The 56,551-nt window shown below is 56.9% G+C and carries 54 protein-coding genes and 1 pseudogene (2 of these 55 running past the window's edge); 22 read left to right on the top strand and 33 right to left on the bottom strand.

What is annotated here, in order from left to right:
• Positions 1–41, bottom strand: the start of a protein-coding gene (locus ACWIKB_RS22390) for a DUF2986 domain-containing protein (RefSeq protein ID WP_475269448.1). It extends 121 nt beyond the left edge of the window; only the first 41 of its 162 coding nucleotides appear in the window; its start codon is at positions 39–41; its stop codon lies beyond the left edge, outside the window.
• A 266-nt stretch (positions 42–307) separates the two neighbouring features.
• Here ACWIKB_RS22390 and ACWIKB_RS22395 point away from each other — a divergent pair, with 266 nt between their 5' ends.
• Both ACWIKB_RS22395 and ACWIKB_RS22400 read left to right on the top strand, forming a co-directional pair.
• The gene (locus ACWIKB_RS22395; protein WP_475269450.1) at positions 308–538 is read left to right on the top strand and encodes a hypothetical protein; all 231 of its coding nucleotides are present in this window, start codon (positions 308–310) and stop codon (positions 536–538) included.
• Positions 539–604: 66 nt separating this feature from the next.
• On the top strand, positions 605–1,027 hold the full coding sequence (locus ACWIKB_RS22400; RefSeq protein ID WP_475269451.1) for an SgcJ/EcaC family oxidoreductase: 423 nt from the start codon (positions 605–607) through the stop codon (positions 1,025–1,027).
• A gap of 252 nt (positions 1,028–1,279) precedes the next feature.
• On the opposite strand, the gene ACWIKB_RS22405 is transcribed toward ACWIKB_RS22400, so the two are convergent.
• The gene (locus ACWIKB_RS22405) at positions 1,280–2,044 is read right to left on the bottom strand and encodes an SDR family oxidoreductase (protein ID WP_475269453.1); all 765 of its coding nucleotides are present in this window, start codon (positions 2,042–2,044) and stop codon (positions 1,280–1,282) included.
• A 97-nt stretch (positions 2,045–2,141) separates the two neighbouring features.
• On the opposite strand from ACWIKB_RS22405, the gene ACWIKB_RS22410 reads away from it, so the two are divergent.
• Entirely contained in the window at positions 2,142–3,083 is a 942-nt protein-coding gene (locus ACWIKB_RS22410; protein ID WP_475269603.1) for a LysR family transcriptional regulator, read from the top strand.
• 318 nt (positions 3,084–3,401) lie between these two features.
• Here ACWIKB_RS22410 and ACWIKB_RS22415 read toward each other — a convergent pair whose 3' ends face one another.
• Both ACWIKB_RS22415 and ACWIKB_RS22420 read right to left on the bottom strand, forming a co-directional pair.
• The gene (locus ACWIKB_RS22415; protein ID WP_475269454.1) at positions 3,402–3,818 is read right to left on the bottom strand and encodes a hypothetical protein; all 417 of its coding nucleotides are present in this window, start codon (positions 3,816–3,818) and stop codon (positions 3,402–3,404) included.
• Positions 3,818–6,472 (bottom strand): hypothetical protein, encoded by a 2,655-nt coding sequence (locus tag ACWIKB_RS22420; RefSeq protein WP_475269455.1) that lies wholly within the window; start codon positions 6,470–6,472, stop codon positions 3,818–3,820. The genes ACWIKB_RS22415 and ACWIKB_RS22420 overlap by 1 nt, the downstream gene beginning before the upstream one ends.
• Before the next feature lie 324 nt (positions 6,473–6,796).
• Here ACWIKB_RS22420 and ACWIKB_RS22425 point away from each other — a divergent pair.
• Positions 6,797–7,101: pseudogene (locus ACWIKB_RS22425) on the top strand (GFA family protein); the annotation flags it as partial.
• Between the two features lie 19 nt (positions 7,102–7,120).
• Here the strand turns inward: ACWIKB_RS22425 and ACWIKB_RS22430 are convergent.
• Positions 7,121–7,879, bottom strand: coding sequence for a sulfite exporter TauE/SafE family protein (locus ACWIKB_RS22430; protein WP_475269456.1), 759 nt, complete (start codon positions 7,877–7,879; stop codon positions 7,121–7,123).
• Between the two features lie 111 nt (positions 7,880–7,990).
• Between ACWIKB_RS22430 and pdxR the strand changes: the two genes are divergently transcribed.
• Positions 7,991–9,445, top strand: a complete 1,455-nt coding sequence (pdxR, locus tag ACWIKB_RS22435; RefSeq protein ID WP_475269457.1) for a MocR-like pyridoxine biosynthesis transcription factor PdxR — start codon at positions 7,991–7,993, stop codon at positions 9,443–9,445.
• Between the two features lie 157 nt (positions 9,446–9,602).
• Here the strand turns inward: pdxR and ACWIKB_RS22440 are convergent, their stop codons facing one another.
• Positions 9,603–10,055: a winged helix-turn-helix transcriptional regulator gene (locus ACWIKB_RS22440; protein ID WP_475269458.1), complete on the bottom strand. Its 453-nt coding sequence runs from the start codon at positions 10,053–10,055 to the stop codon at positions 9,603–9,605.
• 160 nt (positions 10,056–10,215) lie between these two features.
• On the opposite strand from ACWIKB_RS22440, the gene ACWIKB_RS22445 reads away from it, so the two are divergent.
• From ACWIKB_RS22445 to ACWIKB_RS22460, 4 genes are all read left to right on the top strand, one after another.
• On the top strand, positions 10,216–10,851 hold the full coding sequence (locus ACWIKB_RS22445; RefSeq protein WP_475269459.1) for an NADPH-dependent F420 reductase: 636 nt from the start codon (positions 10,216–10,218) through the stop codon (positions 10,849–10,851).
• A 52-nt stretch (positions 10,852–10,903) separates the two neighbouring features.
• Positions 10,904–11,845, top strand: coding sequence for an SDR family oxidoreductase (locus tag ACWIKB_RS22450; RefSeq protein WP_475269461.1), 942 nt, complete (start codon positions 10,904–10,906; stop codon positions 11,843–11,845).
• A gap of 67 nt (positions 11,846–11,912) precedes the next feature.
• Complete coding sequence (locus ACWIKB_RS22455; RefSeq protein WP_475269462.1) at positions 11,913–12,533, top strand: NADPH-dependent F420 reductase; 621 nt, start codon at positions 11,913–11,915, stop codon at positions 12,531–12,533.
• A gap of 63 nt (positions 12,534–12,596) precedes the next feature.
• Entirely contained in the window at positions 12,597–13,013 is a 417-nt protein-coding gene (locus tag ACWIKB_RS22460; RefSeq protein ID WP_475269463.1) for a nuclear transport factor 2 family protein, read from the top strand.
• Between the two features lie 189 nt (positions 13,014–13,202).
• Here the strand turns inward: ACWIKB_RS22460 and ACWIKB_RS22465 are convergent, their stop codons facing one another.
• From ACWIKB_RS22465 to ACWIKB_RS22490, 6 genes are all read right to left on the bottom strand, one after another.
• The gene (locus ACWIKB_RS22465; RefSeq protein ID WP_475269464.1) at positions 13,203–13,739 is read right to left on the bottom strand and encodes a P-loop NTPase family protein; all 537 of its coding nucleotides are present in this window, start codon (positions 13,737–13,739) and stop codon (positions 13,203–13,205) included.
• Positions 13,740–13,876: 137 nt separating this feature from the next.
• Positions 13,877–14,176 (bottom strand): hypothetical protein, encoded by a 300-nt coding sequence (locus tag ACWIKB_RS22470; RefSeq protein ID WP_475269465.1) that lies wholly within the window; start codon positions 14,174–14,176, stop codon positions 13,877–13,879.
• A 58-nt stretch (positions 14,177–14,234) separates the two neighbouring features.
• Positions 14,235–14,843: a hypothetical protein gene (locus ACWIKB_RS22475; protein ID WP_475269466.1), complete on the bottom strand. Its 609-nt coding sequence runs from the start codon at positions 14,841–14,843 to the stop codon at positions 14,235–14,237.
• Positions 14,840–15,640, bottom strand: coding sequence for an enhanced serine sensitivity protein SseB (gene sseB, locus ACWIKB_RS22480; RefSeq protein WP_475269467.1), 801 nt, complete (start codon positions 15,638–15,640; stop codon positions 14,840–14,842). Before sseB ends, ACWIKB_RS22475 begins: the two co-directional genes overlap by 4 nt.
• Positions 15,641–15,895: 255 nt before the next feature.
• Positions 15,896–16,354: a hypothetical protein gene (locus tag ACWIKB_RS22485; protein WP_475269469.1), complete on the bottom strand. Its 459-nt coding sequence runs from the start codon at positions 16,352–16,354 to the stop codon at positions 15,896–15,898.
• Positions 16,355–16,535: 181 nt separating this feature from the next.
• The gene (locus tag ACWIKB_RS22490) at positions 16,536–16,805 is read right to left on the bottom strand and encodes a hypothetical protein (protein ID WP_475269470.1); all 270 of its coding nucleotides are present in this window, start codon (positions 16,803–16,805) and stop codon (positions 16,536–16,538) included.
• Positions 16,806–17,230: 425 nt separating this feature from the next.
• Here ACWIKB_RS22490 and ACWIKB_RS22495 point away from each other — a divergent pair, with 425 nt between their 5' ends.
• Positions 17,231–17,776: a DUF2867 domain-containing protein gene (locus ACWIKB_RS22495; RefSeq protein ID WP_475269471.1), complete on the top strand. Its 546-nt coding sequence runs from the start codon at positions 17,231–17,233 to the stop codon at positions 17,774–17,776.
• A 298-nt stretch (positions 17,777–18,074) separates the two neighbouring features.
• On the opposite strand, the gene ACWIKB_RS22500 is transcribed toward ACWIKB_RS22495, so the two are convergent.
• The 12 genes from ACWIKB_RS22500 to ACWIKB_RS22555 form a co-directional block, all read right to left on the bottom strand.
• Positions 18,075–18,692, bottom strand: a complete 618-nt coding sequence (locus ACWIKB_RS22500; RefSeq protein WP_475269472.1) for a hypothetical protein — start codon at positions 18,690–18,692, stop codon at positions 18,075–18,077.
• A gap of 137 nt (positions 18,693–18,829) precedes the next feature.
• The gene (locus ACWIKB_RS22505) at positions 18,830–19,864 is read right to left on the bottom strand and encodes a DNA helicase UvrD (protein ID WP_475269473.1); all 1,035 of its coding nucleotides are present in this window, start codon (positions 19,862–19,864) and stop codon (positions 18,830–18,832) included.
• Positions 19,849–21,411: an ATP-dependent nuclease gene (locus ACWIKB_RS22510; RefSeq protein WP_475269474.1), complete on the bottom strand. Its 1,563-nt coding sequence runs from the start codon at positions 21,409–21,411 to the stop codon at positions 19,849–19,851. The genes ACWIKB_RS22505 and ACWIKB_RS22510 overlap by 16 nt, the downstream gene beginning before the upstream one ends.
• A gap of 256 nt (positions 21,412–21,667) precedes the next feature.
• Entirely contained in the window at positions 21,668–22,339 is a 672-nt protein-coding gene (locus ACWIKB_RS22515) for a hypothetical protein (protein WP_475269475.1), read from the bottom strand.
• Positions 22,336–23,289 (bottom strand): MvdC/MvdD family ATP grasp protein, encoded by a 954-nt coding sequence (locus ACWIKB_RS22520; protein ID WP_475269477.1) that lies wholly within the window; start codon positions 23,287–23,289, stop codon positions 22,336–22,338. Before ACWIKB_RS22520 ends, ACWIKB_RS22515 begins: the two co-directional genes overlap by 4 nt.
• A 14-nt stretch (positions 23,290–23,303) precedes the next feature.
• Positions 23,304–23,768 (bottom strand): hypothetical protein, encoded by a 465-nt coding sequence (locus ACWIKB_RS22525; RefSeq protein ID WP_475269478.1) that lies wholly within the window; start codon positions 23,766–23,768, stop codon positions 23,304–23,306.
• 223 nt (positions 23,769–23,991) lie between these two features.
• Complete coding sequence (locus ACWIKB_RS22530) at positions 23,992–24,414, bottom strand: DUF7832 domain-containing protein (protein ID WP_475269480.1); 423 nt, start codon at positions 24,412–24,414, stop codon at positions 23,992–23,994.
• 331 nt (positions 24,415–24,745) lie between these two features.
• The gene (locus tag ACWIKB_RS22535) at positions 24,746–27,841 is read right to left on the bottom strand and encodes an efflux RND transporter permease subunit (RefSeq protein WP_475269481.1); all 3,096 of its coding nucleotides are present in this window, start codon (positions 27,839–27,841) and stop codon (positions 24,746–24,748) included.
• A complete protein-coding gene (locus ACWIKB_RS22540) occupies positions 27,838–28,950 on the bottom strand; it encodes an efflux RND transporter periplasmic adaptor subunit (RefSeq protein ID WP_475269482.1) in 1,113 nt (370 codons plus the stop codon). Before ACWIKB_RS22540 ends, ACWIKB_RS22535 begins: the two co-directional genes overlap by 4 nt.
• Positions 28,951–28,980: 30 nt before the next feature.
• On the bottom strand, positions 28,981–30,504 hold the full coding sequence (locus ACWIKB_RS22545) for a TolC family protein (protein WP_475269483.1): 1,524 nt from the start codon (positions 30,502–30,504) through the stop codon (positions 28,981–28,983).
• A gap of 118 nt (positions 30,505–30,622) precedes the next feature.
• Positions 30,623–30,838 carry a hypothetical protein gene (locus ACWIKB_RS22550; RefSeq protein ID WP_475269484.1) on the bottom strand — a complete coding sequence of 72 codons (216 nt, stop codon included), beginning with the start codon at positions 30,836–30,838 and terminating at the stop codon, positions 30,623–30,625.
• Positions 30,839–30,959: 121 nt separating this feature from the next.
• The gene (locus tag ACWIKB_RS22555; RefSeq protein ID WP_475269485.1) at positions 30,960–33,857 is read right to left on the bottom strand and encodes an ATP-binding protein; all 2,898 of its coding nucleotides are present in this window, start codon (positions 33,855–33,857) and stop codon (positions 30,960–30,962) included.
• 362 nt (positions 33,858–34,219) lie between these two features.
• On the opposite strand from ACWIKB_RS22555, the gene mhpA reads away from it, so the two are divergent.
• The gene (gene mhpA / locus ACWIKB_RS22560) at positions 34,220–35,878 is read left to right on the top strand and encodes a bifunctional 3-(3-hydroxy-phenyl)propionate/3-hydroxycinnamic acid hydroxylase MhpA (RefSeq protein ID WP_475269486.1); all 1,659 of its coding nucleotides are present in this window, start codon (positions 34,220–34,222) and stop codon (positions 35,876–35,878) included.
• Between the two features lie 2 nt (positions 35,879–35,880).
• On the top strand, positions 35,881–36,528 hold the full coding sequence (locus tag ACWIKB_RS22565) for a TetR/AcrR family transcriptional regulator (RefSeq protein WP_475269487.1): 648 nt from the start codon (positions 35,881–35,883) through the stop codon (positions 36,526–36,528).
• 18 nt (positions 36,529–36,546) lie between these two features.
• On the opposite strand, the gene ACWIKB_RS22570 is transcribed toward ACWIKB_RS22565, so the two are convergent.
• Positions 36,547–37,785: an NADH:flavin oxidoreductase/NADH oxidase family protein gene (locus ACWIKB_RS22570; RefSeq protein ID WP_475269604.1), complete on the bottom strand. Its 1,239-nt coding sequence runs from the start codon at positions 37,783–37,785 to the stop codon at positions 36,547–36,549.
• Between the two features lie 226 nt (positions 37,786–38,011).
• On the opposite strand from ACWIKB_RS22570, the gene ACWIKB_RS22575 reads away from it, so the two are divergent.
• The 6 genes from ACWIKB_RS22575 to ACWIKB_RS22600 all read left to right on the top strand — a co-directional run bounded on the left by ACWIKB_RS22575 (position 38,012) and on the right by ACWIKB_RS22600 (position 45,059).
• A complete protein-coding gene (locus ACWIKB_RS22575) occupies positions 38,012–38,626 on the top strand; it encodes a TetR/AcrR family transcriptional regulator (RefSeq protein WP_475269488.1) in 615 nt (204 codons plus the stop codon).
• An 87-nt stretch (positions 38,627–38,713) separates the two neighbouring features.
• Positions 38,714–39,805, top strand: a complete 1,092-nt coding sequence (locus ACWIKB_RS22580) for a VOC family protein (RefSeq protein WP_475269489.1) — start codon at positions 38,714–38,716, stop codon at positions 39,803–39,805.
• Between the two features lie 98 nt (positions 39,806–39,903).
• Positions 39,904–40,860 (top strand): fumarylacetoacetate hydrolase family protein, encoded by a 957-nt coding sequence (locus tag ACWIKB_RS22585; RefSeq protein WP_475269490.1) that lies wholly within the window; start codon positions 39,904–39,906, stop codon positions 40,858–40,860.
• A gap of 2 nt (positions 40,861–40,862) precedes the next feature.
• The gene (locus tag ACWIKB_RS22590) at positions 40,863–42,764 is read left to right on the top strand and encodes an acyl-CoA synthetase (RefSeq protein ID WP_475269491.1); all 1,902 of its coding nucleotides are present in this window, start codon (positions 40,863–40,865) and stop codon (positions 42,762–42,764) included.
• A gap of 152 nt (positions 42,765–42,916) precedes the next feature.
• Positions 42,917–44,236: an outer membrane protein transport protein gene (locus ACWIKB_RS22595; RefSeq protein ID WP_475269492.1), complete on the top strand. Its 1,320-nt coding sequence runs from the start codon at positions 42,917–42,919 to the stop codon at positions 44,234–44,236.
• 430 nt (positions 44,237–44,666) lie between these two features.
• Entirely contained in the window at positions 44,667–45,059 is a 393-nt protein-coding gene (locus tag ACWIKB_RS22600; RefSeq protein WP_475269493.1) for a GFA family protein, read from the top strand.
• 85 nt (positions 45,060–45,144) lie between these two features.
• On the opposite strand, the gene ACWIKB_RS22605 is transcribed toward ACWIKB_RS22600, so the two are convergent.
• On the bottom strand, positions 45,145–46,560 hold the full coding sequence (locus tag ACWIKB_RS22605; protein ID WP_475269494.1) for a purine-cytosine permease family protein: 1,416 nt from the start codon (positions 46,558–46,560) through the stop codon (positions 45,145–45,147).
• Between the two features lie 357 nt (positions 46,561–46,917).
• Here ACWIKB_RS22605 and ACWIKB_RS22610 point away from each other — a divergent pair, with 357 nt between their 5' ends.
• The gene (locus ACWIKB_RS22610; RefSeq protein WP_213939365.1) at positions 46,918–47,829 is read left to right on the top strand and encodes a LysR family transcriptional regulator; all 912 of its coding nucleotides are present in this window, start codon (positions 46,918–46,920) and stop codon (positions 47,827–47,829) included.
• 16 nt (positions 47,830–47,845) lie between these two features.
• On the opposite strand, the gene argE is transcribed toward ACWIKB_RS22610, so the two are convergent.
• From argE to ACWIKB_RS22630, 4 genes are all read right to left on the bottom strand, one after another.
• Positions 47,846–48,994 (bottom strand): acetylornithine deacetylase, encoded by a 1,149-nt coding sequence (argE, locus tag ACWIKB_RS22615; RefSeq protein WP_475269495.1) that lies wholly within the window; start codon positions 48,992–48,994, stop codon positions 47,846–47,848.
• Entirely contained in the window at positions 48,991–49,668 is a 678-nt protein-coding gene (locus ACWIKB_RS22620) for a DUF1028 domain-containing protein (protein ID WP_475269496.1), read from the bottom strand. Before ACWIKB_RS22620 ends, argE begins: the two co-directional genes overlap by 4 nt.
• Before the next feature lie 141 nt (positions 49,669–49,809).
• Positions 49,810–50,226 (bottom strand): RidA family protein, encoded by a 417-nt coding sequence (locus ACWIKB_RS22625; RefSeq protein ID WP_046027689.1) that lies wholly within the window; start codon positions 50,224–50,226, stop codon positions 49,810–49,812.
• A gap of 20 nt (positions 50,227–50,246) precedes the next feature.
• The gene (locus ACWIKB_RS22630; protein WP_475269605.1) at positions 50,247–51,593 is read right to left on the bottom strand and encodes a flavin-containing monooxygenase; all 1,347 of its coding nucleotides are present in this window, start codon (positions 51,591–51,593) and stop codon (positions 50,247–50,249) included.
• 138 nt (positions 51,594–51,731) lie between these two features.
• Here ACWIKB_RS22630 and ACWIKB_RS22635 point away from each other — a divergent pair, with 138 nt between their 5' ends.
• A complete protein-coding gene (locus ACWIKB_RS22635; protein ID WP_475269497.1) occupies positions 51,732–52,121 on the top strand; it encodes an ester cyclase in 390 nt (129 codons plus the stop codon).
• 128 nt (positions 52,122–52,249) lie between these two features.
• Here ACWIKB_RS22635 and ACWIKB_RS22640 read toward each other — a convergent pair whose 3' ends face one another.
• From ACWIKB_RS22640 to ACWIKB_RS22650, 3 genes are read right to left on the bottom strand one after another with little or no spacing between them, the layout of a single operon-like run.
• On the bottom strand, positions 52,250–52,678 hold the full coding sequence (locus tag ACWIKB_RS22640) for a nuclear transport factor 2 family protein (protein WP_475269498.1): 429 nt from the start codon (positions 52,676–52,678) through the stop codon (positions 52,250–52,252).
• Entirely contained in the window at positions 52,671–53,168 is a 498-nt protein-coding gene (locus ACWIKB_RS22645) for a hypothetical protein (RefSeq protein WP_475269499.1), read from the bottom strand. The genes ACWIKB_RS22640 and ACWIKB_RS22645 overlap by 8 nt, the downstream gene beginning before the upstream one ends.
• Positions 53,165–54,142 (bottom strand): DMT family transporter, encoded by a 978-nt coding sequence (locus tag ACWIKB_RS22650; RefSeq protein WP_475269500.1) that lies wholly within the window; start codon positions 54,140–54,142, stop codon positions 53,165–53,167. Before ACWIKB_RS22650 ends, ACWIKB_RS22645 begins: the two co-directional genes overlap by 4 nt.
• 93 nt (positions 54,143–54,235) lie before the next feature.
• On the opposite strand from ACWIKB_RS22650, the gene ACWIKB_RS22655 reads away from it, so the two are divergent.
• Both ACWIKB_RS22655 and ACWIKB_RS22660 read left to right on the top strand, forming a co-directional pair.
• Positions 54,236–55,144: a LysR substrate-binding domain-containing protein gene (locus tag ACWIKB_RS22655; protein WP_475269501.1), complete on the top strand. Its 909-nt coding sequence runs from the start codon at positions 54,236–54,238 to the stop codon at positions 55,142–55,144.
• Between the two features lie 48 nt (positions 55,145–55,192).
• Positions 55,193–56,551, top strand: the 5' portion of a protein-coding gene (locus ACWIKB_RS22660; RefSeq protein WP_475269502.1) for a diguanylate cyclase domain-containing protein. The gene runs 264 nt beyond the window's last position; the window shows 1,359 of its 1,623 coding nt (coding positions 1–1,359); the start codon lies at positions 55,193–55,195; the stop codon falls past the right edge of the window.

Genomic DNA, 56,551 nt, shown 5'->3' on the forward strand with positions numbered 1-56,551 from the left:
TTAGCCTTAAACAGCTGCTGTAATTTCTTTTGACGATTCATCTCTTTCTACCAGGCTTGAAAACGCTCGAATGATATCCGAAATAGGGGGCGGACTTATTGACTGTTCAGGCTGAAAATTTGCAAACAACGTCAATCAAATGTGGAGCGACCTTGCTCGCGAAAGCTATTTTCATATCTCCCACTTATCCAATCACAGGGGAGACACGACATGAGCCCATTCACCGGCGGCTGCCTGATAGTTGAACCAAGCGCTGTCCAATAAGTCGGGATTGTTAACGGCACTTCTTCCCTGACGAGAATCCACCATGCGCAACTACACCCTGAAATACCTGTTCGACGGCGAGCCCCGCACCCACGTGTTCGAACTCAAGCAACCTCAACTGCCCATTCACGAGGCGGCTATGCACCTGCTACAACTGCATTTCGGGGATGGAGAGAATAGCCTGATCATGCCCAGCGCGGACGCAACGCCGGTGGAGGTTTTAGAGCAGGCTGAGCGGGTAGGGCTGACGCGGATCAAGGTTGTTGATCAATAAAACTGATGACGGGTGCAGAGACCAGGCATGCACCTTAGTCATCCAAGAGGCATACGGCACACCCCTATGACCAAGATGAAAAAACCTGAAGATGTACCCGGTGCATTCCAAGCGGCTTGGAATGATCACGACATGGTTGCTCTAGGAGGTCTGTTCGATCAAGACGCGACGTTCGTAAATCGTTTCGGACACTATGTCCGGGGCGTTGAAGAGATTGTGTCGCTCCACGTTCCCATTCACGAAACGATCTATCGCGACTCTACGCTCCAGAACGAACTGATCGATATCGTTCATATCGCTGACGGGGTGGCAGTCATACATTTCTGGAGTCGCCTGGCGGCCGGCGCCGCCCATCCGGCCGGCCCACAAGTAGTGGATACGCTGATTCTCGCCGTGTTGACGATGCACAACGAGAGCTGGCGCATCAGAGCGCTTGAGAACGTGACCCTCACAGACCCACGAACTGGTGAGGCGATCTTGCGCGGATAGCGTAACGGGGTAGCGACCGGTCGGGCTCGTGTGCTAGTAGGACCTGATATGGGGGCGTTATGCATAAAACTCCTGTTCTGGTAGTTTTATTTGGAACTACGATCCCATGTAGGTGGGCTTTAGCCGCGAGCTTTTGATCTTAAGCAATGGACAAAAGAAGGCCGCTTCTGGCCGGAAGTAATCCTAAACCGCAACGCATCCGGCGCAGTCATGGCGTTGTTCCTGAAATGGACTCAGTGCGAGGCAGGTCACTCAGACCAGCCGAGCGCCGCCGTCGATGTTTAGCGTGGCGCCGTTCATAAAAGTGTTGGTCATCAGGAAAACGGTAGCGGCGCCTGCTTCAGCGGAGGTACCGATGCGATGCAACGGTAGCACCTGTTCCCATGCGCTCACGTACGCATCGCGCCCCTCGCCCAGGGCTTTGCTAAAAATGGGGGTGTCGATCGGGCCTGGGGACAGGGTGTTCACACGGATGGGCGCCAGCTCCAGGGAGAGGCCACGTGCCAGCGCTTCCATTGCCGCCGATGCAGCAGCGATCACAGCAGTGCCATGGGCGTTGGGCCGGTCGGCCAAACAGCCAGAAATAAAGACGATGGAGCCGTCCTTGGACAACCGATTTCCCAACGCGCGGATGGCGTGCAACGAAGCCCATATACGCTCTTCGAACGCCCGACGCAGGTAGTCGATTTCAGCGTCCAGCACTTTACCCGCCACAAATGTGCCAGCGAGTAGAACCAGGTGATCCACATGAGGGATATCCGCCAAGGCGGCGTAGACAGCATCTCCGTTGGTGACGTCAGCGGCGCGCCAGCCGGCGAGCCCGTGTTCCGTCGCCGCTTGCTCGGCGCGCTCGGCATTGGAGCCGATCACGATCACCGATGCCCCGGCGGATTTGGCTTGAATCGCGGCGGCTAAACCGATACCGGATGTGCCGCCGAAAATCACCACCGTGCGGCGTTCCAGATGAGCGGGTAGCTGTTGGGTAAATGCGGTTTGGAGGTTGGTGGAATGGCTCATGATCGATCTCCTTGACTGCCTGAATGGCGTCGTTGGGCAAAGACTAAAGGTTGGAGCCAACATTGATAATCAGGCCATAAGTCGCTTTACTAGTGCCATGAAGGAACAAATAGGGTTAGACCGCCTTACCGGTCTTATTGCCTTTGCCCGCGCTGCTTCTTTAGGCAGCTACACCGCTGCAGCCCGCGATTTATCTGTGTCGCCGTCCGCTATCAGCAAAAGCGTGCAACGCCTGGAGCAACATTTCGAGCTGCGTTTATTCAGCCGCACCACCCGTTCGTTGATCCTGACACCTGAAGGCCGGGATCTTTACGAACGCGCGCTACGAATTCTGCGCGAAGTAGAGGACATCGAGCAGGCCGCAGTGGCCTCGCGCGCTGAGCCCTCCGGCACCTTGAAAGTGACCGCGCCGCCGCCTATCGGGCTGAACATATTGGCGCCAGCGATTCCCAGGTTTCGTGAGCGCTACCCCAAGCTCGCCATCGACCTGCGCTTGGGCGATCAGTTTGTGGACATCGTTGCGCAAGGCATCGATGTGGCTGTGCGCGTGGGCAACCTGGCCGATTCGCGGCTTATCTCCCGCGCGCTGGGGCCGCATCGAATCTGCGCTTTCGCCTCTCCAGCCTATTTAGCCAAACGCGGAACGCCCCTGGAACTCAGCGACCTGGTCGACCATGACTGCGTGAATTTTCGCTACCAGAGCTCGGGCCAAGCGCTGCGTTGGCCATTCAACGTGGGGGACCAAATGGTGGAGATAGCGCCCGACGCATCCATCGTCATCGACGCCAGCGATGCGGTTGCCGCAGTGCTTGCAGCTGGCGGTGGCATTGGCATTTCACCCACCTATGTCGCCGCGCCCTATGTCGCACGGGGAGAACTGAAGCCGCTATTTCCACAGTTCGCAGTCGACCGTTCCTCCATCACGGCCTTGTGGCCAGAGAGCCGTCGAGGCAGCCCGAATGTGAAGGCGTTTGTGGGTTTCCTGAACGAGCTATTTCCCAGCCCTACCGCGTGGGACGAGATCGTAGCGAAGGCGTAGCGTCAGGTTTCTTTCTGAACCAAAGCTGACCGCCCGCTTTTGGCCGATTTCTGCCTGTCGCGAAGGGCTGTAATCGACAGCCAAAAGCGGACACTCCTCGAAGCGTTGTATTCGGACGATAGACAAACTGCATGAAGCGATTACAGCGAGAAGCGATCTTAGAAGCGTTGAAGCAGATGCATGCATAACGCTTCCGATCCAGCAAGTATTTACCTGACACACCACAGAACAACGCATGGTTTTCAGTCAAGCCACCGACACCTAAATCCCAAGTTAGGAATGAATAATTGCCGATGGCTCCTCCAAGGATTTTTCAGATCATGGCGTTATCGTTTCACAAACAAGATCCTGAGGTGCGCCATCATCGAACGGAACAGTACATTTTCTGATAAATTCAGGTGCAGGCTCGAGCGGCATTATCTCAAACATAAAAGTCAACTTTCCGTCTTGGAACTCTCCCTTTTTTAACTCTACCTGAGTAAACCCGTCGAGAAAACTCTTGCCGTCAATGGAGCATAGCTCTTTTTCTTTTAGTATTTTTCCCTTCCCACCCGGTAGAAGCGATTGCACCCGGATGCATGGAGAGTCGAAGGATCTCAAATATCTGACTATGTATTTGTCTATTTTACCTGTATCTGCTTGGTAGACTCGCTTGTAGTCAAATTCGGCCGCCGTCACAGATGAGATGCAAGCCAGCCCAAAAAACATGTAAGCTGTCAGATGTAAAATGCGCATTAATTATTCTCCAAGTAACGATTTCTTTCTGCGAACCTATTTGGAGGCACGCCCACCCAGTTGCTATGCTTAGACATTTCTTGTTTTATTTTCGCTAGATCATTTCCAGTAAACGGCCCTTGAATAAACTTTCTGGAAGGCACGTGGTAATCTCCTCGATATCGGAGATCAATAATTACATCTTGAATTTTTTTATTGATGGAGTCCCAAGACAGGACACCATATTTTTCTTGGTTGCTAATTACGTCCGAAATCCTAAAAACATCCTTTTTCATGGTTTCGTAGACATCTATGAATAGCATATATTGTTGTTTTCGCGTTATTACATGCTTTCTGATTTCTTGAGTTGCGCTATCTAAATATGTTTTTGCGGCTTGCCCATGCAAACCTTTAGCCCCTACCAACCATGACAACAGAGGCTCTTTTACTCCAGCATTCATCAAGACAGCTCTTGGATCAGCTTGTTGACCCAAATCGTAGCCACGACCAATCGTTACCCCCGACACGCCTTCTGGCCAGTGCACGACTCGGCTGAAATATCGATGGGAAGGATGACCTGCATCTTCAAAGTCGTTCCCCTCAGCATCGAAAGTTAGTTGACCGAAAGGCACTTTCAGCCACTTCAAATTATTATCATCAGTTGGATAGGTGAAGTTGCCAAGTAATCCCATTAAATGAAAGTGCCATGCTTTCCCATCATCCGATAATCCAGCATCTTTCCACCATGATAACTTTTCGATTCTTTTTTTCTCATTAGTCCAATTTAGGTTAGGCTGTGAGGGAGTGTGATCTAGCAGAGGATCGAGCTCATCCCATTTCGCAGCGTTCCAAAACCATTCACTCTCATAACGTGTCATCAGTTGTGATATTGATTGAGCATGCCAGAGCTTAGCTAACGCAGAGTGGATCTCCTCGATACTAAATTTGTTGTCTTTATTAGTGTCGATGATGTCGTAAAGCCTTTGCTTGATAGGCCCATTATCCGCTTGACTAATTTTGGCTCGATAGTTTTCTCGCTCTTCTTTGCTGAGCATGCCTCGTGTGTCCAGAAGATGGGCAAGATATTCAACCGGTTTTCCACTCTCTTCAATGAAATCAAAACCCTCCCACTCCCAAGGGCTATGACGAGTAGTTATCAAGTCCTGCTCAGCAAGCCAGCCATTGATCGGTTTACCTTTGTCGTCTTCGAGCAAGTTATCCAAACGCCACCAGCGAATAGCTTGAGGCGGAGTGCTCACGGAAAAGGTTTTGGTATCTGTCATTCGATGGGAAGTCGGCAGATCTTCGAGAACCCGCTGAGGAATTATCAGGTCAGCTCCAACAATTGAACCTTCCTGACATATATTAGGTGGGTTTTGGGCATTAATACTGTCCTTGTGCCCAATCAGCCGACTTGCGCCTTTGTGAATTTTTAGCAGTGTTTTTCGTGTTTCATCCAGAGTTTTTGCATGGTTCCGACTTTTAGCTATAAACGCCGGCACGTCATCACAGCTAAATATCTCTAAATGTAAGAGCGATCTGGTCTCACTGTCATTGACGTTTTGATAGGGCCCTAAGTGCCCGACTATTTCCCCTGCCTTGATTTCGTAAGGTTCAGGTAATAGATAAAAAGTATCAGTAATAGGCTTGCTTGGTTGTGCTTGCAAAGCACTTATAGCTACGTAGCCCTGGATATTTTTGGAGCTCTCAGCTGTAAGCGGGAAGGTATTTACGCCCTCAGTGAAACTGCTAATTTTCCGGAACTCTCCACTGCCTTCCTCGATAGTCAGCTTCACTCCTAGTGGCAAGACGGCAGTGATTGAGTTTTTTTGTTTGCCCTTCGAAGTTTTGTAGATATTCAACCCTTTCCCTGGTAGCAACTCAGAGCTGGAGTCATTGGACTGCACAGAAACTAAATATGTGTCGGGGCTAACAGCCTCCAGCTCTCCGGTATAGATCCATGCTTCACTAATAGTTTCGGGAATGGAATTCCCCTCGAGTACGGCGCTCAGTTTCTTCCATTTCCCGTTAGGTGCAGGCGCTGACTCGGCAGTTCTGATCTTTACACCTTTGGGCAAAATAGCATTTTTTATACTGTGGCCGGCCGTTCCGGGAGCACCAGCTCTAGTGCTCATTCCAAGAAAATTATCGACCGACTTCTCCGCTTTTGGGCTGTAGATGATCGGGCCGAAGAGAGGCGGAGGTAGAGGAGCGTCGTGTTTCTGGTAGCCAGCCCAGTCAAGCAGATGCATGTAGAGGCTGTAAAAATTCAACTCCCCAACTGGCGGCGCGTTCTCAGTTTGGTCGCTATTCGCGCTTGGTATCTCGAGTCGGTGCCGGACAAGTACAAGTCCCGTGGAATAGGGAGCTTGCACAACACGCATATGCTCTCCGAAATACTCTGTGATGGGGGCCGTCTCATCGACTCGATATGCAATTACCTGCCCATCGGCGATGCAGCACACTGAGGATTGGTCGAGGAAATCACCAGTTCCTTTATCAAAATGAATTCCGCCATGCCAGGAACCATTAATGCCCATCGGATAGAACCCGCCCAGGGCCTTAGCCAGCGCTTCGTAGTATTGCTTTGGATCCTGCGCCTCGAAATTTTGATTACCTGCTCGCTTTAGCTTGAACGGATACGCCCAGTGCTCGACCTTTCTCTGATTTTCCATAATTTAATCCTACTTTCCATTTCCTTTGGCCCGCCTGGTATTCGTATCAAGCTGTTTTGACCATGACATCTGTGAGGGGGCCGATATTAAAGGCATAGGGAAGCCCTGAACACCCATCGTGGAACCATGGTCAACTGACTCGAGTACTTAATCGCTCTTGGCTTCTCAAGCGTCTTTTAAGGCTGCATTCGGTTGAATAGAGCCGTTGGTCAACGTTCGTCTGCGGCCGAGAACCGCCCTAGCTGGACGGGGGCTTCTGGCCGGTAACTGCCTCTCAGATGAGCGTCTGCTTTTAGCTATAACTGTCTATCGCAAAGCCCCTCAATCGACTGCCGCAAGCATCACGGTGCGCTTTCCACGCCTCCGCAATTTTCCCTCAGGCCGCGGTGACGATTCAGGGCGAAACACGCGACTACGCCGGGCGGTTTTTCTGTCCGCGTTGCGGCTCATCCGATTTTGCCCGCACCGACGACGAGATCGAGGTGAACCTGGGCTCTCTCGACACCCCGGATCAACTCAAACCCACCTACGAAAGCTGGATCGTCCGGCGCGAATCCTGGCTGCCGGCGTTTGCGCTTACGAGGCGATATGAGCGTGATCGGGAAGGCTCCGGGCGGTTCGAGGAGTAGGTGACAGGCGAAGTCATTCTCAGCCGATGTAGCCACTGACACCATCCCACAGCAGCTTCACCGCCGTGACCACAAGCAAGCCATAGCAGGCGCGGTACATCTGGCGCTGGTCCAACCGGGCGTGCAGCCGCCAGCCCAGCCACACGCCACAGGGAATGGCGAGCAGGCAGAGGGCGGTCAGGCTCAGGACGTTGCCGGTGGGTCGGGCCAGCAGCAGCCAGGGCATGGCCTTGAGCAGATTGCCCACGGTGAAGAACAGGCTGGTGGTGCCGGCATATACCTGTTTGCTCAAGCCCAACGGCAGCAGGTAGATCGCCAGTGGTGGCCCACCCGAATGCGCAACCATGGTGGTGATGCCCGAGGTGATGCCGGCGGCCACTGCCTTGGGCGATGAACGCGGCTGTACCCTGACTTCGCCCCCGGCCTTGAACCAGAGGCCGACAAAAATCAGCGTGATCGCCGCCATCACGATGGAAATCGCCCGGTGGTCCATCACCCGAAACAACAGATAGCCGACGCCAATCCCGGCGATCAGGCCAGGCACCAGCAACTTCAAATCCGGTCTGGACCAGGTGGACGGCTTCCAATAGCGCAGGCTGAACAGGTCCATGGCAATAAACAACGGCGCGAGCAGGCCGCCAGCGGTGATCGGGTCCATTACCAGCGACAGCAGTGGGATGCCGATAATCGCAAAGCCGCCGCCGAAAGCGCCCTTCATGAAACAGGTCAGGAATACCCCGGCGAAGGTGACGAGAAGGGTGGTGACGGTCAGTTCCAAGGGCTTGCCTCCTGTTCCGGTTGACTGGGGGGATTTCATTTTCGATTGCCGGGCACCCATAATTTCAATCACGACCTGCACAATGAAAAGTGCCAGTTTTGAGGTTTCCCCATGGGCCAGTTGTCCACGCCGTCAAATGAATCCTTTCGCGGAGCGGAACGCCGGATCTACGCCAAACTGCGCGCGCAAATAGAAGACGGCACGCTGGCCGCCGGCGCGAAGATGGTGTCGACGCGAGCGTTGGCGGCCGAACTCGGTATATCGCGAACCACGGTGACGGCGGCTTATGAGCAACTGGCCGCCGAGGGTTTTTTAGTGACATCGGCGGGGAAAGCGGCGCGGGTCGGGAGCGTGATGAGCACTCCAGCCGTGCAAGCGGATTCGGCAAAGTCCAAGAATTTGCCGCCCGCGCTTTCCGCCTATGGGCAGCGGGTGGCCGCCATCCAGCCGTACAGCATGGCGTCACCACAGGCGCGCATCGATTTCAGGTATGGCTCGGTGGCGTCGAGGGATTTTCCGGCCCTGGGTTGGCAGCGTGCTTATCGCACCGAACTGGTCAAGCGTCAGCCCGAAGGGGAAGGGCGCTTATGCCGCGCGTTGCAAGCCTACCTGCGCCGGGCACGGGGCTTGACCTGTGAGGTAGAACAAATTCTGGTCGTGCATGGCTCGCAGCAAGGGATCGACCTCTGCGCGCGGCTTTTGCTTAACCCAGGCGATGCCTTCGTTTTCGAAGAACCGGGCTACCGCATGGCTCGATATTGCTTTGAGGCCACCGGTGCGAAGGCGTTGCCAACCCTGGTCGACGCCTCTGGTCTGGATACGAACGATCTGCCAAAAGATGAGCGCGTGCGCCTGGCCTACGTAACGCCGTCGCACCAGTTCCCCATGGGCGGAGTGCTGCCGATTGCACGTCGTCTTGAGCTTCTGGATTGGGCGAGCCGCCATCGCGCCTGGATCATCGAGGACGATTACGGCGGCGAGTTTCGTTATGGCCAGCGCCCCATCGACGCGTTGCAATCCATGGACAGCGATGCGCGGGTTATCTATGTCGGCACGTTCTCGAAGGCGCTGTCACCGCAACTGCGACTGGGGTATCTGGTACTTCCCCGGGAGTTGGTTCAAGTATTCCGCGAAGCCAAACGCCTGACCGATCGTCACGCGCCGGGCTGGGAGCAAAACGTGCTCGCCGCGTTGATCGAAAGCGGCAGCTACGAACGCCACCTTCGCCGCTTGCGCCGGGAAAACGAGCGGCGGCGAAAAGCGTTGCTGGAGGCTGTTGAGCAGTATCTGTCGGGGCACGGACATTTGGTGGGCATGGCGGCGGGGCTGCATGGCGTGTTGCTGCTGCCTGCACTTCGACCTCAGGACGAGCCTGCATTGCAGGCCACCGCGCTGGCACGCGGGGTTGGCGTTTATCCGCTCTCGCCGCTGTTTGCTGATCCCGCATCGCAAGAGGATAAGCGATCTGCGGGCCTGATTTTGGGCTATGCAGGTTTGACGACGCAGGAGATTGATGAGGGGATTCGGATTCTCGCGGCAGTGATCCGCGACTCGATAGACACGTAAAAAACCCGCAACTCAGTGCGGGTGTTCTCACGCTTGAGCGTTACACACTAGATTTATTTTCCTGAACGGAAAATACCTGATCATGCCCAGCGCGGACGCAACGCCGGTGGAGGTTTTATAGTTCGTGCGACGTGACAGGGCGCGCTTGTCGTCTTGCTCATTCCTTGTTCTCAGGAAACATACATCCGCCATTGCGCACCAGCGTCTTCAACTCTTCGCTCACCTGCATGGGGTTTCGACTTAATTGAGTAACGAACTCCTCGAGGTCCCGTACGTAAGACTTCGAATCGTGCTTCGCGCTCCATAGGACGATGTTGAGCACGATGGGGATAAGGTCCAGACCCTTCTCTGTCAGCGTGTAGAAATCCTTGCGCCTGTCGTCGGGGTTGGGTGCCTTCGAGAGAATTCCTTGCCCCTCAAGAAAGGCAAGGCGGGAAGCAAGGACATTAGACGCGATTCCCTCTTCCGATTTCAGGAACTGGCCATACGTTTTCTTACCCACAAAAACGATGTCGCGAATGATCAAGAGCGACCACCGGTCGCCGAAGATCTCCACGCCATAGTTCACTGCGCAATGGGACCGAACGTCTTCTTTAGATGCTGTTTTCATGGCCGGATCTTAACATCACTTGCATGGTGCAAGTAAATTCCTGTTGTTCACTTGCTTTTTGCAAGTGAAGCGACCAGCATGGTTCGTACGTTGATCGCGGTCGCCGGATCGCACCGGCAGTCCATGAATGATCAACCCCATATCTGTAAGGGAACTGCGCATGAGCACTATCAGCATCATCGGCTCAGGCAGCATGGCCGCAGCGATCGGCGGCCTTGCCGCCAAGGCCGGACACACCGTCGAGGTGATGAGTCGTGACACCGACAGGGCGCGGGCGCTGGCCGAGCAGATCGGAGCCGGCGTTACGACAGGAACGTTCGGCGCAGCCCCTGCCGGGGATATTGTCATCCTGGCGGTTCCTTACTCCGCCGTTCTCGACGTGGTGAAGCAATACGGCGAAGAGCTGGCAGGCAAGCTTCTTGTCGACATCACCAACCCCGTCGCCCCCGACTTCACAAGCTTTGTGACCCCTGAGGACAGTTTCGGCGCACAGGAAATCGCCAAAGCTGCCCCGGCCGATGCTGAAGTCGTCAAGGCGTTCAACACTCAGTTCTCCCACGTCCTGGCTGCCGGTTCTATCGAGGGTCATTCGTTGGACGTGTTCATCGCCGGGGACGATGCGCAGGCGAAGGCTCGCGTCTCGGCGTTCATCAAGACACTCGGACTGCGCCCGATGGACACCGGGCCGTTGCTCATGGCGCGAACGCTGGAGCATGCCTGTCTGCTTTCGCTGGGCCTCACCGCCCACTCCGTCAAGCACACCAACTTTTCAATCGGCGTCAGCCTTCTCGGCTGAGTGCACCCGTAGTACCTCTTCTCGCATCTCATCACTTATAAGGAGCATCAACATGCACGTTTTCGTTACTGGCGGGACCGGCCATTCCGGTCCGTATATCATTTCCGACCTCATTGCAGCCGGTCACGAGGTCACTGCGCTTGCCCGGTCGGACAAGTCCGCAGAGGCAGTGTCTGCGCTTGGCGCCAAGGTGCGTCGCGGCGACCTTGATGATCTCGACGGGCTAAAAGCGGCGGCAGCGGATTCCGACGGTGTCATTCACGTCGCGCACAGGCAAGACCTGCTTCCCACCGGAGGCCTCGACGCGGTGGCTGCCGCGGAGCAGGCGATCATGCTCGCATACGGCGAGGCACTGAAGGGGACCGGAAAGCCGCTGGTCACGTCTGGGAGCATCGGCTCGCCGGGCTGGGAACATCTCGGCCGTCCAGCAACCGAGGATGATCCCACCCTCTCTGGCGGCGAGAAGTTCAAGGGCACCTTGCGAGTTCGTAACATCGTCGAAACAACCGTACTCGGTCTCGCCAAGCAAGGCGTGCGGTCCTCGGTCGTGCGGATTCCTACCATCATGCACAGCACGACCGACAACGCCGGCTTCCTCCCGATACTGATCGGACTCGCGAAGGAGAAGGGCGTCATCGGATATCCCGGTGACGGCAAGAACAACTGGTCGGCCGTGCACGCTCGCGACCTCGCCGTCGTGTTTCGTCTGGCACTGGAGAAGGGCCCTGCCGGCAAAAATTGGCATGCGGTTGCCGACGAGGCTATTTCGTTCCGCGAGATCGCCGAGGCCATTGGCAGCCGTCTGGGCTTGCCGGCCGTGAGCATTCCAGCGGACGTACTGATGCTGCCGGGATACTTTGGCTTCCTCGCGAATCTGGTCACGCTGGACCTCCCGGCGTCCAGCCTCATCACCCGCCAGACCCTCGGCTGGAAGCCTGCTCAGCCCGGCCTGCTCGAGGACCTGGACAACGGCCATTACTTCCCCGTCGACTGAGTTGAGTTGAGGAGGGCGCCGGGTCGCAATTGGCCCGGCGGACAGCAATTTCACCAGGAGACTGCACATGAGCACTATCAGCATCATCGGTTCAGGAGGCATGGCCGCGGCGATCGCCGGCCGTAGCGCCAAAGCCGGACACACCGTTGAGGTGGTCAGCCGCGACCCCGCCAAGGCGCAGGCGCTGGTCGACAAACTCGCAGCCGGAGCGATCACAGGAACCTACGGGGCCGCGCCGGCCGGCGACATCGTCATCCTCGCCGTGCCGTACACCGGGGCGGCGTCGGTGGTGGCCGATTACGGGGACGCGCTCGACGGCAAGGTGATCATCGACATCACCAACACGGCCTCCCCGGACCTCACGGGCCTCGTCTCTCCGGCCGGAAGTTCTGGTGCGCAGGAGATCGCTAAAATCGCCCCCGCCAGCGCGCATGTCGTGAAGGCATTCAACACCCTCTTTGGCCACGTCCTTGCTAAGGGAGGCCTCCTCGACGCGTTCATCGCCGCCGACGATCCGGAGGCCAAGGCGCGCGTTTCGACGTTCATCGAAAGTCTTGGGCTGCGTCCGTTGGATGTCGGTGGCCTGCACATGGCCCAGACGCTTGAGGCGCTCGGCCTGATGATGATCGGCCTGGCGAAAAACGGTGCCGCCAGTTGGGACATCGCCTTGAGCGTCGATATCGGCTGAGTCGCCGACACCCCTCAGGTCCATGGCGTCGCGATCAGACGTCAGAGAAACGGAGAGATTTCGATGAACGTGCAAGAGAATGTCCAGATTGTGAAGGATGCGTTTGCAGCCATCGGCCGCGGCGATAGGCAAGGTCTGCTGGCGTTGTTTGCCGAAGATATCGAGTGGATCATTCCCGGCGAGAAATGGCCGCTGGCCGGCACGCACCGCGGGCACGCCGGATTGGCGAATTTGTTTAAGACGCAATCCGAAACGATGGAAACCTCACTCATGGAACCCCGTGAATTCGTAGCGCAGGGCGACCGGGTTCTGGTCGTCGGCTTCGCCAGGGGGAGAATTAAAGCGACGAACAGGACGTGGGAGGACGATTGGGTCTTCGCCATTACCGTGCGAAATGGAAAGCTGACAAGTATTCGGGAGTATATCGATACGCAAGCGCTGGCGCGGGCCTGCGAGGTGGACGCGGGCTCCAGGCCCTGACCCATCGAGATCGATCCCACACGACACTATTCACAAAGTCAGCGAATACGTTTGAACAGCGGCAAAGCCTTGCCGAAGCGCCAAATAGTCGGAAACCAACTACGCGGAGGATTGATGATGCTTACTCATTTGCACATAGGTAATGAGCGCCTCTCGGCGTGAGTTCAGATGGCGAACCCCGCTGTCCATCTATTCAAGGCAGGATTCAGGCGTCGCGGGCAAGCTGTCTAGAAATGCGCCAATCTGCCGTCTGCATCGCAAGTGCACCGTAGGAATCTGCGGGCCAATGGCTTGACGCACCGCATCGATCCCTGGGCGGTAGCCACGATCGAAATTCCATACGAAGTTCAGGAATGTCAGGAACGCTCGGTCGAGCTTCTCCGTACAGCCTGCTGGAAGGTCTGTGCGAGGGCGGTTCATTACGCTGCGCATGATCACCCGGGTGAAACAGGTGAGCCGCGGTGTATCGAGCCAAATGATCAGGTCGGCACGGGGCAGGCGGAGGTCGAATGTGCGCCGGGCATAGTTGCCCTCACAAATCCAGGCATCCGCAGCGATCGCTTCGCTGACCCGTACGCGAAACTGTTCGGCATCGGGTTCGACCCAGTCGGGCTCCCAAAACAGGGTGTCCAGGTGCACCACGGGCAGGCTAAGGCGCTTGCCCAAGGCGCGAGCGAGGGTAGATTTGCCGCTACCGGCATTGCCCAGAATTACAATCCGTTGCATGGAGACTTCCTGTCGCAAAAAAGCCGGCAATTGTGCAGGTTTGGGATGTTCAGTTAAAGGTTGATGGGAGACCGCACCACAGAAATTAATTTTGTTGCGTCGACCGGTTGAATCCACAACCCAAAGCGGTCAAATCACTAAACGCATGTTCCACCGACAAAGAATGGGATTCGCTGGATTTCCGCCTCGCTCATTACTCGCCAATCATTTGGCAAAATACCGTACTCGAACTCGGCGCTTTCCAGTGCCTCATCCAATCCAAGCATCAAGTGGTCGCCTTCAATTTGGAGTTTTCCGTAGTCCTTAAAGCGTATCTCCAGATACACCAGGTCATCGTCTTCGGCCTTCAGGCCGAAAAGCACGATAGCGGTAACGTCAGGCCGAAAATCGCTGATTTTCCTTACATAAGCAAATAGGTGATTTGTGGGCTGGGGCATGGCGTCGGCCGTATCTATTGATGGTGGGTTAGGGCATTTTTATGACCTTAGCGTCGGCTCAGCACAACTTCTCGCGCACAGCCCTCAACACCGCTTCGATGTGCCAGGTTTCGACGCCGATGGCGACTGCTTCGCAGGCATCAAGCACTAACTCGATTTGGGTGGCTATACCTTGTTCGAGAGGCAGTCGCTGCGCGTCTTCAAGAAACCTGCGTTTACCTGTGAGCCAAGGTCGTTGTTTGCCCGTCAGCAACGTAAGTGTTTGCGGGTAGGTGCAATGCAGTTTTCGACGCAAATTGACCAGCGCCGGTTTGTCGCCTCGGTCAATTGCCGGAGTCAGTACATACTGGTTGTCCGACACTGCCTCCAGATCGTGTTTGTCTTGCAGATACTCATTGACACTCATGCAACTGACGACTGTCTCACGCTCGCCCGTCATGACGTTGATCAGGTGCGTGTTAACACCGACGTAGCAGAACTCCGTCATGCCGTGGACGACGTAATCCTCACTGTTACTGCGAATAACCCAGTAATCACCATTGGCGGAAAGCTCACATGACTGAATGACAAAACGCTCAGGTTTGCCATCTCTCATGACGCCGTCAAACAGGCCAAGCACGATTTCGCAGGCATGCTCGGCGGTTAGCACTGCCTTGATCTCTGTCACGCTTTGCCAAAACCAAACAATGAACGCAGCCAGCCTGCCGACTTCCGTTCATAGAAGGGTGCGGTTTGCTTGAGGAAGTAATCGCTAAGGCCTGATTCCCCTTCGTGAACGCGATAGAGGTCAACGGGTTCGCCATCCGGAGTGGTATCCCCGGCAACGTTACCGGCTTCGTGCATGACCAGTTCAATATCTCCGTCCGCTTCAATACCAATGATCAGATGAGGCTTTTGATCAGACGATGCGTCATGCATCAACGCCAGAAATGCACGCTTTACGTTGCGATGTTTGGCGAGTAATTGTGTGAGCGAGTTGACCATCTTCGACGGATATTGCGACGGCTGTCCGAGCAGCACTTTGGTGTCTTTTTCGACCGTGCGCTTCACCGGCTTTTGGCCGATCTCGTCGGAGAGCAGATGGCGCACTTCCTCCGGGAAAAACTCTTTCCCGTAAGGAGACTTTGGATTGAGGAAAAGAGGGGTGCCCAGTGTGATTTCAAACAGCGATCTGGCCGGGATCTCTACGTAGGACTCTTCGCTATCTATGGATCTTTGTAGTGTTTGCAGCGAAGAAAAAAACGGGATGACAGCGGAACCGTCAGGCTTTTGCCAATGCGCGATGCTGATGTTGCTACCAGCCTCGAGGTTGACTTGACCTTCGCCAGTGCCGGCAGTGCCAAGGACGTAGATAGTGGAATTCAACAGCGTCTTGAAAAAGTCAGGTCGATGGGCCGGTTCATCCGCCGCCAGCCTGAGTGATTTTTCGAGGGTGTTTTCTTGCTTGGTATCCATGATGTCCATCGGCAGTTCCATCAAAACAGACAAAAAGTGAGCGGCAAAGAGCGCGCAGTTTTTCACGCGACTGTGAAAACAGGAAGAACAGCAGGCTAATAAATCTGAAGCATACGGAAAGTCACCCTGAACGGTTTTCCAAGGAGAGCTCCTCCATATCAGTGGTGGATGAAGAGCCCAATGCGGTTCGCCTCGAAGGGCTGCTTCTGGCCGATTGTTGCCTGTCGCGAAGGGTTGTTTTCGATCTAGAGCGGTACTCAATAGCTAGGGAAAGTCAGCTTGCTTGCCACTGCGTCGAATGAAAACTGGCGCCTGCGAATGGGAAAGAAGCTTACTTTTGACTTGGAGAGCTATTGCAGCGAAGCTTTTTCCAGTGCCTCGCTTGGAAATCGAGTAGTCCTGGTAAGCAGAAACATTCTCCCATTGACCCACTGATTCAACATGCCGATGAGCACCATCAGTGTCAATTTCAAAAGCTATGAATTGCTCCTCCTGAGTGAGCAGCAGACCATAAAGACGTGGCATTCCGGGAAAGTCGATTTGAAGTTCAAGTACGATGGTTTCTGACCAATTAATATCTTTGGATTTACCATAGCTTTCTAAGGCAGTAGGAACACCGGTGGCCAGCCAGGTCCTGGCGTTTCCCATGAGTCTGTGAGCGGTGAGAGCGTTTTGCTCTTGCACGTTCAGTTGCCGCTTTTTCAGGAGGCGGTCAAAATCCACTCTGATCCCCTCTGGAGTGATTGGGTACAGGATGACGTTGTCGTATCAAGCGTGCAACGGTGGGGTCGATTCTGATCTCGCGCAGCTATCTGGGGTAGCGAGATTCTGGATGCAAATGGTGAGAGATCTCTTTCGACCCAAAGCTGCCATGCCGTCAAACGCAATAGCCCTATGGGATGAGTTATTGGCCAGATTGCACGCGCTCTATAGCTTCGAGAAGCTGGCCGTCGAAATACTCGGTTCCATCTCGCTCCTGCTCTTTCATGCGACGCTTTGCCTCAACAAGCAGGTGCATGACAGCAATGTTCTGATTCAAAAAAGTTGCGACCATGAGGTCATTCAAATTTGCTAGAGGTGTCTCCCATGCCTCCTTGCAACGCTGCATCAGTCCTGTGTGGTCATTCCCACACCACGGACCAAAAAGATTCGAGACTGTCAGGTTGGAAGTCATGAACCTGCCTATGAGAGAAATTGAATGACTAGTAATTTCGCACGTTCGGGAGATATATGAATAGCGAAATTGAATGACCGCTTCTGGCCGGAAGCAGCCGGCGAGTACCAACGAGAGTCGGAGATCAGTGGGGCGTTCGGTTGCGTCTACTAAGCCAGGGTGTATTCAATGCTACGCTTCCTGTGATTCGTACTCGAACCCTCATCTGGGGCCAAAAAATGACAGCACTGAAGTTCTTTTTCGTGAAGTACAGATATCGCCTCAAGTCGTCGCTCGATAGCGAGTCATGGTCCGAAGGTACAAGGGCGATTCGGGCGGATAGCCAAGAAGATGCCAATTACAGTGCTGGGCAAATGTTCCCGCAGGAGATGCCAGATCATGTGATTGAAATTTTAGACCTCAGAAACGAACTATAGGCCGTATACATGTCAACCGAATACCATCACACAACATCCGTGTCGCTTCCTCCGGAGTCGGCTATTGCTAAAGCCTACGCATCGATGAATCTCGCCGACGCTTACTCGATCGAGCTTCCCACCGGAGCGTCAACCAATCCCGAATTGTTGGCGAGGTTCATCTTCGCTCACCAAGCGCCTTGGGTCAGCAACCTCCTGACGGTTCGAGACGCGCTCGTAGCCGGTTTCGGCCTCAAGACAGCTAAGCATCTCGCATCACTGGATGCGGAGAGCGGGGCGGGCCGACTCGGCATCTTTAAGATCTACAGTACAAGTCCAACTGAAGTTGTTCTTGGAGAAGACGACAAGCACCTGGACTTCAGGCTCTCTGTTCTGTGTTCCGGTCAGTCGTCGCCGGGAGCTAAACGTCACTTGATTCTGTCGACCGTTGTTCATTGCCACAATCGATTAGGTCGTCTCTATATTTTTCTCATTGCCCCGTTTCATCGCTTAGTCGTTCAGTCCAATCTTCGTAGTGCGGCACGGATCGGCTGGCCATCGGGAACGGAGGCGTAAGCCCAAGTCCAAATCATCATGCGCGGCCAACTGAGGTCTAACCCTTCCCTCAACCCGGACCGCAACCGAAGACTGCCGCTGCGCAGCATAGGTTGCGGCCTGTTTGCTCGGCGTTGATCGACAGCTTCCGGGAAGCATGACCGACGGAAAAGGGTCGTTGGCTGCCTTTCGCGAGCGGCTGTTATCGACCCAAAGCAGCCGGTGGCGACAGACAGAAATCGGCCAAAAGCAGCCACTGGTGGACTGGATCGATAATAGACAGTGCATTCCATTTTCGAGGACATGGACTATCGGTCGCCTATTTTTCCGTCTCATACTCTTTAGCAGCTAGTTCTGTGTTCGATGCGTAGGCTTGTGAAACAAGGAGTAGTGTTTTGGACGCAACCGCATAGATAACAGCCAACCCCGTAATCATGAATGTTAAAAACCACAACATGTTGTTAATGGAGTCAGGCGCCATAAGGTTCGTAACCCCAATCATTACCATCCCATAAAGCAGCGGGATTAGAGAGAGACAGAGCGCAAGCTTGGTTAATCTTTCAAACAGCAAAATAGATCCAGTTCTTGCATTGCAGCGAAACGACCCTTTAGTGGACTTCAATGCCAGTCTTGCGCGAATCAGATCGTAAACTGAAGCTGCGCCGCCTATAAAACAAACCCAAGCCATGGGATCATTCAGCATAAATTTAGACTGAGATCCCAAAAAATAAAGGCCGAGGTAACCAATAGGGGCGATCAGAAGGAAAAGCACAACGCCATAAATATCGAAAGCCGCCTCGACAAACTGTTTCTTCCTATCTCCTTTTAATACTCGACTGATACGCCAATACATTAGAGGAGTGAATAATATCGCAATTACAAAGGCAAACGACGTGGATACTTGGACCCACTCCATTGAGTAAAAGCTTTCGAACATTAGGGCGATTCCTTATAACCAAATACAACACATTTAAGCATCAGACGACAATGCTCGCTTGAACCAATTATCAAGAGCGCAAAGCGGATGCTGTCAAGGCCGGCCATATTTCTCTTGTGTTTTTGTCAACGAGAGAGCTATCCCGATTTAAATGGCTTGAAGAACTTGTCCGGTGCAAGGTATAGCTTTCCTCGTGTTCTCGAGAAAGCTACATACAATTTGTTTCTCGTCTGAGCTGGGAGCGTATTCAGACCAGACTTTTGATAGCAGCTCCAATGCTTAGTCCCCAAGACCACGCACACGTCGGTGTAGTGATCCAAGCCTTTGCTTGCGCCCCAGTTATTAGAGAAGCACCCGAATTTTAAGTGCTCTTGGTAGAACAGTTTTACGACGCTCAGATCGCTGTGGAGGGCAGTCGCTTGCGCTTGTGTATTGACAGATATGATGTCTGTGACGATTTCATGCTGCGAGCGCATATCTATTTGCAAATGGGTGGATATGAAGTCGCATACCGTAGTTCCGCACCGCCAACTCCGGCTTAGCGTTTCCTTGTCCACGCTGATGCCCGCGCTGAGAAATCTCTTTTCGTATTTCACTATGTCATCATGTAGTGACTTGTTTACAGCCCCGTCTCTGCTCGTATCAAAGGTGTGTTGAAAAAAATCACCTACAAACAGCATTTGTACTTTGGCCTTGGCCAACCCCATCAGCAGATTAAAGTCATGCCCCGCTAGATCTTGAACCTCGTCAACGTAAAACTCATCGTAAAAACGTTCGATTCTGGCTATGACATCAGGTATCGCTTCAGCTATCTCAATCAGCTTGGCCAAGCGGTTGTGATAAAGGCTTCCTCTCTCGTTGAAATAGTATCGGGGGTTATCCCGCTTCAACCGCAAGGTGTAGTCAGGCGGGGCACGAAAACTCACCCCTCGTGTGGCCAATTGGAGTTGCATGAGGGGGCGATAGCAGAAACTATGGAGAAACGTAAAGTAGCTGAGAAGCGTGATGTTCCTGGGCACAAAACCAAACCGATTGATGATGCTCTCCCGAAGGTGAGCATAGTTATTCTCGGTGTAGGTCACTATCAGAGCCCGTTTTTCAAGGCTCAGGCTCTTTACAAGCAAGGTGGTTTTACCCGAGCCGGCCACAGCGAACATTACTCGTTTATCCACTTGATAGCCTCCGCGATGTAGGCTGGAACGGTGAGGTCTCCAGGCTTGCCTTTGAGCAACTCAAACGCCGCTTCTGCTTTATTCGCGAGCATGTATTCCAAGGGCGAGAGCGTCTTGCGTCCCGGACCAAATGCCGCCTTGCAGACCTCTGTGTTGTCCTCATGAAGCCCAATTTCAAACGTGGAGCGCTTATTGTCCAAATCCGCAAAGATCTTCGCGTTTTCCGAGGCATAATCGACGTAGTTATCAATGCAATTTTTCTGATAATTCTTGTCGTTATCCCGAATAGCGGCAACCTTGATACTCAAAAGGTTCGCTAGCTCCATATACCGCTTGAAGCTAGTGCCTCCTATAGATATCACGTGGACGTCGTCAGCCTGTGGCAAACGCCCACCGGTGCATTGTTTGTAGAATTCCTCAACCAAAATGAACTCTGCGTCACCCTCGACCAAAATTACTTTGTTCGATAAAACGAACTCCAATACGTTGTTGTCTGGAGCCTTCATGAAGAACTCTGCAGTCTCCTCTGAGAGTCCCTTGAGGGAGGCAGCTTTACCCGCTGGGCCAATCAAAAGCGCATGTCGAAGATCCAGTCGAGAACAGATATGGCTACTGTGGGTGGCGATGAGGAGCTGTGTAGTTTTGTTTTCAGCTAGCTTACCCACCAATGCCTTCATCGACGTATGACTGAGGTGATTTTCGGGCTCCTCCAGAAGCATCACATCTAGGCCACCTTGCTTATGCCGGCCTAGCGCGAACTCGGTTTTTATGAAGCATTGTCTGCCCTTGCCATGGTTCTCAAGCGGGATATTGCCCTCGGTGATGATCAGATCCGTCTCTAAGTTCGACCGCACACTGCTACGCACGTCGAACTGGTAGCCCGGCAGCCCCTCATTCAACTCTGCCAAATGTTGCGCAGTGAATGCCTGCTTTCCTTGACGATACAGATTCTCAAGTTTGTAGCGGTTTTCCAACGGTGCATTGAAGGTGTAAACAGCTCGGGTGTACTCGCGGGCGGCGTAATCGCCATCAATCCGCGAGCTGTCCAACATGAGATGCTTTAACGGGCGGTTGAACGCGGCATAGGGTCTCGCTGCAAAGGTTAAAAATTGGACTGCATAATATTCGAATGGAAAATTCGGTTGCGCATCGTTAAGAACAGTTTGAATTGCCTCGCCATATTCATCCATGGGAGCGATGATCATGCGCAGTCCATCAGTGTTACGCTGCTCCGCATTGTTCGTGCCGTACAGATTTTCGTCGTCGCCCTCCTCAAGGAAGACATCGATGACCAGCTTTGGCAGCTTATCCAGGCGCTTGTCACCAGCCAGGAAGACGTCAACGGCCTGTTTATTGAGCAACGTATCGACACCAAGTGTTTCAATGCGATTGCGGCTGCCACCGAGGGCCAAATCCAAAGCCAGAAGCACACTACTTTTCCCTGCTTCGTTGTTGCCGATCAGCACATTTTTTGCATATTCAAAATCAAGCGTGAGGCTTTGGAATTTCTTAAAATTTTGAATTACCACCTTCCTTATGGTGCGCATGTAGCCCCCTTAATGTAGTTATTTTAACGGTTTAATAAGCGTCCACGTCATTAAAGCCCGAGGGTTCGCACCATGGTGATTTGGTGTCTAAAGCTAACTCGACCTGATGATCTCGCTTATCATTTTTCAATGCCGAAAAAAGAGATCGAGACCAGCAGCCATTCATGTTCTGTCGCTCATCGTGGTGTGACCAAAAAACCTGGGGCAAGGAAGAGGCCTCAGTCGTCTCGGACCCCTTTAGCAGAATAGCTCTGGATCAGGAGTAGCACATCACTATTGGAACGGGATTGCTGGGTAGGTATTTCTTTTTAGCCCAATCAAATGCGGACGTCACCGGAGGCCAAAGACCCTGAATCACCATCAGCAATGCAAAAGTCAAAAATGCTCGCAATAGAAACACATGAGTCATTTTTATACAGGTGACTTTTTCGTTCACCAACGGATAATTCAAGTGGATGGCAAGTGTGATTTCCTTGATAAGCGCCGTCGGAGATTCGGCGCTACCTGCGAGACGTACCAAATCACTCGAATGTATTTGATTAAAGCGGGAGACCTTCAGTGTATGAAATGCCCACAGGCCGGCGTTGACCAAGTAACAAACGGCCAATGCAAATATCAGCAGGGACAGTCCCGAAAATATTGCGCTCGCCTTATCGTTCCAGATACTAGGAATAAGAGAAGTCAAAACTGGCACAAGCGCAGTGATCGCGGCAAAGTAAATTCCAGCTTTTGTGTCCGCGCTTCTGCGCCGTTCTGCTTCTGCATCATAAAGACGACGTGCCTCATCAAGCGCGACAGCGGCGCCGGGGCTCCAATTATCCTGCTGAATGGAGGCCCGAAGCTTGCTCTCAGAATCGCTTTCGGCTTGGGCCTCCGCGACAGTTTGCTTTTCGAGAATAGGCCAAACAAACTCGCGAATCCTGTTCATCCGAAGGAGATCTCTTCCAGCTCGTCAACAATGGCTCTGGAAATCGGATAAGCCGTCAAGTTCTCTATCCATGCCCATTGCCCGTTCGGATTGACCTCCAAAAACCAAAGCTTGCCCTCTTGGTCGCACACAAAATCGATCGCACCAAATCTCAGCCCTAGGGCTTTAACGAGATCAATACAGCGGCGGTTAATCGATTCCTCGAGCTCAATCCTTTCATGTTTCAAATCGGTTCGAGTGCCCTGACGCCAATCTACTTCAGTCTCAGCATTGGCCTGCGACCAAATCGCGGTCGCGAAAACGTTGGTACCAACCACTGTTACTCGCACATCGTAACGTTTAAGAATTTCCTTCTGAACAATGAAGGGAGCTAGTGCGACAGCTTTTGCATCGCTCTCACTTAGCGCACCGATGCGATGGGTAAACATTACGCGCTCGTTATCGCCAGAAAGAACGGCTTCTCGCAAAGGTTTTCCAATCGATCGGTGCTGATCTGTCAGCTTCTTCACCAACGTCCAATCATTAGTAACGCAGACCTCTGGTATATCGAAACCCAGTTTGTGAGCGAGCATTAATTGGCGGGGTTTGTCTTCTGCTAAAAATATCCGTGTAGGGCTACTAAACCAAACATCTTCAAGACACATATACAAACTTTTGAGAAAACTACCCCACTCGGACTCTACATATCTTTTCTCGGCTAGATCCTTTACGGAATCCAAAGCGTTAGGTGCGCCTGGACGACGGAAGTAGGCTGCAGTGACCTCGTCTCCACGAACCTCTCGGTCGCCGATGCGAATCGACCATGTTTTACGGTCTCGACCCGACATGGTACTGATTGACTGCGGCAAGAGTTCGGTATTGAGCCTGTAAAACGGTATCTCGCGGCGCCTTAGTTCGGCGACCACATAGTCCATCGTTATATCCCGTCGATTGGTTACCAACAAAATCATCGTCATTCCTTTGGCTAATCGTTGAAATACTGAGACTCCAATCCAGACGCCGAATCGCCGTTATCATCTTTCTCCACCTGCACATTGGTCTTGGTAACGAGCTCCAAAAACTGGTTGAACTCGCTCGCAGCATCGTCTTTTTCGACTACGGTGTCTGTCTTGGTCACGAGTTCCAAAAGGTGGCTCATTGCAGAGTCAACATCATCACTTTCTGCCCGTACCTCAGTCACGGTTTTCAGCTCGTATAGCGAATAAATACCTTCGTCATCCTGCTCCGCGTTCACTTTAGTCTTCGTCATGAGCTCGGCTAACGCAAAATGGTCAATAACGGGGACGGGGCCAGCCTCGGTATCTACAACCCACATCGCCATTTCGGTGGAGTAGTAACCGGGCAACCTGTCCTCCCCCGTTCTTGCGATCGCGAAGCGCGCCAAAAATGGCATAGCCTCGCCAGATAGTCCTTTTTCCATCACGCCCATGTTTTGCTCTCCATGCTCAATGCTGCAGTGAAATAGCCGCAACTGACGATACTGCTTTGACATCACGAAGTCGACTCACTAACTATGCGAATCTGGGCTTCCTATCGACCACTTTGCATCGTTCGTGATTTCTAGACACATCGAATGTCCACTGATGCCAGGCAGGTAGTGCAAGATGCGCGGTGCCGAGCCGATAAGCGAATGTTTTCGGCGAGAAGCGCGGTTAGGCCTCTGCTTTAATCAGCACGCCGCTCTTAACCCGAGCCTCCAGTATCGCGGAAAATTCCTCAAAATCGTGCGCGGATTCCGGGGCTATATACATCAAGTTGCCAAAGTGGTCGGCGTAGTCTTGAAGGTAAAGGCCATGGCTCCCGTAATACTGCTGCGCGATCTCATTCCCAGCGTCGTTCAAATCCTCCTCCGTAAATTTGCCATCGCAATACCTGAGGAGAAACTCCGTGGCGGAGAGTTCGCCGCTGATCACTTGGACGACGGCTTCAGGCTCTTCCTCGACGTGAAAGTCGCCAGCCCAGCCTTTGACAAAACACCATCTCAAGAACAGCGCTATGTGTGTGCCGCCGTGCTCCTGTGGTTGGCCTGCTGGAAAGTCTCCGCCATGGTGCCAGCTTGCATCATCGTATTTCATGGGCGTCCTTGAGATGTTTTGCGTTGAGATGGGGGCTTGATTTATCACATTCTCGCAGGGATAGGGGAGGTCTGTTTTCGCTTTCATTCAGCACGCAATGAACAAAAGATTCGCCACGTCTCCATTGCTGCCTCGTGACTGCGAATGTCCACTTATGGCCGATAGCTGGCTGTTGTCAGTAGCTCCGGCCATCAGCCTTCCCTAGTAACCGCGAGGGTGCGAAAGAAAGTAACGTTCGCAGGCCCTCACGGCTGACCTTGGTCATTTTCAGAACGGCGCTGAACAAACTTCACGAGTACGGTGGTGCCAAGGGCCTAGTGCCATGGACAGCTCACTCGCAAGCAAGCGCAACGTTCCCTTTTAGCTGTTGGGCATTAACTTCCGTCTGGCGACGCACTTTGAACCATGCAGCGTACAACGCCGGGACGAAGAAAATCGTCAGTAGCGTCGCCACAGTAAGGCCGCCCATGATCGCGATCGCCATCGGCCCCCAAAACACACTACGTGTGAGCGGGACCATTGCGAGTACGGTGGCGAGTGCCGTCAGCATTACCGGTCGCGCTCGGTGAATGGCGGCATCCAGCACAGCATTCCACGGGTCGCGCCCCTCGGCGATCTCGATTTGTATTTGATCGATCAGGATCACCGCGTTGCGCATGATCATGCCACCCAAAGCGATGATGCCCAGGATCGCGACGAAGCCCAGCGGCGACTGAAACACCAGCAGCGCGGGCACCACACCGATCAGGCCCAGCGGTGCGGTCAGCATCACCATCCACATGCGGGAGAAGTTCTGCAGTTGCAGCATGAGCAACAGCAGGATGGTGATTAACATCAGCGGGGCCACCGCGAGCAGCGCCTTGTTGGCCTTGTCACTTTCCTCAACCGCTCCTCCCACATCGATGCGGTAACCGGTTGGCAGCTTCGCTTCGATGTCTTTGAGCAACGGCTGGATTTCCTGCGTCACCGATACGCCTTGCTCTCCATCCTTCACGTCGGCACGCACCGTGATCGCCATGTCGCGGTTGCGGCGCCACAGTACCGGTTCTTCCAGTTCAGAGCGCACCTGTGCGACTTGCGACAGCGGCACCACCGTTCCCTGGCGTGTGTAAAGGTTGATGTTCTTCAGTGTGTCGAGGTTCAAGCGTTCCTCTGGCACGGCACGGGCGACGATGTCGATCAGGTCCTCGTGCTCACGCAACTGCGACAGGGTTGCGCCGTTCATCACGGTCTGGGTCGCCAGCGACACGTCGGCCGGCGTGAGTCCCAGCGCGCTCGCCTTGGCCTGATCAAGCTCGACCTTCAACGTGCGCACCGGGTCGTTCCAGTCGAGCTGGAGGTCGCGCACCTTCGGGTTGGACGCAACCACCTTCTCCACGTCGCGAGCAATCTGGCGCACCTTCTGGGTATCAGGCCCTACGACGCGAAACTGCACCGGGTAGCCGACAGGTGGCCCCAACTCAAGCCGGGTCACGCGCACCCACGCCTGCGGGAATTGTTGGTCAGCCGAGGCCACCAACCGAGCACGTACCCGCTCGCGTGCATCCAGATCTTTGGTCATCACAACGAACTGGGCAAAACCTGGATTCGGCAGCTCGGGGTTGAGCGATAGATAGAAGCGCGGCGCGCCGGCGCCGGTGTAGGCGGTATAGAAACGCACGTCTTCGTCCTTCGCCAGGATCTCCTCCATGTGCTTGACCTGCTCGGTCGTCGCGGCGAACGAGGAGCCTTCCTTGACGCGCAGATCAATGACCAGTTCAGGACGCGAACTGTTGGGGAAGAATTGCTGCGGCACTAGCTTGATGCAGGCCAGAGCAAGCACCAGAGCGCCAACCGTCGCACCGATGACCACCCAGCGGCGCTCAATGGCGGCGTCGATAAGGCGGCGCAGGTTGCGATAGAACTTGGTGTCGTGCTGATTGCCGTGCTGGTGCTTGCCCAGGTCGTTGGGCAGCATCTTGACCGCCAGGTATGGCGTGAAGATGCCGGAACAGATCCACGAGAACAGCACCGCAGCGCCAACGATCCAGAAAATGCCACCCGCATATTCCCCGGTGGTGGACTTCGAGAGGCCGATCGGCAGAAAGCCAACGACTGTGATGAGTGCGCCGGTCAGGCGCGGCATGGCGGTGGACTGATAGGAGAAAGCGGCCGCCTTCACGCGGTCCATGCCGGTTTCCATCTTCGCCACCATCATCTCGATGGCGATGATGGCGTCATCCACCAGCAGTCCCAACGCGATAATCAGTGAGCCGAGCGAGATGCGTTCGAGGTTCCAGCCCATTGCCAACATCACCAGCGCCACGCCGCCCAGCACCAGCGGCACTGTGGCCGCGACCACGAGGCCTGCGCGCCAGCCCAGGCTGGCCAGGCTCACTGCAATCACGATGATCAACGCCTCGGCCAGCGCACGCCCGAAGTCCAGGATTGCATCCTTTACCGTGGTTGGCTGGTCAGCCACCAGCTCAAGTTCCACGCCGTGCGGAAGTTCTGACTGGATCTTGGCGACTGCCGTGTCCATTGCTTTGCCAAGGTCCACGATGTTGCCGTCGCTGGTCATTGTGATGCCGAGCATCAGCACTGGCTGGCCGTTGTGGCGGACCGTGTAGGTCGGCGGATCCTCGAAGCCACGTGTAACGGTCGCGATGTCGCCGAGCTTGATCAGCCGGCCGCCCGCAGAGATGGGCACGTTGCGGATTGCCTCTTCGCTGGTGAATTGGCCACTCACGCGCACCATGACGCGGTCGCCGCGGGTGTCAATCTGGCCTGCGGGCAACATTGCGTTCTGGCTCTTGAGACTTTCGGCAATGGCCAGCGGAGTAATGCCCAGCGCTGCCAGGCGTTCGTGAGAGAACTCGACGTAAATACGCTTGGCCTGCTTACCGATGAGATCGATCTTCTTGACCATCGGCACCTTCAGCATCTGGCGCTTGATGTCTTCGGCCGCGTCCGACAGGTCGGCGTGGCCGACACCGTCGCCCTTGATGGCGTACATCAGGCCATACACATCTCCGTACTCGTCGTTGAGGATCGGGCCGATCACGCCATCAGGCATCTCGAGGCTCAGGTCGTTGAGTTTCTTGCGCGCCTGATACCAGGCTTCTCGCTGGTCAGCCTTGGAAGTGCCACCACGCACGGTGAGCGTCATGCCGGCGTAGCCTTGCCGCGCGTAGGTGACAACCTTTTCGAAGTTGTCGATCTGCTCGAATTTCTTCTCCATGCGGTTGAGGACCTGGTCCTGCAACTGCTGGGCAGTGGCGCCCGGCCAGATCACCATGGCAGTCATGGACGGCACGGAAAAATTCGGATCTTCGAGCTGACCGAGCCGGGTGAAGCTGAAGGCACCGGCCACCGCGACAATGAGGAGCATGAACAGAACGATGGCGCGATGGCGCAGCGCCCAGTCGGTGAGGTTGAGATTGTTCATTGGGCTGCCTGCTGCGTGGTGTTCGTGTCAGCGATCGTCGCACCGGGGAGTGCGACCTTCAGTCCGGACGTCATCTTCTGGACACCGGCGGTGACGATCAATGCGCCAGCCTGCGGCCCGGAGACAAGCACCTCGTCGTTGCGGTAACCCCAAACTGCCACACGCTCCAGATCGACGACGCCTACCGAATCCTTACCCGTGGGCGTGACCAGCCATAGAGCCGGCTGACCGCCGCTCTGCGTCAATGCCGTGGCTGGCACTGCCGCCACCGAGACACTTGCCATCACGCGCTTGGCTATTACTGTGGCGGTGGCGCCCAGCGGCAGTGCCTGCAGTGGCTTAAGCCGCGCGCGATAGGTGCGCGTCTGCGCTGCAGCCTGCGGCGACAGCTCGCGCAGCGTGACATCGAAGGTCTCGTTTGGCGCACTGGCCAGCGAGGCCTTGAACTGCGCGTCCTTGAAGACGGACAACTGATCTTCGGGCACGTCGATGACGATCTCCGATTCATCCGGATTCGCGATCGAGATAACCGATTGGCCCTGCGCCACGACCTGACCTGCCTCAAAGCGCATTGCCGTGACGACACCGCTACGCGAGGCGCGCAGCACGGTGTACTTGAGCCGGTTGCGTGCGAGTTCGAGCTTTCGCGCCTCGGCTTCGGCGGTCGCATGCGCGGTTTGGGCATTGGTCTGCGCGCGCTCGGCGTCGGCCGCACTGACCGAGCCGTCAGCCTTCAACGCGGTCAGGCGCTGGCGGTCCGAGTCGGCCTGGCGCGTCTGCTCGACGGCAACCGTCCACTGTTGTCGCGATGCTTCCTCTGCGAGGCGATAGTCACTGTCCTCCAGCACAGCCAGGATGTCGCCTTCACGCACAAATTGGCCTACATCGACCTTGCGCTGGGCGACTTTGCCACCTACGCGGAAGGCTTGGTCGACTTCATGCCGCGATTGAACGGTGCCCACATAACGACTGATGTCGCGGGCATTGTCGTAGCTGATTGCAGCGGTGCGCACCGGTCGTGGTGGCTGCACGGTGGGCTGGTCGGGGCTACACGCGGACAGCATGACGGCGACGGCCAAGACGCCGGCCGCAGTAAGGGAGTTCTTCAAGACGGTTCCTCTTTGGAAAACGACAGATACTTAGGAAAGTGGTGGCCGGTCGGCTTTGGCGGATGCGGATGCGGTTGGATTGGAGGGTTGTTCGAACACCTGCCAGCCCCCGCCCAGTGCCTTGTAGAGCTGCACGCTGTCGAGCAGCAGTCGGGTGTTGCTTTCGTTGGCGCTCAGGCGTGCACTCAGGCGCGCACGCTGCGAATCCAGCAGAGGCAACAGGTCGACCTGCCCACGGTTATAGAGCGACTGGGCGCGATTCTGTGCCGTCTCCGCAGACGCGGCGGCCAATTGCAGCGTCCCTGAACGGCGGCGTTCCTGAGCAAGCGTAACGAGGGCGTTTTCCACATCCTCGAGCGCCCGTACGATGCCGTCTTCGGCGCGCAGCAGCGCCTCTTGTTGAGCACTTTCGGCGGCGTCATTGATCGCTTGCGTGCGCCCGGCGTTGAAGAGCGGCATCGCCAGCAGGCCCGCGACGTTGGTGAAGCGTGCAGCGCCGAGATCGGCACCATTCAGGTTGAGACCCTGGCGGCCGAAGGACGCGCCGAGAAAGAGTTGCGGAAACCACTCAGCTTTCGCTTGCTGGCGACGTGCATTGGCAGCGTCGAGCTGTGCCATCAGCGCCAGTACGTCAGGTCGGCGTTGCAGCAACTCGGCGGGCTGCCCGGGTTTGGCCTCGGGTACGTCGGTCAAATCTACGTTCGAAGGCTGGATGTTCTTGGTGTTGAAAGACTGGTCGGCGATCAGCACCGCGATACGGTGGCGTGCCACCGCCACTTGGGTTTCCAACGGCGGAATCTGCGACCGCGCCGTCAAGGCGTCGGTCTGCGCGCGTTCGACGTCGAAGGCAGATGCCAACCCCACCTGTTGACGCGCATTGACCAGACGCAGCGTCTCATCCTGCATCGCTGAGATTGCGCGCAGTGTCGCGACTTGGCGCTGTGCACCAACCAGTGTGAAATAGTTGCTGACGACATCGCTCATCACCAGCAGGCGTACTCCCCGCATGTTGTGTTCCGCCGCTAGCGCATCGGCGTCAGCCGCCGCTGCGCCGGCGCGCAGTCGGCCACTCAGGTCGAGTTCCCACGAGACGTCCAGGCCCATACTGGTGGTCTTGGTATCCGGATAGCCCTGTTTTATAGCCGAGTTGTAGCCGCTGCTGCGGTCACTGCCGGACACCGATGCTCCGACGCTCGGGAGAAGCCAGGACTGGCTGACCGTCTCTCCGGCACGCGCGGCGCGCAAGCGCTCGGCGGCAATCTTGACGTCGCGGTTCTCCCGCGCGGCTCGGCGCACCAGGTCCGTCAGCAATGGGTCGTGGTAGACCTCCCACCAGGCCGCCTCGGGCTCCATCTCGGAGGCGGTACTCGCGGCGAAGTGGCTCGGGACGTCGACCGATGGCTTGGCGACAGGTGTGGAGCAACCAGAAAGGGCAAAGGAGATCGAAGTGACAAGGGCTGCCGCCATGGCGAACCCAGTCGGGAGCTTGGTCCGTTGCAAGGTTATCCCGTTGATATGGTGGGGCAGCGGATGAGGGGTGGAAAGTCGCGGCATGAGAAAAGAGCTCGTGAAGATTCGAGGTGGCATCAGCGTAGGGCTCGGTGTGCGCGAAGTCGTCAGCGAAGGGTCGCCGTTCGGTCGCCATATCGAGCGCTCGTTCGTGGTGGAGGCGTCACTCGCCGCTGGCATCTGCCGTATGCTCGGCGGCTGCCAACGCGAGGTCCGAGGTAATCGACTCCAGCAGCTCTTCGGCGGAGGAAAACTCGCGCTGTCGTCCGGTGACCAGGTTTTCGAGGCGGCCCGCCAGGGCTCCCTGCGCGGCGTCGCTACGTAGTTTCACTACGTACGAGCGGCGGCTCGGGTATTTGGATTCAGGGTTCAGGATCATCGCAAACCAGAGGGGCAAGAAAGTTCGACGACAGCGTAAGCGGCCCCCTGGGCCGAGTCGTAAGCGAAAGGTCAGAATTCGGTCGGGACAGTCACCCTTACCGCAAAGAAATCGCGCCGCTTCACACCGGCTTGGCAGCGTGAATCAGTGAGCGCGCGCGTTTCGCCAGATCGGTTCCGTCAGTTTCCGGCGACTGGTCAACCAGCGTCGCCAATGCCAGATAGTCCTCGGCCGTAGCGTCAGGGTGCTCGCACAGGTCGACCAGCGCTTGCAGCTCCAGCCACGGTGCTTCCTGGGCGCAAGCCTCCTCAACCGCACGCCGCATCGCCACGCGGCTGGCATCCGACCGACCCTGAGCTCGCGCGATCGCCGCCGCCAGTAGCAACAGCTGCGGCAGGTAGACGCGTTCGCCCAGTTCCTCTCCCACCCGCAAGGCTTCCTGCAATTCAACGTGTGCAGCGTCGTAATCGCCTGCCAGTAGCAGCGCCTCGGCGGCATAGCCGAGTACCTCGCTGGCACCGGAGCGCATACCCAGTCCGGTGTGTTCGTCGTAGGCCTCACGGATGTTTCGGTAGCCATCGCGCGGTGCACCATTGCGTGCGTCGGCCCAGCCGCGCCACCAGCGACAAGCCGTGCGCCCGAGAGCGAGCGAATATTCATCGACGAGCTTCTGCATATCGTCAGCCAGCGCTGCCACCCGCACAGGATTTCCCAGACGTACCTCGATCAACACCTCCTGCCAGGTAGTGACCAGCCACGTCATAGGTTGGCGCAGAGTTTGCGCACGCGTTCGGGCTTGCTGCATATGAGTTCGCCCTTGCTCAATCAAGCCAGACCGCACCAACTCGATGGCCAGCATACCGTGCAGCATGACCTGGGGATCTGCCGCAAAGACCTCGTTTGTCCCTATGCCCAGGGGCTCGGCGATCGCGAGGGCGCGCTCTAACCAGCTGCGTGTCATTCTCGTGCGGCCCTGGAGATGATGCACCTCGGCCTGAACGATGCACGCCGCCAGCATGAGCTCTTGATCGTTTGCGTTGAGGGAGAGAGCTTCAGCACGCTCTGCCACTTCCAGAGCCTGCGAATAGTCGCCGCGCAGACCAAGCAGATAGCCGAATCCATGCAGTAGGCGACCACGCATGGGGTGTTCGGGTACATCCGCCAGCAGCCTGTATGCACGTTCGAAGGCGCTCTTGGCTTCGCTGCCGACACCGAACATGTGGAAAGCCGAAACCCCTTGCAGCGTGGCCAGGGTAATTTCGAGCGAATTGCGCTCCATCCCTTCGGGAGCCTGCATCATCAGGACCAAGGCGCGCTCAGTGAGGCCAATGCACAAGTCCGGACTGAAGTGCAGTAGCGCGGCTTCTGCGGCCTCGACGTAGTAACGCAACGCAAGCATCGGCTGCCGAGCGCGGTCGAAGTGCATCGCCAGCTCCGAGGCAGCAACCGGCACGCCGGTTGCGCGTTCGCGTTCGAGGGCAGCGCCGACCTGGCGATGGAGTTGGGTGCGCAATGAGCGCGGCGTGCGGTCAAACAGCACCTGGCGGAAGAGGGCATGGCGGAAAGAGTGGGGGGGCTCTACCGTCTCTTCAACTTCTGTGGCCCGCGATCGTATGAGCCATATCTGTTCGCGTATCAGCTCTTCACAGGCGTGGGCCACCGAAGCGAGGTCGCGTTCGAGGGCCAGTGAAACCGTCTCGATGCGGAACTCAACCCCGCACACCGCTGCGGCCGAGAGGAGGGTACGTTGCTCGGGACCCAGCTTGGCGATGTAGTGATCAATGATGGCTGCGAGGTTTTCGGGAACCGCCAGATCCGCAAGTCGATCTTCGATGGTGGCGTTGTCGTCCTTTGGGTCCATCACTTCACTGGTGATTGACGAAACAAACAACGGCACACCGTCAGTGCGCTCGTGCAGGGCGCGCACGAAGGCTTCATCGCGTGCCAGTGAGGGCGAACGCAGTGCAACATAGTCAGCGACCTCGGTTTCCGAGAACGGGTCGAGCACCACTTCCTCGCACAGACGTTGCAGGCGCAGTTCGTGGCGCAACGAGCTAAGGGGATGATCGAGCGCAACCACCTCGGCGAGGCGGAAGCTCGACAGCCACATCAGCCGCGTGCGGCCACGTCGCCGTGCCACATAGTTGATGAGCTGGACCGTCGCCCGATCGCTCCAGTGCAGGTCTTCGGTCACCAGCATCAGCGGGCGCTGCTCTGTGTAGCGGTCCAGCAATTCGCCCATTTCCCTGAGCATGCGATCCGGGCCGACGCCGGCAAGCTCGCGTCGCAACGCGTCTTTCTCCTGCGTGGTACTCAACCACGGAAGTTGCAGCAGCCAGGTCGGTGCCACCGCGCGCATCAGCGCCGGCAGGGTGGGGTCGCTGCGGCACAGATCGGCTAACGCCTCCAGCACCGGCAGATACGGTTCGCCGGCGCCATAGTGCTCCACGCAATGGCCGCGTGCGCAGGCGATGTCGCCAAGGCCAGTAAGGAAATGTTCGATCAGCGTGGTCTTGCCGATCCCCGGCTCTCCGGCGAGCCAGACCACGGCGCGCTGGCCGCTATTCGCCCGCTCCCAGGCCTTTTGCAGCCTCGCGACCTCGTCAGTGCGGCCGATGAATGACGGTGACGAAGGTGTGCCGGTCGCTGTAACCGTCGCGGATGCAGACAGCATCGAAAGTGCGGAGGAGGGGGGGGCGATGAAACGATAGCCGCGCCGCGACACCGTCTCGATGAAGCGAGGCTGCCTGGGGTCGTCGCCCAGCATCTTGCGCAGATCGCTGATGGCCGTTTTCAGGACCGAATCGCTGACAAACCGATGCCCCCATACGGCATCAAGCAAGGCATCCTTGGTCACCAGCGACCCTGGCTGGCGTGCGAGCACGCATAGCAACGTGAAAGGCGTCGGCGCCACGGCAACGGCTTCCCCATTACGCAACAAGCAGGCGTTGGACTCGTCGAGCTCGAATTCGAAGAAGTAGAGCAAGACTGGGTTCGGATGGGGCTGCGGACGTGCCACGGTTGATTCCTAAAGACTGAAACAGGGTTGTGCGCCGCGAAGCTTCTCATGGGGTTCGATGCTGAAAACCGGTGTGCCCGACTTCCCTGTCGACCAGCCTCGCCAGTCTTGAACCATTGCTCCAATGACAACGCTGATCGGCTCTGAAGCCAAGCGTCGCCGGTCGGAAACTGGCATACACGCAAACTCGATTCACGCTGCGCAATTCGGCCCGCCCCTTGGCCTCATCGCGGCTTGAGCATGATCCCAAAAAACAATGACAAAAACATCAATATTGAAATATCTATCAATATTGAATACCTTCACCTTGCCTGACGATGAGACCTCGCGTTTCACGACTTCAATCACAACAAGGGCTCGAGATGAACAACAACAAGAATATTTGCGAATTGCCTCCCACCGCCGTCGACGTCTTGGTTATCGGTTATGGTCCGGTAGGTGCGACCATCGCGGCGCTTCTGGGGCGCTATGGGGTCACGACCCTGGTACTGGACAAGGTCCATGACGTCGTATTGATGCCGCGTGCCATTGCTCTGGACAACGAGGCGCTGCGCATCCTGCAACAGGCCGGTTTGTCGGAAGACGCTTTCGAGAAGATCGTTATCCCTGAAGTGAGGATGCACTCCCCGGTACTCGGGCAGTTCGGTCGAGCCAATACCGAGGGATGCGTCGACGGCCATCCGAAACTCGTGACGTTCTATCAACCCGACCTCGAACACGCGATGCGCGGCCAGGTTTCCCGGCTTAAAACCGTGACCAGCCTGGGTGGCTTCGAGCTTGAGAGCCTGGTCGAGGAGGCGGATTGCGTGGTTGCCGTCGTACGAGATCAAGATGAGCGGTCGCATTCTGTTCGCGCCCAGTACTTGATCGGAGCGGACGGCGCCAGTTCCAGGGTCAGGGGGCTGATTGGCCAGGAATTCGAAGGGCAGACCTATGCGGAGGATTGGCTGATTGTCGATGTCAAGAACCGGCATAAGTCAGCGATTGATCACATTGAGTTTCTCTGTGATCCGCGGCGCCCAACGCCACACATGCCTGCACCCGGTGGCAGGGAGCGCTGGGAGTTCATGCTGCAACCCGGCGAGTCCCGGGAAGAGCTGGAAAGCCCGCAAAGCATAGCCCGGCTGATTGCGCCATGGATCAACCCGCAGGAGCTGGAAATCGAGCGCAAGGCGGTGTATCGATTCCACGCGCGGTGCTGTAACAGATTCAGTAAGGGGCGCGTCTTTCTCGCCGGCGACGCAGCGCACATCACCCCTCCTTTTGTCGGGCAGGGTCTGGTAGCGGGACTTCGAGATGGCGCCAACCTTGCCTGGAAACTGGCTTGGGTTCTTCGCGGCCATGCCACGCCTGCAATACTCGATACCTATGACGTAGAGCGTCGCCCCCATGCCCGGGCAATGATCAATCTAGCGAAACTCATGGGCCGCCTGGTGATGCCCAAGAACAAGATCGCCGCTTTCTTTGTCCACGGCCTGATGCGCACGCTGGCGTTGACTCCCACCACCAGGAGGCACTTCGAACAGTTGGATATCAAGCCAAAGAACACCTTCAAACACGGCCTGTTCGTGCAGCATCGCCGGGGCGACAAGCTGGTACGTGGCAGCCTGTTTCCCCAGGCCTGGACTCGCAACATGCAAAAGCAGATCAAACTGAGCGACGATGCTCTGGGAGATAGCCTGACCCTGGTTGGATTCGGTGTTGACCCGTTGTCACTGCTAACCCCTGACCAGATCATTTCCTGGGAAAAAATGGGTGGTCACTTTTTAGAGGTCAGAGCACGTGGCCAACGCTCAGGTGGTAGCTGCGACTTCATCGAAGACATGAACCATGAGATCCTGCCGCTGGCTGCCAAGGGAACGCTCGTCGCGGTTCGCCCCGACCGTATCATCATGCACCACGCCCCTGGCGCAGAGGCAGGCAGCCTCCTTCGAGACTGCAGGAACCTGCTGGCTAGCGAAGACGCCACGCCGGACAGCGTTTCCATTACTATCAACGAGCCCATTAGATTACGAGCTTGATCATGCATTCCCCCACTCTTCCTTTAGAAGCTGATGCGCCAGAACCTCTCACGAGAGGTCACAAGAAGCGTGAGCGCACCCGTCGCGGCCTGGTGGACGCGGCATTGCGTCTTATCGCACGTAAGGAAGTGGGGGAGATCGTATTGCTCGAGGTAGCCGCGGAAGCCGCGGTATCCAACGGCACCATCTACAACTATTTTCGAACTCGCGACGAAGTGCTGGAGGCGGTGGGCATCGCCATGGCCGCCGAGTTCTCGGATGCCATTTTCGCGATGAGCAAGGACGTGCACTGCGGCGCACAGCGACTGTCGATCGGCGTGCGCATGTTTGTGTGTCGGGCCGCGGCCGACCAGCAATGGGCGAATGCGCTGCTGCGCATCATCCATTTCGACCAGGCAATGCGCTCGCGTCTGGCTGACCACGTACTGGGCGACCTGCGTGAAGGGTTGCGTGCGGGGATTTTTGCTTATGAGGACGAAGGGGTCGCCCTGGATATAGTCTTGTCGTGCACAACCGGAGCAATGCGCTCCGTTGTCGAGGGGCGTGCAGTGACGGAGCACGACCTGCGGGTCGCCGAAATGATTCTCCAGGCTCTGGGCGTCACACCTGCCAAAGCCCGGAAAATCGCCGGCAAGCCGCTACCGGCCTGATCCGATGTCGTCGTTGATCTACCTGGCTTGATCAATCCATTGCCGATAACTCTTCGCCTGGCGACGAGCCTTTAGTTGATTGGCGATCAACGCCATGAGTGGCGACGTCCCGGGTTTTGTCCGTTTCCCCCGACTCAGCAAGCCGAGCTGCTGCTTGATCACCGATGCCACTGCCAGCGATGCCAGCGTCTTGTTCTTCCAGCGGACGACGATGGGCTCCACTTTGCTGTCCCGACCTGCCATCCACTGTCTCGGCAGGGCTGGCTCGATCGCTAATGCAGTGGCAAGTCCGACCATCGACACCGAGCCGCTCACCACTCGCTCTGCGACCTCCTTTCTACGCACGCCGCCGGTGACCATCAGCGGCATGCGCGCTATTTCTCCTATTTTTTCTGCGAACTCCAGAAAGTAGGCTTCTCGAGCCAGGCTACTGCCATCGCGGGTCTGTCCCTGCATGGCCGGGCTTTCGTAGCTGCCCCCCGACAACTCGACCAGGTCGACCGCCTTGGCGTTAAGCATTTCCACCACACGAGCCGCATCCGCGGTATCGAACCCGCCACGCTGAAAGTCCGCGGAGTTGAGCTTCACCGCGACGCAGAAGATCGGTGCCACTCGCTGGCGTATTGCGTCGATGGTTTGCAGGAGAATTTGCGCACGATTTTCCAGGCTGCCGCCCCAGCGGTCGTCACGCCGATTGGTCAAGGGCGAAAGGAACTGGCTGAACAGGTAGCCATGCGCTGCATGAATCTCCACGCCTGTGAATCCGGCACGCTCGGCCAGCACCGCCGCTTGGGTATAGCGCCCGATCAGCTCTTCAATCTCCTGTTCGTCTAAAGCCCTGGGCGGCACAAACGCTTTTGACAGGCCGGGGATATCGACCGCCACGGCGGAGGGACCCCTTGCCGCTTGTCCCATTGAAGCCAACAGCTGCCGTCCGGGATGATTGATTTGCATCCAGGCCTGGGCCCCACTGCTGCGGCAAGCATCGGCCCATAGCTTGAATTTGCCCAGGTTCCGATCATCCTCAAGCACTACACCCGCGGGTCCGGTCAAGGCGTGACGGTCAACCATGACGTTGCCGGTGATGATCAGACCGGCACCACCCTGCGCCCAACTCCGATAGAGCTTGACCAGCGCTTCCCCTGGAGCGTGATCCTCATTGGCGAGGTTCTCCTCCATGGCTGCCTTGGCTATCCGGTTTGGAATCACCGTGCCGTTGGGCAATCGAAGCGGTTTGAAGAGGTTCGAGCCGGTCATGTTGTGTCCTTCAGCTAATAAAAATTCGGCCAGCATAATTGAACGCTCGTGTTCAATTATGTCAATGCGTAGGACTTTTATTGACCTAATGTCATCGTTCATGGCGTCCAGATTATTAGGTTAAGGTCTATTTTTGGACAAATAACCCAACGCTCCAAAAAATAGTGTTGACGTGAAATGAACACGAGTGTTCAATCAGGCCATAGGTAATCCTGGAGAGAGAAGCGTGGAATCCCTGAATCCAACACAGCGCCGCATCCATCAAGCTGCCTTTCGCCTGTTTGCCGAGAGAGGCACTTCACAAGTGAACATCCTCGACCTTGCTCAAGAGGCAGGTGTGGCGCGCGGAACGGTCTATAGCAACATCGACAACATGGAAAGCCTGTTCGAGGCGGTCGCCAGTCATCTCGCGAGGGAGATGCATGAGCGCGTCAACAAGAGCTTCGACTCCCTCTCGGATCCTGCTCATCGCCTGGCCAATGGCATTCGATTCTTCATTCGCCGAGCGCACGAAGACTCCCAGTGGGGCGCGTTCATCCATAAATTCGCCATGAGCAATTCTGCGTTGCGCGAAATGTTCAGCAGCCAGGCGACCAAGGATCTTCTGAGCGGGCTTACCACTGGGCGCTACACGTTTGCGCAGGAGCAATTGCTCTCGGTACTGACGCTGATATCGAGCAGCGTGCTGGGCTCGATTTTCCTGGTACTGGAGGGCCACCGAACGTGGCGCGAGTCGGGCTCTGATACCGCCGAGCTGGTATTGCGGGCATTGGGTGTGCCGCCAGAAGAGGCTCGTGCGTTGGCGACCCAAGAGTTGCCGGCACTGCCATCTCTCGACTGAGCTCGTAATTGATTTGACTGGATAAACCCCCCCGAATTTTCGGGGGGGCGGGACAGCTTTGCCCTAAAAACCCGGAAAACAAGAACAATGAACAACAAAAACGAATTGCACCGGTTGGCGACACTACACCCCGCGCGGCATCCGCAGCCGACGGTAAAGGCCCAGGATCTGACTCACCTGATTTTCCAGCGGCCGGACTTGAATGAGGCGGCGCGATACCTGACCGACTTCGGCCTGACGGTAAGTCGGCAGGATGCCGATACGCTCTATATGCGGGCCACCGACGCCACTGCCTATTGTTACCGTGTCCAACGGGCCGAACATGCAGGTTTTATCGGGTTCGGACTTGCCGTGCAGTCCCTGGAAGATCTGGAAAAACTCACTCGAATCCCGGGTGCGTCATCGGTCGAGAAATCGGAGCATCCGGGTAAAGGGCATTACGTCAGACTGACGGATCCTTCCGGTTTCATTGTGGAAGCCGTCTGCGACCAGACGCCAGGCAAGCCTCTGGCACATAGAGCTCCTTTGAACTGGAATCTGGCGCACGAGCAATCTCGAATCAACGCCACGCAGCGCCCGCCGATTGCTCCCCCTGAAGTCCTCAAGCTTGGCCACATCGTCATTGAAGTGGCTGACTATCAGGCGACCTGTGCCTGGTACACGCAGCATTTCGGGTTTATTCCCAGCGATGTTCAGGTACTGCCTGACGGCACGCCTATTGTCACTTTCATGCGCCTTGATCTTGGTGACATTCCAGCGGATCACCATACGCTCGCGATTGCGCAAGGGTTCATGGCCACCTACAGCCATAGCGCCTATGAAGTCGTCGATGCGGACGCAGTGGGTATGGGGCAGCGCGTCTTGCGCGAGCGCGGTTGGGCGCACTCATGGGGCATCGGCCGGCACATTCTGGGCAGTCAAATCTTTGATTACTGGCAAGACCCTTGGGGTGACAAGCACGAGCATTACTGCGACGGGGATCTTTTCACGGCCGCTCGGCCTACGGGCATTCATCCGGTGAGCCCCGAGGCAATGGCGCAGTGGGGGCAGCGCATGCCCAAGAGTTTTACCAAACCCAAGTTGAACCTGACCAATGTGCTTGTGCTGATCCGCAACCTGCGACGCAGCCCGGATTTAACGATTCGCAAGTTGATCACGCTGATGCGGATGTTTGGCTAGAGCTGCCGTCACGTCGGACAACTCAACCTGTTTCAGAACAACACCACAGTTCTCGCGCCACCGAACGCGGGACAAACGCCGCTCCAGGAGTACCTTCAATGTCTGCTGTACACGTAGTCCGCTTTGAATATCAGAACGGTATCCACTGGGGCGTGCTTCGCCAGGGCCGTATCACGGTTGTCCCCGGTGTTTTTGAAACGACCGGTGACTTCATTAGCCAGAACAGTCTCGATGACCTCGCTCAACTGAAAGGTTCGGAGTTGGAAGAGGGCGACGTAAAACTGCTGTCGCCGGTGACCCGTAACCAACAGTTTGTCTGCCAAGGGGCCAATTACCGTCAGCACATGATCGAGTCTGGCATGGACCCTGATGCGAAGAAATTCAACATGATCTTCACCAAGGCGACCAGTTGCCTGGTGGCGGCTGACAGCGACCTGATCAAGCCGCGCCACGTGCGCTTCCTTGACTACGAGATCGAACTGGGCCTTGTGATGAAGCGCTCGATCACCGGCGCTATAGGTGTCACCGACGCCAATCTGCATGAATTCATTGCAGGCGTCGTCATTGTCAACGACTACTCGGCTCGTGATATTCAGATTCCCCAGATGCAGTTCTACAAGGGCAAGAGCTACCGTACTTTCGGTCCGGTCGGCCCGTACTTGTGCCTTTTGGATGCCAAGGACATGCATTACCTGAAAGAACTGCAGCTGCGCCTGACCGTCAACGACCAGGTACGACAGAACGACAGCACGGCCAATCTGGTTTACGGCCCCGCTGAAACCCTGACCGAACTGTCCGCCTTGCAAGATCTCGCCGTTGGAGACTTGATCGCCACGGGTACGCCTGCCGGCTGCGCTTTAACAATCCCTTCGCCCGGCAAAATGCGCATTGCAGCCCTTTTGCCGGAAGCCACCAAGTGGAAGCTTTTCCTCAAGGCACAAGAGGGCCGGACGCAGTACCTCAAGGCCGGAGACGTGGTCGAGGCGCGCATCCGCAGCGCGGATGGCGCGATTGACCTGGGCGTGCAACGCAACCGCGTCGTAGAGGAAGCCTGACGATGATGGTGCGATCTCTGAACGACATTGAAAATATCGAGCAGGTCCCGTTGGCGGAGCGTGGCTTGGCCTCCAGCACCTATGAAGCGCTGACGCGGACAGCCGAGCTTAGCCCCAACGCGCCTGCACTGAGTTTCTTCGCCGACGCTACCCATTTCAGAAACACCCACCATTGGAGCTATGCCGAACTCGTCGAAGATATCACTCGCGCGGCGAATGCCTTTCACGACCTGGGCATTACCCCAGGTGACGTGCTGGCCTTCATCTTGCCCAACCTGCCAGAAACCCACTTCACCATTTGGGGGGGAGAAGCGGCCGGTGTCGTCATGGCGATCAATCCGCTGCAAGAGGCCAAACAGATGGCTGCCTTGTTACGGGCCGCCAAGGCCAGCGTGGTGGTAACGCTCGCACCGACGCCGGGCAGTGACCTGTGGCCTAAGCTGGCTTCGCAGTTGAATCAACTTCCCGAGATCAAGCACGTCGTTTGGGTCGGCATGGGCCCCTATGTTGATGTCGCTCAGCGCGAATCGCTTGAGTCCCTGGCAGAGAAAGAACGTGAGTTACACAGAGGAGCCACGATCCACGAATTACGGACGCTGATGGATGCTCAGCCAGGCACGCACCTGAAAAGCAATCGGCAATTGCGCCCTGAGGATCGGTCCTCTTACTTCTGCACCGGCGGTACCACCGGGCTGCCCAAGATTGCGATGCGTACCCATGGGGCGGAGGTCTACAACGCATGGGCCATGGCCACGCACATGCAACCACGTGGCAGTGGCCAGGTGATTTTTTGTGGGTTGCCGCTGTTCCATGTAAATGCACAGCTGGTGACAGGCCTGATGCCTTGGAGTCAAGGTGATCATGTCATCCTCGGCACGCCACAGGGCTATCGCGGCGAGGGTGTGATTCCACGCTTCTGGGAGATGGTTGAGCACTTCGGCATCAACTTCTTCTCCGGCGTTCCTACTGTCTATTCCGCACTGTTGCAAAACGAGTTGGAAGGCCGCGACCTGTCCAGCCTTCGTTATGCCATGTGTGGTGCCGCACCGATGCCGGTCGAACTTTTCCGGGAGTTCGAAGGCCGGACCGGGGTGAAGATCCTCGAAGGCTATGGACTCACTGAAGGCGCGTGCGTCTCCTCGGTTAACCCGCCTCATGGCAAGCGCTACGTCGGCTCCATCGGTATACGGATTGCTTACCAGGACATGCGCGCAGTCATGCTCGATGACGCCGGAGAGTATTTGCGCGACGCTGACGTCGACGAGATTGGCCTGATCACCATCACGGGACCGAACCTGTTCGAGGGCTACGTTGAGGAAAGCCATAACCGGGGCTTGTGGATCGACATCAATGGTCAGCGCTGGCTGAATACAGGCGATCTGGGGCGCCAGGATGAAAATGGTTACTTCTGGCTGACCGGGCGCAAAAAGGAGCTGATCATCCGCGGCGGCCACAATATCGATCCCAAACAAATCGAGGAGGCTTTGCAAGCCCACCCAGCGGTGGCGTTGGCGGCGGCCATCGGCAGCCCGGATGCCTATTCGGGTGAAGTGCCGGTCGCCTACGTGCAGCTGCGGCCAGGCCACGTCTGCAATGTTGAAGAACTTGAGCAGTTTGCTCAACGCCACATCAGTGAGCGGGCGGCCATTCCCAAACGGATCGAAATCCTCGAAGCACTGCCGTTAACGGCGGTGGGCAAGATCTTCAAGCCCGCGTTGCAGCAGCGCGAACTTGCCAGGGTAGTCAGGCAGGATGTGGATCGCATGTGTATGAAGGACATTGCGGTCGAGGTGATTCAGCATGAACAACGTGGATTGGTCGCCTGCATCCGGGCCGGGGGGCATCAGGAGTCCCTGGCCCTTCTTCTAGGTCGCTATAGCTTTCAGGTGGAGTGGCTCAAATGAACCTGACTTCGTAAGTTCGGCACCCCGGCCCTGGTGATAGTCAGCCAGGGCCTGTTTCACAACTTCGATCAACTCCAACCGGCACTGCCAAGTGCACCGGAAGGCGAAGCTTTGCCTGCGCACCAATCAATAAAAACAATACGAGGTGGGAAATGAAACCGAGCAACCGTGTAACCCCGTGTCTTTCAACTGTGCGAGAAATGTCTTCCTGGATTAAATTCACCGGCGCCGCGGCAATACTCAGCGTTTCAACAAGCGCGGGCGCCAATGGCATTGCCTTGAACGAGCAAAGTGCGAGTAGTGCGGGTACTGCTTATGCGGGGAGGTCGTCTTCTGCGCTGGACGCCAGCACTATCTTTGGCAACCCGGCGGGCTTAACCAAATTGAAGCGTAGTGAGATTTCCGGCGGAGCCGCGGTCGTGTCGGTGAGCGATGACATCAGTGATGCGCAGAGCAGTGCCTCAGGAACGAATAAAGGGAACTCGGTACCGTTGGGGGTTGTGCCCTTCGCTTATATGTCGACGCCACTTGATGATCGTTTTTCGATTGGCCTGGGTCTCTATGCTCCGAGTGGTTTGATCAATGATTACGAGAGCTCTTTTCAGGGCCGCTACCACGGCTCCTATAGCACGACCAAGGAAATAACCCTTCAGCCCACCATTGCCTATCGGATCAATGATTACGTGTCCATTGGTGGCGGGCCGACCATAAACCGTTTCAATGCAAAGCTTCAGAACTACCTGGCCACCGGCGCCCTGAACAACGGCGAGGACACACTGGTCACCATCAAAGGCGATGACACCGCACTTGGCTATAACGTCGGCATCTTGGTTGACTTTACTGAGGCGACCGGTTGGGGGATTAACTATCACTCGAAGGTGGACTATGAACTCGAAGGGCATACTGAGGTTTCCGGCTCCCCGAGTGTTATCCCGCTGGACGGAAAATATGACAACAAGATAGACCTCACGATGCCCGAATCCGTGGACACGTCCATCACCCACCATTTCAATAGTCGCTGGACGGGATACCTTGGGACCACCTGGAAACGGTGGAGCCGGATCCAGAAGGTCGAGGCAGTTAACAGTGGTCTTTCTCCCGCAGGCCAGGCGGCCGGCCTGGGAGATGTGATCGAAGAAATGAACTGGCGCGACACTTGGAGTACCGCAGTTGGCGCCTCCTATCAATTGAACCAACAATGGCTGCTGCGCGCAGGCTACGCCTACGATCCTTCTCCCATTAGAAATGCCGATCGCAGCGTGCGCATTCCTGTTGGGAATCGCCAAGCCGTGACCCTGGGCGGTGCTTACTCACCAAATTCCGATCTGACGATAGACTTTGCTTATGGTTATCTCTGGGATTCCAAAGTCGCGGTAACGCAGTCGAATAACTCCGGTGTTCAACCGCAATACAGTGCTAATTACAACAACAGTGCGAATGGAGTTTCAGTGCAGGCAACCTATCGGTACTGATCGGCTTAACCCTGAGCATTTCCATTACAAATTGATTGAGTGGTTTTTCCAGCGCCCATTACTGAACCTGTTATGGGGGCTCTTTACAGCGGGCGGACGCTACGCGTTCCACGGCGTTAGTAGCCATGCCTAATCGAGGCGCTTTACCGAGCTCCTTGCTGTCGGTGCACTCTTCACAAGAGAGTCTCTGCTTTATCTCTGCGCCTGTCTGAAGGTCGTCGCTATCCGTGGCGATTTAGAAGACTCCGAACTCACGCTCCGCGAGTTCGGAACGGCGCCACCGAATTACGCAAATCAAAGGCTGGAGGTGTTGTGTTGCATCGACCGGTTGAATCCACAGCCGATAACAGCCTGTCGCAAAGCACTTCCATCGATCATCCAGCTGCTATTTTCAAACATCCCGACTGTCCCATCTCAAAGGAGACGCAGCATGGACCGATACACCGGCGGTTGCCTGTGCGGCAATGTCCGAATCGAGGCGACAGGACAACCCTACCGCGTTGGCCTATGCCACTGCCTCGACTGTCGCAAACACCATGGCGCACTGTTTCACGCTTCGGCGATTTTCCCTGAAGAGGCGGTGACGATCGAGGGCGAAACACGGGACTACGCCGGGCGGTTTTTCTGTCCGCGCTGTGGCTCTTCGGTTTTCGCTCGTACTGACGACGAAATCGAGGTGAACCTGGGTTCCCTGGATGCGCCTGATCAACTGATCCCGACTTACGAGAGCTGGATTGTCCGTCGCGAATCCTGGTTGCCAGTGTTTCCACTGACGAAACGATATGAGCGTGATCGTGAAGGTGAGGGGCGCTTTGAAAAGTAGGTCGCGCGAACAATGCCGAAAATGAACAGAAAAAACCCGCAACTCAGTGCGGGTTTTTTTACGCTTGAACGGTGCGAGCTACGCCCTAGACGGCACTCGCCATTTTCCCGTTCGACAACCGACGCTTATAAGCACTGTCCCGACTCGCCAGCCAGAAATATAACGGCGAAGTCACCAACAAGCCCACCAGCCATGACAAATCCGCTCCATCGATGTGCGCCGAAATCGGCCCGACGTACAGCGGCGTGTTCATGAACGGAATCTGTACTGCAATCCCGATCGCATAGGCCAGCAACGCCTGCGGGTTGTAGCGCCCGTAAATCCCGCCATCGACGTGGAAGATCGAGTCGATGTCGTACTGACCTTTGTGAATCGCATAGAAGTCGATCAGGTTGATAGCGGTCCATGGCACGAGCACTACGAGCAGCACCAGCACCATATCGACGAAGTGGCCGATGAAGTCCGCCGAGGCGCCGACGGCGGCGAAGCAGCACGCGCCGAGGACGATGACCGAGAGCACGGCGCGGCTTTTCGCGGTGGGGATCCAGCGGTAGGCGAAGGTTTGCACCAGGGTGATCAGCGACAGCACGGCGCCGTAGAGGTTGAGGGCGTTGTGGCTGATCACGCTGAGCAAGAACAGCACCAGCATCAACGGGCCGATGGAGCCAGTGGCGAGTTTGACCGCGTCCATGGTGTCCATGCCGACCGGCGTGGCGAGCACCGCGACGGCGCCGAAGATGAACGAGAGGCTGGAGCCGAGCACAGTGCCCAGGTAGGTGGTCCAGAACGTCGACGCGACAGGCACGTCAGCCGGCAAGTAGCGCGAGTAGTCGGACACGTACGGCGCAAACGCAATTTGCCACAGCGCCGCCAGCGATACCGTGGCCAGCCAACCGGAGATGTTGAAGCTGCCACGGGTGAGAAAGTCGGCGGTCTGCACGTGGGTGAAGATGTAGCCGAAGCCCAACACAATGCCGGCGCCGAGTACCCAGGTGCCGATGCGGTTGAGCACGTGGATGAAGCGGTAGCCGATGATGCCGATGATCCCCGAACCGAGAGCACCGATGACGATGCCCACCGGTACCGGAACGCTGTCGACCACGCCGTGCAGCGACTTGCCGGCGAGGACGATGTTGGAGGCGAAGAAGCCGATGTACATGATGCCGGCGATCAGCACCACCAGCAGCGCGCCGAGGGAGCCGAACTGCGCGCGGCTCTGGATCATCTGCGGGATGCCCATTTGCGGGCCTTGCGCCGAGTGCAGCGCCATCAGCACGCCGCCGACCAGATGCCCGACGAGAATGGCGACGACGCCCCACACCAGGTTCAGGTGAAACAGTTGCACGCCGAGGGCGCCGGTAACGATGGGCAGCGGCGCGATGTTGCCGCCGAACCAGAGGGTGAACAAATCCCGGACCTTTCCATGGCGATCTTGCGGCGGGACGTAGCCAATCGTGTGCTTCTCGATCAGCGGAGCGGAGGTTGTTGCAGAGGTGACCATGACGAACTCCAAGGCAATGTGAGTACGTGGACGTACTTCGGTGAGCGCCGCGTGGGCGACGCTTTTCTTGTTGGAGTGATCATGTGCAAAGCCTCGGCATAGATAAATTAGTAAGTTTGTTGCTTCAAACCTTAAAAAAAATATGCCCGGCGGTTGGGTGGGTCCGGTATGTTCTGGGTTGATTACGGTGCGGTGGTGTATCTGATTGATGACCGGCTGACGCCGACCCTGTAGGAGCGAGGCTTGCCCGCGAATGCGGTCTGACATTCAACATCGTTGTCGGCTGATACACCGCTTTCGCGGGCAAGCCTCGCTCCTACAGGTTGTGTGTTTGATGTGTGTTTTCTGGAGGTCCGCATGGCCGCTTACAACTTGCGACAGCTGCGTTATTTCGTCACCACCGCCGAGTGCGGCAGCGTGGCGGAGGCTTCGCGCAAGCTCTATATCGCTCAACCGTCGGTGTCGACGGCGATCAAACACCTGGAAGAAAGCTTCGGCGTGCAGCTGTTCATCCGCCATCACGCCCAGGGTGTTTCGCTGACGCCGAGCGGCTCGCGTTTTTATCGCAAGGCGCTGGAGCTGCTGCGGGTCGCGCATGAGTTTGAGCAGAACGCGCTGGCGGACAATGACGTGGTGGCGGGGCAGATCGATATCGGCTGCTTTGAAACCGTCGCGCCACTGTACCTGCCGCGTTTGATCGCCGGTTTCAAGGAGCGCTGGCCAGGCGTGGAGATCCGCATTCGCGATGGCGAACAACAGGAATTGGTGCAGGCCCTGACCGCCGGCAGTATCGACCTGGCGATGCTATTCGAACACGATCTGGACAGCACGATTGAGACGGTTCCACTGATGCCGCCGCAGCAACCTTACGCCTTGCTGCCGGCGGACCATCGCTTCGCGCAACAGGCGAAAGTGTCGCTGGATGATCTGGTGCTGGAACCGATGATTCTGCTCGACGTGGTGCCAAGCCGAACCTACTTCGTCAGCATCTTTGAAGAGCGCGGATTGACCCCGCACATTGTCTTCAGTTCGCCGTCGATCGAAATGGTGCGTGGCATGGTCGGGCGCGGTTTTGGCTTTTCGATTCTGGTGACCAAACCCTTTTCGCCTTACACCTATGACGGGCAACAACTGGTGTGCATTCCGCTCGCGGAAACGGTAACGGGCTCGGGGCTATCGGCGGCATGGCTGAGAAGGTCGCAACTGACCAAACCGGTGCAGTTGTTCGTGGATTATTGCCAGGAAGAACTGGCCCGACTCTATACCTGAGCGTCGAGCCTATCACTCAACTGATCGATGCCAGCATTCGTTGTAGCAGGGCGTCGCAGCCGTTCAATTGCTCGATGCTGACAAACTCGTCCGGCTTGTGGCCCTGGTCCATGCTGCCTGGACCGCAGACCACTGTTGGAATCCCCGCCGCGTCAAACAGACCGCCCTCGGTGCCGAACGCCACCGTACCGAACTCCCGGGAACCGGAAAATGCTGCGATCAATTCGGCGGCTTCGCTGCGCTCATCGGTGGCCAATCCGGGATAGGCCGACAACTGACTGAAGCGGATGTCGCTCTGCTCACTCACGGCGCGCATGCGTGGCAACACTTGCTGTTCGGCGTAGGCCTTCAGCTCCTGCGCAACGTCGCTTGGATCAAACGAGGGCAGGGCGCGGATTTCAAAGTCGAAACGGCAATCGGCGGGGACGATGTTCAGCGCCTTGCCGCCGGCAATCACCCCGGTTTGCACGGTGCTGAACGGCGGATCGAAACGGTTATCGTGATGCTCCGGCGCTTTCAGTCGCTGGCCAATCCGTCCCAATTCACCGATCAGTTCGGCGGCGTATTCAATCGCGTTGACTCCAAGCGGCGCGTACGCCGAATGACAGGCTTCACCGTGAATATCGCAGCGCATCGCCAGTTTGCCTTTGTGGCCGAGCACCGGTTTGAGTTCGGTTGGCTCGCCAATGATGCAGAGCATCGGTTTGACCGGACGCTGTTCCAGGGCTTTAAGCAGTGAGCGAACGCCGAGACAGCCGACTTCCTCATCGTAGGACAGCGCAATGTGCACCGGCCGCCGCAACGACGCCTTGACCAGCGACGGCACCAGGGCCAGCACGCAGGCGATGTAGCCTTTCATATCCGCCGTGCCGCGACCGTACAGCTTGCCGTCGCGCTCGGTGAGTTCGAAGGGCGAAACGGTCCACGGCTGACCGTCAACCGGCACCACATCGGTGTGCCCCGACAGCACGATGCCCGGCAGGTGCGCCGGGCCGATGGTCGCGAACAGATTGGCCTTGCTGCGTTGCTCGTTGTAGACCAGTTCGCACGGCACATCGAAACCGGCGAGGTAGTCGCGGACAAACTCGATGAGCTGCAGGTTGGATTCGCGGCTCGTGGTGTCGAACGCCACCAACGCTTGAAGCAAATCGCGGCTGTTGCTCATCGGTCGTCTCCGGCGACGCCGTAGCCAGGGGATCGGTCAGGCGCCAGGGCACGGTCGATGTAATCCTGAACTTGAGGGCGATAGGCGTCCCATAGTTTTCCGAGTTCGCCGATCGGATCTTCATCGGCCCAATCCACTCGCAGGTTGATGATCGGCCAAGTCAGTTCGCCGACCACCACCATCGCCGCCGAATGCACCGGCCCGGCTTCACCGCCCGCCACCATTGCGGCTTGCATCGCGGCCAGCAAGCGGTCGGCCAGTTGACCCTCGCCGTGTTCGAACGCGCGGACCATCGCCTCGATCACCGAACGATCCACCAGCATGTTGCCGGCGGCCACGCATTGCTCGCCGGACACGGCGTTGTGGTTGCCCAGGGTTTGCGAGCCGCTGAAATGTGCGGTGCGACCGAGGTGGTCAATCGCGGTGATCTGGCGATATTGGCTGTAGCCGTTGCGGGTCAACACCTTGTCCAGCGCGTCGGCGGGCGAGAGGCCTTGCTCCATGAGAGCGAGGGTTTCCGGGCCGAGGGAGGGCAGTGTGATGTTTTGCGTCGAGACGGCGCCGACACCTGGCAGCAGCCATGGGCAACGGGCGCCGACGGCGATGCTGGAGGAACTGATGGCGATGCCGAACTGACCGGTTTCGGGGCATCTTGCGGCGATGGAAAAGGTCATGGTTTTGCTCCTTGTTCAGACTTGGAGAAAGGGGTGTCTGGGCGGGCGCCTTCGCGGGCAAGCCTCGCTCCTACATTTGGAATGCGTTCCCCTGTAGGAGCGAGGCTTGCCCGCGAAGGCAGCGCCTCGGTCTACCTGTGCTTACTCAGGAATCACTGCAATCACATCAATCTCCATCAACCACTGCGGCTGCCCCAACGCCGACACCACCAACCCGGTCGAAATCGGAAACACGCCTTTGAGCCATTTGCCGACTTCCTGGTACACCGGCTCGCGGTAGCGCGGGTCGATCAGGTAGGTGGTGGTTTTGACGATGTGGCTCAAGTCGCTGCCGGCTTCTTCCAGCAACTGTTTGACGTTGCGCATCGCTTGCTCGGCTTGCGCACGCGGGTCGCCGAGGCCTACCAGGTTGCCTTCGAAATCAGTACCCACCTGACCACGAACGTACACAGTGTTGCCGGCGCGTACGGCTTGGCACAGGTCGTTGTCCAGGCTCTGGTTCGGGTAGGTTTCCTTGGTGTTGAACATGCGAATTCGGGTATGGGTTGGCGTGGACATGTGAAGCTCCTGAAAAAGAATTAAGCGCTGACGCTGGTTTTATGGGCGACGGGGGCGGTTTCGGCTGCACGCTGGTCCGCATCGCGGTACTCGAGGTACGAACGCTGGATGGCGATGTGGTCCGCGACGTACTTGGCGTCATGCCAGACGCCCCAGATAAACGACGAGCCGCGACGGGACTGCCAGGGCAGGCCGAGGAAATACACGCCCGGCTCGCTGGACACACCGCGCTGATGCTGCGGCTTACCGTTGTCGTCGAAAGCGTTGACCTTCAGCCAGCTGTAATCCGTGGCAAAACCGGTGGCCCAGATGATCGAGGTCACGCCGGCCTTGACCAGGTCGAGTTCAAGAATCGGGTTGCTCACACAGTCCGGCTCCGGGAAGGTGTGCCGGGCTTCAGGCTCTTCCGGCAGGTCCAGGCCATTGCGCTCGATATAGGCGTCAGCGGCATCGAGCAGCGCGCGGTAGTTCTCGTCTCCACGGGCCAGGTTTTCCGCCAGGTTCGGCTGGAACGACACGGTGCTGCCGTTGAACGATTGGGTCAGGCCGACCAGCGTCATGCCGGCATGGGCAAGGCCACGGAAGTCCACGGTGCGACCGCCGTGGGCACCGCTCACAGCGATGGTCACGTGTTCGCGGCCAGGCTTCATCGCCGCTTGATCCCACTCACCCAGTACACCCAACCACCAGCAGAAATCACGGTTGCGGTAAGCGCGAGGAGGGCGGTCATGGGCGCCCACCGAGAGATAAACCTTCTTGCCCGCGCCCTGCAATTCATCGGCAATCTGCACCCCCGACGACCCGGCGCCCACCACCAGCACCGCGCCTTCGGGCAACTGCTGCGGATTGCGGTATTCGGCGGAGTGGATCTGGGTGAAAGGCGCGTCTTTCGGCGCAATCGGCGGGATCACCGGACGCTGGAACGGCCCGGTGGCGGCCACGACGCGGTTGGCTTCGATCACGCCTTCAGAGGTTTCAATGGTGAAGCCCGGGCGACCGACATTGCGCTCGACCTTCAGCACGTCCACACCAGTACGAATCGGCGCGTTGAATTTCTTGGCGTAAGCTTCGAAATAATCGGCCACCCGCTCTTTAGGGGCAAAGCCGTCGGGGCTCAGATCGTCGAATTCCATACCGGGGAAGCGATCGTGCCAGGCCGGACCATTGGCCACCAACGAATCCCAACGCCCGGTGCGCCAGCGTTCGGCAATGCGGCTGCGCTCCAGCACCAGGTGTGGCACACCGAGTTTGCTCAAGTGTTCACTCATGGCCACGCCAGCCTGACCGGCGCCGACAATCAGCGTGTCTGTTTTTATTTTTTCAGTGGTCATTTCTCTACCCTTCGAAGTGGGAGTCAGGTCGGTTATGGCCTGCCATCTCTTGGGGTCAAGACTAGGGTTCACCCTGGTATCGGTAAAATATTATTAAGCTGGGAACTGAGCATAAATAACGGATGCAGAGCGTTTGGCGCTGGTTTGCGAGCGTTAAAAGGGGGAGATTGAGTAATGAATAAACAAATACTCAGCGACATCTACCGCGCCTATATCGACTGCCTCAACCGCCAGGACTGGCCGGCCCTGGGCCAACTGCTCGATGAAAACGTGCACTACAACGGCGAGCGCGTTGGGCTGTCCGGTTACCGGGCGATGCTGGAGCAGGACTTTCGCTCGATCCCCGATCTGCGCTTTGTGATCGAACGGCTAATTGTCGACCTACCGCATATCGCCGCCAGGCTGTGCTTCGATTGCACGCCGGTGGGGGAATTGTTTGGCTTGCCGGTGAATGGACGGCGGGTGGTGTTCAGCGAGAATGTGTTTTACGAGTTCAAGGAAGGGAAAATTTGCGCTGTGTGGTCGGTGATCGATAAGGCAGCGGTCGCGGCGCAGATTATTTGAACGGTGCCAGATACCTCCTGTGGGAGCGGGCTTGCTCGCGAAGGCGGAGGGTCATTCAGCATTGATGCCAACTGACCCACCGCCTTCGCGAGCAAGCCCGCTCCCACAGGGACAGCATTAAGGTTCGATCAGGCTTTGCTGGCCGCCAGATAGGCGCCTAGCCGGCTGCCCATTTCCGCACCCAGCGCCTGCAAGCCGCTCAACGGGCGAACCATCACTTCAAATTCAACGATTTTCCCCTGTTCGTCGAAGCGGATCATATCGATCCCTTTTAACGCTTTTCCGCCGACGTTGGCGCTGAATTCCAGCACGACATTCAACCCGTCCGCCGTCGCCAGTTCGCGGTGGTATTCGAAGTTCTCGAAGACGTCGAACACGGTGTTGAGAATCATCGACACCACGGCTGCGCCCGGATAAGGCGTATGCGCCATGGGCGAGCGGAACACTGCTTGTGGGGCGAGCAATTCAGGCAGGGCTTGCAAATTCCCGGTGCGGATCATCGCGTGCCACAGGGTCAGGGATTCTGCGGCTTTGGGATGCAGGTTCAGTTCAGACATTATCAACTCCTGTTTTTTGTTGTTCTGTGAGCGCCGGGCGAGCCCGTAAATACTCGGCCATCGCGGCGAAGCGCTGGCGGGTTTCATGTTCGAAAATGCGATTGACCAGTGGATCCAGCAACCAGCCCAGCCAGCGCGGGCGTAAACGGACGTTGAAGGTGTAGATCAACTCCGAGGTGTTGTCACCCAGATCACGGTGGCGCATCGACGCGGTCCACCACTGAAACACGCCTTCAGGCTCGACCAACAGGGCCGCGGCGACTTGCCCAGGCTGGAAGTTGACGAAACGCGTGCGCATGGAAAAGTAGCGTTTCCAGCCCCGACCTTCATTGAACGTGATTGCACCGATGTAAGGACGAATACCGCCACCTTCGACGCCTGCGCGGGACAACAGCGTGTCCCACTGCCTGCGCACGGTGTGATTGTGGAAAGCCTCGAAAGTATCCGCCGCAGAGGCCGGCATGATCAGGGTGATGCGACGTTGGGTCATCCGTGGTCCTCGGCAATTTTCGCCATGATGCCTCGGCGCGGCACCAGAATGATACGAACAGTCATGACTACGCCGACGAGCACGGCAGCAAGGCCTGCCGCTTCCAAAGGTGTCGGCAACCGACCATGAAACACCATGCCGAGCAGTGTAGCGAATAGTGACTCAAGGGCTATCAATTGACCGGAAAGCACCATCGGCAGGCGACGGGACGCGGCGTTCCACGCCCAGGCTCCGACGAGCGAAGACATCACCGCGATGATGAGGGCCCAGGCGTACAAAGGGCCGGCCAGCGAAAAACTGAAACCAAGGGTCGGCAACTTGAGCAGGCCGAGCGCCTGCACAACCGGTAACAGGCACACAGTGCCCAGGCCGGCGCCGAGCATCATCAGGCCGGTCCAGACACCGGTCGCATTGGCCGGGAGATTTTCCAGGGCCCTCTGGTTCAACAGGCTGAAGGCTAGCCACAAGGCCACGGCGCTGATCGAAAAAACCAGGCCCAACGGCCAGGACTTGTTGCCTGCTGCGGGTTGATGGAGGCTGCTGATGTTCGACAGCAAGAGCCCGCAGGCCAGACAGGTCAGCGGTATTGTCAGGCGGCGCCATTCAATGGTTTTTTTCGTGGCGTTGCCGAGCAGCGCCAGCAACACCGGCACCAGTCCTATAAACGCTGGCGTCAGCACCGGGCCGCCAAAAATGACACCAGCGGCAATGCAGGTACTGTAACCGAGGTATCCCACTACCCCGAGAGCAGCGGCCATAAGCGCTTGGTTGCGGGTCAGCAATCCAAGCCGGGCGCGACAGAGCACCGCGATGCCCACACCGAATATTCCGGCGATCAGAAACCGGATGATCATCAGGTCGTAGATGCTGTAAGCGCCGGTGACGTAGGGTGCCACGAAGTTCAGCGCCCAGCTCAGTGTTGCGACGACGGCAAGGGTCACGCCGGTAATGATATTTGCTTGTGCGCTGGCCATTGAGTGTTATCCGCGAGGTGTTCAGCTCATGTTGCACAGCGTCAGGGGTATGCTACAAACGAGTTCTCGGTCCAGGATGCATAACCTCTGATTATGAATACGCTAGGGAAGTCATTGCCTCCGCTTGCCAGTTTGCTGCCCTTTGAAGCGGCAGCTCGACTGGAAAGCTTTTCAAAGGCTGCCGATGAATTGCACATCACACAAGCGGCCGTTAGCCGGCAGATCCGCGGGCTTGAAGACAATCTGGGGCTTAAGCTTTTTTGCCGCCGCAACCGTGCAGTCTTCCTGACGGAGGCGGGGCGTGAGTTAGGGCGTGTAGTGAGCGCTGCATTGCAAAATATCTGTGACAGTGCGGCGATCCTGCGTGAGTCACCGCGCAAAAACCGTGTGGTTTTGCTCTGTCAGTTGTGCGAAGCCTTCTATTGGTTGATGCCACGTCTGTCGACGTTCCACCAGCAACATCCGGAAATCGAGATCCAGGTCGCGACATCCACCCGACCGCTCACTGAGTTCAACGATTACTTCGACGTGGCCTTGCAAAGCACCGGACGCGCCAGCGGCTCGCATGTACTGGCGTTCACTGCCGCTGATGAAGTGTTTCCCGTGTGCAGTTCCCATTACCTGGCGCCCCGGCAATCATTGGACATCAGCGATCTGCGCCACCACAGGCTGCTACACCATCGCGCCACGCCACCTCACTTGATGGAATGGGACAGTTGGCTGCAGGTATTTGGGCAGGCATTGGATGACGATACGCCAGGTGCCGTATTTGATAGTTATCCGTTGATGCTTCAGGCCGCGGTCGAAGGGCATGGCATTGCCATGGGCTGGCGTCGAACAGCCGGCAAACTGATTGAAAGTGGAGCGCTGGTGAGGCCCTGCGCAGAAAGTGTGCCTTTACCCCAGGCGATATCGGTTTTCAGGCAACAGGGCGGGGAAGATCGGGTTGAGGTGCGCGCGCTGATCGGGTGGCTTGAAGAGGAGCTACACAGCGAACGCTGACCTGAACGAGTGATGTGCCGCGACCAGACTCTCGGATACACTCCCGTGATGCCAAAACATCATCACACGCCCCTGGATTTCACCCGAATCGCTAACAGCATCGTCACTCGATTGCTGTTATTGGCACTGTGCATTGTCATTTTTGGCGCCGTGGTGCGGTATTTCGTCTTGACCAACTTCCTGCGCGAGGACTTAAGCGCGGTGGTGGAAGGTCAGCAATTAACTCTGGCTACCTATGTTGCCCGCGATATCGATTACAAAATCGTCCAGCGCCAACTTTTGCTGGATCACCTTGCCGACGCTGTCCCGGTGGATTTGCTGGCCCGGCCGGAGCAACTGAAAGCGTGGTTGAAAGAGCATTTCGATTACCAGACGCTGTTCACCGCAGATCTATTCATCGTGAACACCAAGGGACGTTTACTGGCGAACTACCCGGAGCCGGTGAATACCGATTATGCCGAGCGTGATTACATTCAGGCAGGACTGGCGGGGCGTTCATTGATCGGTCAACCGGTGCTGGACAAGGCGACCCAGACGCCGGTTCTGCCCATGTCCGCGCCTATCAAAAATGCCGCCGGTGACGTCGCGGCTGTTCTGGTTGGCGTCAGCGTACTCGGTACGACAGGGCTTCTGGATGCGCTGCTGCAAAGTCGCGTGGGGGATGCCTCGGGGGATTTCCTGCTGGTGTTCCCCGACAGTCATTTGTTTGTCGAGTCGTCCAGCCGTGACGTGCAACTCAAACCCACGTCGGCTCCCGGCGTCAATGCGCTGCACGATCGGGCGATGGCGGGGTTTCGCGGCACCGGGCTGACGCTCAATTCCAAAGGCGTCGAGGAAGTCGCCGCGATTGCCGCGGTGCCAAGTGCCGGCTGGTACATCGTGGCCCGCTTGCCGGCCAGCGAGGCGTTTGCCACGGTGACGCGAACCCAGCACTTTCTGATCAAGGGGGCGTTTCTATCGATTATTTTCTTTGCCACCTTTGCTTCCATCGGGCTGTATTTTGTCTTTCGTCATCTGTTCCGGGCGGCCGAGCAGGCTGACCGCATGACACGCGATGAACTGCCACACGCGCCCCTGGCAGTCATTCGCAACGATGAAGTCGGCCATTTGATTTCGGCGTTCAATCGCTTGTTGCTCAAGCTCAATGACAAACAGGATGAGCTGAAAAAGATTGCGCATCACGACACCCTCACAGGGCTGACCAACCGGCATCATCTCTCTGGCCAGCTTCGGCAAGTGTTGGCGCAGGCACGACGCACAGACACCCAGGTCGGCTTGTTGTTTATGGACCTCGATGGGTTCAAACACATCAACGACACCCTGGGGCATGAGGCCGGCGATGAGGTCTTGCGTCAGGTGGCGCGGCGTTTTTCTTCGGTAGTGCGCGAGAGCGACACCCTGGCGCGC

The sequence above is a fragment of the Pseudomonas sp. 5Vm1k genome, assembly GCF_056161485.1.

Excerpts from the sequence above, each read along its gene's own strand:
- ACWIKB_RS22495 (WP_475269471.1), top strand. The coding sequence starts at position 17,231 with ATGTCAACCGAATACCATCACACAACATCCGTGTCGCTTCCTCCGGAG.
- ACWIKB_RS22420 (WP_475269455.1), bottom strand. The coding sequence starts at position 6,472 with ATGGAAAATCAGAGAAAGGTCGAGCACTGGGCGTATCCGTTCAAGCTA.
- ACWIKB_RS22565 (WP_475269487.1), top strand. The coding sequence starts at position 35,881 with ATGCATTCCCCCACTCTTCCTTTAGAAGCTGATGCGCCAGAACCTCTC.
- ACWIKB_RS22600 (WP_475269493.1), top strand. The coding sequence starts at position 44,667 with ATGGACCGATACACCGGCGGTTGCCTGTGCGGCAATGTCCGAATCGAG.
- ACWIKB_RS22625 (WP_046027689.1), bottom strand. The coding sequence starts at position 50,226 with ATGTCCACGCCAACCCATACCCGAATTCGCATGTTCAACACCAAGGAA.
- ACWIKB_RS22410 (WP_475269603.1), top strand. The coding sequence starts at position 2,142 with ATGAAGGAACAAATAGGGTTAGACCGCCTTACCGGTCTTATTGCCTTT.
- ACWIKB_RS22620 (WP_475269496.1), bottom strand. The coding sequence starts at position 49,668 with ATGACCTTTTCCATCGCCGCAAGATGCCCCGAAACCGGTCAGTTCGGC.
- ACWIKB_RS22405 (WP_475269453.1), bottom strand. The coding sequence starts at position 2,044 with ATGAGCCATTCCACCAACCTCCAAACCGCATTTACCCAACAGCTACCC.
- ACWIKB_RS22585 (WP_475269490.1), top strand. The coding sequence starts at position 39,904 with ATGTCTGCTGTACACGTAGTCCGCTTTGAATATCAGAACGGTATCCAC.
- ACWIKB_RS22640 (WP_475269498.1), bottom strand. The coding sequence starts at position 52,678 with ATGTCTGAACTGAACCTGCATCCCAAAGCCGCAGAATCCCTGACCCTG.
- ACWIKB_RS22520 (WP_475269477.1), bottom strand. The coding sequence starts at position 23,289 with ATGATTTTGTTGGTAACCAATCGACGGGATATAACGATGGACTATGTG.
- ACWIKB_RS22610 (WP_213939365.1), top strand. The coding sequence starts at position 46,918 with ATGGCCGCTTACAACTTGCGACAGCTGCGTTATTTCGTCACCACCGCC.
- ACWIKB_RS22635 (WP_475269497.1), top strand. The coding sequence starts at position 51,732 with ATGAATAAACAAATACTCAGCGACATCTACCGCGCCTATATCGACTGC.
- sseB (WP_475269467.1), bottom strand. The coding sequence starts at position 15,640 with ATGGACATCATGGATACCAAGCAAGAAAACACCCTCGAAAAATCACTC.
- ACWIKB_RS22450 (WP_475269461.1), top strand. The coding sequence starts at position 10,904 with ATGCACGTTTTCGTTACTGGCGGGACCGGCCATTCCGGTCCGTATATC.
- ACWIKB_RS22470 (WP_475269465.1), bottom strand. The coding sequence starts at position 14,176 with ATGCCCCAGCCCACAAATCACCTATTTGCTTATGTAAGGAAAATCAGC.
- ACWIKB_RS22440 (WP_475269458.1), bottom strand. The coding sequence starts at position 10,055 with ATGAAAACAGCATCTAAAGAAGACGTTCGGTCCCATTGCGCAGTGAAC.
- ACWIKB_RS22510 (WP_475269474.1), bottom strand. The coding sequence starts at position 21,411 with ATGCGCACCATAAGGAAGGTGGTAATTCAAAATTTTAAGAAATTCCAA.
- ACWIKB_RS22655 (WP_475269501.1), top strand. The coding sequence starts at position 54,236 with ATGAATACGCTAGGGAAGTCATTGCCTCCGCTTGCCAGTTTGCTGCCC.
- ACWIKB_RS22395 (WP_475269450.1), top strand. The coding sequence starts at position 308 with ATGCGCAACTACACCCTGAAATACCTGTTCGACGGCGAGCCCCGCACC.
- ACWIKB_RS22570 (WP_475269604.1), bottom strand. The coding sequence starts at position 37,785 with ATGACCGGCTCGAACCTCTTCAAACCGCTTCGATTGCCCAACGGCACG.
- ACWIKB_RS22590 (WP_475269491.1), top strand. The coding sequence starts at position 40,863 with ATGATGGTGCGATCTCTGAACGACATTGAAAATATCGAGCAGGTCCCG.
- ACWIKB_RS22415 (WP_475269454.1), bottom strand. The coding sequence starts at position 3,818 with ATGCGCATTTTACATCTGACAGCTTACATGTTTTTTGGGCTGGCTTGC.
- ACWIKB_RS22645 (WP_475269499.1), bottom strand. The coding sequence starts at position 53,168 with ATGACCCAACGTCGCATCACCCTGATCATGCCGGCCTCTGCGGCGGAT.
- ACWIKB_RS22460 (WP_475269463.1), top strand. The coding sequence starts at position 12,597 with ATGAACGTGCAAGAGAATGTCCAGATTGTGAAGGATGCGTTTGCAGCC.
- mhpA (WP_475269486.1), top strand. The coding sequence starts at position 34,220 with ATGAACAACAACAAGAATATTTGCGAATTGCCTCCCACCGCCGTCGAC.
- ACWIKB_RS22550 (WP_475269484.1), bottom strand. The coding sequence starts at position 30,838 with ATGATCCTGAACCCTGAATCCAAATACCCGAGCCGCCGCTCGTACGTA.
- pdxR (WP_475269457.1), top strand. The coding sequence starts at position 7,991 with ATGGGCCAGTTGTCCACGCCGTCAAATGAATCCTTTCGCGGAGCGGAA.
- ACWIKB_RS22605 (WP_475269494.1), bottom strand. The coding sequence starts at position 46,560 with ATGGTCACCTCTGCAACAACCTCCGCTCCGCTGATCGAGAAGCACACG.
- ACWIKB_RS22530 (WP_475269480.1), bottom strand. The coding sequence starts at position 24,414 with ATGAAATACGATGATGCAAGCTGGCACCATGGCGGAGACTTTCCAGCA.
- ACWIKB_RS22400 (WP_475269451.1), top strand. The coding sequence starts at position 605 with ATGACCAAGATGAAAAAACCTGAAGATGTACCCGGTGCATTCCAAGCG.
- ACWIKB_RS22465 (WP_475269464.1), bottom strand. The coding sequence starts at position 13,739 with ATGCAACGGATTGTAATTCTGGGCAATGCCGGTAGCGGCAAATCTACC.
- argE (WP_475269495.1), bottom strand. The coding sequence starts at position 48,994 with ATGAGCAACAGCCGCGATTTGCTTCAAGCGTTGGTGGCGTTCGACACC.
- ACWIKB_RS22455 (WP_475269462.1), top strand. The coding sequence starts at position 11,913 with ATGAGCACTATCAGCATCATCGGTTCAGGAGGCATGGCCGCGGCGATC.
- ACWIKB_RS22445 (WP_475269459.1), top strand. The coding sequence starts at position 10,216 with ATGAGCACTATCAGCATCATCGGCTCAGGCAGCATGGCCGCAGCGATC.
- ACWIKB_RS22490 (WP_475269470.1), bottom strand. The coding sequence starts at position 16,805 with ATGACTTCCAACCTGACAGTCTCGAATCTTTTTGGTCCGTGGTGTGGG.
- ACWIKB_RS22650 (WP_475269500.1), bottom strand. The coding sequence starts at position 54,142 with ATGGCCAGCGCACAAGCAAATATCATTACCGGCGTGACCCTTGCCGTC.
- ACWIKB_RS22500 (WP_475269472.1), bottom strand. The coding sequence starts at position 18,692 with ATGTTCGAAAGCTTTTACTCAATGGAGTGGGTCCAAGTATCCACGTCG.
- ACWIKB_RS22535 (WP_475269481.1), bottom strand. The coding sequence starts at position 27,841 with ATGAACAATCTCAACCTCACCGACTGGGCGCTGCGCCATCGCGCCATC.
- ACWIKB_RS22595 (WP_475269492.1), top strand. The coding sequence starts at position 42,917 with ATGAAACCGAGCAACCGTGTAACCCCGTGTCTTTCAACTGTGCGAGAA.
- ACWIKB_RS22545 (WP_475269483.1), bottom strand. The coding sequence starts at position 30,504 with ATGCCGCGACTTTCCACCCCTCATCCGCTGCCCCACCATATCAACGGG.
- ACWIKB_RS22525 (WP_475269478.1), bottom strand. The coding sequence starts at position 23,768 with ATGGGCGTGATGGAAAAAGGACTATCTGGCGAGGCTATGCCATTTTTG.
- ACWIKB_RS22580 (WP_475269489.1), top strand. The coding sequence starts at position 38,714 with ATGAACAACAAAAACGAATTGCACCGGTTGGCGACACTACACCCCGCG.
- ACWIKB_RS22515 (WP_475269475.1), bottom strand. The coding sequence starts at position 22,339 with ATGAACAGGATTCGCGAGTTTGTTTGGCCTATTCTCGAAAAGCAAACT.